The sequence below is a fragment of the Prevotella sp. tf2-5 genome, from assembly GCF_900115435.1.
Classification (GTDB): Bacteria; Bacteroidota; Bacteroidia; order Bacteroidales; family Bacteroidaceae; genus Prevotella.
In genome coordinates this window covers 288,357-346,027 of sequence record NZ_FOWK01000003.1, presented here as the reverse complement: position 1 = coordinate 346,027, position 57,671 = coordinate 288,357, and the positions used below count along the sequence as shown (strand labels likewise).

The 57,671-nt window shown below is 48.3% G+C and carries 53 protein-coding genes and 1 tRNA gene (2 of these 54 cut by a window edge); 43 read left to right on the top strand and 11 right to left on the bottom strand.

All coding sequences use genetic code 11. The features are described from left to right. From BM257_RS05220 to BM257_RS05080, 29 genes are all read left to right on the top strand, one after another. A protein-coding gene (locus BM257_RS05220; protein ID WP_092069226.1) for a hypothetical protein crosses the window boundary here: on the top strand, positions 1–1,411 show its 3' portion. The gene continues 62 nt to the left of window position 1, outside the view; the window shows 1,411 of its 1,473 coding nt (coding positions 63–1,473); its start codon lies off the left edge, out of view; its stop codon occupies positions 1,409–1,411. Then, positions 1,408–2,283, top strand: coding sequence for a hypothetical protein (locus BM257_RS05215; protein WP_092069223.1), 876 nt, complete (start codon positions 1,408–1,410; stop codon positions 2,281–2,283). Before BM257_RS05220 ends, BM257_RS05215 begins: the two co-directional genes overlap by 4 nt. Continuing rightward, positions 2,280–3,260, top strand: coding sequence for a hypothetical protein (locus BM257_RS05210; protein WP_092069221.1), 981 nt, complete (start codon positions 2,280–2,282; stop codon positions 3,258–3,260). The genes BM257_RS05215 and BM257_RS05210 overlap by 4 nt, the downstream gene beginning before the upstream one ends. A 1-nt stretch (position 3,261) precedes the next feature. Then, positions 3,262–3,846, top strand: coding sequence for a hypothetical protein (locus BM257_RS05205; RefSeq protein WP_255405549.1), 585 nt, complete (start codon positions 3,262–3,264; stop codon positions 3,844–3,846). A gap of 14 nt (positions 3,847–3,860) precedes the next feature. Next, a complete protein-coding gene (locus tag BM257_RS05200; RefSeq protein WP_369821301.1) occupies positions 3,861–4,316 on the top strand; it encodes a bacteriophage holin in 456 nt (151 codons plus the stop codon). A gap of 1 nt (position 4,317) precedes the next feature. Then, entirely contained in the window at positions 4,318–4,854 is a 537-nt protein-coding gene (locus tag BM257_RS05195; protein WP_092069205.1) for a glycoside hydrolase family 108 protein, read from the top strand. Continuing rightward, positions 4,851–5,327, top strand: a complete 477-nt coding sequence (locus BM257_RS05190) for a hypothetical protein (RefSeq protein ID WP_143096761.1) — start codon at positions 4,851–4,853, stop codon at positions 5,325–5,327. Before BM257_RS05195 ends, BM257_RS05190 begins: the two co-directional genes overlap by 4 nt. A gap of 208 nt (positions 5,328–5,535) precedes the next feature. Continuing rightward, on the top strand, positions 5,536–5,733 hold the full coding sequence (locus BM257_RS05185; RefSeq protein WP_092069199.1) for a type II toxin-antitoxin system HicA family toxin: 198 nt from the start codon (positions 5,536–5,538) through the stop codon (positions 5,731–5,733). 49 nt (positions 5,734–5,782) lie between these two features. Further along, positions 5,783–6,196 carry a type II toxin-antitoxin system HicB family antitoxin gene (locus tag BM257_RS05180; protein ID WP_092069196.1) on the top strand — a complete coding sequence of 138 codons (414 nt, stop codon included), beginning with the start codon at positions 5,783–5,785 and terminating at the stop codon, positions 6,194–6,196. A gap of 251 nt (positions 6,197–6,447) precedes the next feature. Beyond that, positions 6,448–6,624, top strand: coding sequence for a hypothetical protein (locus tag BM257_RS14740; RefSeq protein WP_177216018.1), 177 nt, complete (start codon positions 6,448–6,450; stop codon positions 6,622–6,624). Positions 6,625–6,628: 4 nt separating this feature from the next. Next, entirely contained in the window at positions 6,629–7,216 is a 588-nt protein-coding gene (locus tag BM257_RS05170; protein WP_143096760.1) for a hypothetical protein, read from the top strand. A gap of 936 nt (positions 7,217–8,152) precedes the next feature. Next, positions 8,153–8,377 carry a hypothetical protein gene (locus BM257_RS05165; RefSeq protein ID WP_092069188.1) on the top strand — a complete coding sequence of 75 codons (225 nt, stop codon included), beginning with the start codon at positions 8,153–8,155 and terminating at the stop codon, positions 8,375–8,377. Next, positions 8,374–8,724: a hypothetical protein gene (locus tag BM257_RS05160; RefSeq protein WP_092069186.1), complete on the top strand. Its 351-nt coding sequence runs from the start codon at positions 8,374–8,376 to the stop codon at positions 8,722–8,724. The genes BM257_RS05165 and BM257_RS05160 overlap by 4 nt, the downstream gene beginning before the upstream one ends. After that, positions 8,721–8,918, top strand: a complete 198-nt coding sequence (locus BM257_RS05155; RefSeq protein WP_092069184.1) for a hypothetical protein — start codon at positions 8,721–8,723, stop codon at positions 8,916–8,918. Before BM257_RS05160 ends, BM257_RS05155 begins: the two co-directional genes overlap by 4 nt. A 91-nt stretch (positions 8,919–9,009) precedes the next feature. Continuing rightward, positions 9,010–9,402 (top strand): hypothetical protein, encoded by a 393-nt coding sequence (locus BM257_RS05150; RefSeq protein ID WP_092069183.1) that lies wholly within the window; start codon positions 9,010–9,012, stop codon positions 9,400–9,402. 113 nt (positions 9,403–9,515) lie between these two features. Further along, the gene (locus BM257_RS05145; protein ID WP_143096759.1) at positions 9,516–10,799 is read left to right on the top strand and encodes a hypothetical protein; all 1,284 of its coding nucleotides are present in this window, start codon (positions 9,516–9,518) and stop codon (positions 10,797–10,799) included. A 588-nt stretch (positions 10,800–11,387) separates the two neighbouring features. Next, positions 11,388–15,200: a hypothetical protein gene (locus tag BM257_RS05135; RefSeq protein ID WP_092069180.1), complete on the top strand. Its 3,813-nt coding sequence runs from the start codon at positions 11,388–11,390 to the stop codon at positions 15,198–15,200. 481 nt (positions 15,201–15,681) lie between these two features. After that, on the top strand, positions 15,682–15,804 hold the full coding sequence (locus BM257_RS15100) for a hypothetical protein (protein WP_255405548.1): 123 nt from the start codon (positions 15,682–15,684) through the stop codon (positions 15,802–15,804). 100 nt (positions 15,805–15,904) lie between these two features. Further along, the gene (locus BM257_RS05130) at positions 15,905–17,371 is read left to right on the top strand and encodes a hypothetical protein (RefSeq protein WP_143096758.1); all 1,467 of its coding nucleotides are present in this window, start codon (positions 15,905–15,907) and stop codon (positions 17,369–17,371) included. 61 nt (positions 17,372–17,432) lie between these two features. Continuing rightward, positions 17,433–20,378, top strand: coding sequence for a hypothetical protein (locus tag BM257_RS05125; RefSeq protein WP_143096757.1), 2,946 nt, complete (start codon positions 17,433–17,435; stop codon positions 20,376–20,378). Continuing rightward, a complete protein-coding gene (locus BM257_RS05120; RefSeq protein WP_092069174.1) occupies positions 20,375–21,571 on the top strand; it encodes a hypothetical protein in 1,197 nt (398 codons plus the stop codon). The genes BM257_RS05125 and BM257_RS05120 overlap by 4 nt, the downstream gene beginning before the upstream one ends. Positions 21,572–21,581: 10 nt before the next feature. Beyond that, entirely contained in the window at positions 21,582–21,860 is a 279-nt protein-coding gene (locus BM257_RS05115) for a hypothetical protein (RefSeq protein WP_143096756.1), read from the top strand. Further along, complete coding sequence (locus BM257_RS05110; protein ID WP_143096755.1) at positions 21,857–23,077, top strand: hypothetical protein; 1,221 nt, start codon at positions 21,857–21,859, stop codon at positions 23,075–23,077. The genes BM257_RS05115 and BM257_RS05110 overlap by 4 nt, the downstream gene beginning before the upstream one ends. Then, complete coding sequence (locus tag BM257_RS05105; protein ID WP_092069164.1) at positions 23,077–24,822, top strand: hypothetical protein; 1,746 nt, start codon at positions 23,077–23,079, stop codon at positions 24,820–24,822. Before BM257_RS05110 ends, BM257_RS05105 begins: the two co-directional genes overlap by 1 nt. A gap of 24 nt (positions 24,823–24,846) precedes the next feature. Continuing rightward, positions 24,847–25,716, top strand: a complete 870-nt coding sequence (locus tag BM257_RS05100; protein WP_092069161.1) for a hypothetical protein — start codon at positions 24,847–24,849, stop codon at positions 25,714–25,716. A gap of 65 nt (positions 25,717–25,781) precedes the next feature. Further along, complete coding sequence (locus BM257_RS05095) at positions 25,782–26,219, top strand: hypothetical protein (RefSeq protein WP_092069158.1); 438 nt, start codon at positions 25,782–25,784, stop codon at positions 26,217–26,219. Between the two features lie 280 nt (positions 26,220–26,499). Next, the gene (locus BM257_RS05090) at positions 26,500–27,645 is read left to right on the top strand and encodes an RNA-directed DNA polymerase (RefSeq protein WP_092069155.1); all 1,146 of its coding nucleotides are present in this window, start codon (positions 26,500–26,502) and stop codon (positions 27,643–27,645) included. A 7-nt stretch (positions 27,646–27,652) separates the two neighbouring features. Then, on the top strand, positions 27,653–27,889 hold the full coding sequence (locus BM257_RS05085; RefSeq protein ID WP_092069152.1) for a hypothetical protein: 237 nt from the start codon (positions 27,653–27,655) through the stop codon (positions 27,887–27,889). After that, on the top strand, positions 27,889–28,173 hold the full coding sequence (locus BM257_RS05080; protein WP_092069149.1) for a hypothetical protein: 285 nt from the start codon (positions 27,889–27,891) through the stop codon (positions 28,171–28,173). Before BM257_RS05085 ends, BM257_RS05080 begins: the two co-directional genes overlap by 1 nt. Positions 28,174–28,392: 219 nt before the next feature. On the opposite strand, the gene BM257_RS05075 is transcribed toward BM257_RS05080, so the two are convergent. Continuing rightward, positions 28,393–29,583 carry a tyrosine-type recombinase/integrase gene (locus tag BM257_RS05075; protein WP_092069146.1) on the bottom strand — a complete coding sequence of 397 codons (1,191 nt, stop codon included), beginning with the start codon at positions 29,581–29,583 and terminating at the stop codon, positions 28,393–28,395. 139 nt (positions 29,584–29,722) lie between these two features. Next, positions 29,723–29,795: transfer RNA gene (locus BM257_RS05070), tRNA-Pro, on the bottom strand. A gap of 153 nt (positions 29,796–29,948) precedes the next feature. Between BM257_RS05070 and BM257_RS05065 the strand changes: the two genes are divergently transcribed. After that, positions 29,949–31,208, top strand: coding sequence for a 3-phosphoshikimate 1-carboxyvinyltransferase (locus BM257_RS05065; protein ID WP_092069143.1), 1,260 nt, complete (start codon positions 29,949–29,951; stop codon positions 31,206–31,208). Positions 31,209–31,217: 9 nt separating this feature from the next. Next, positions 31,218–34,355 (top strand): type IX secretion system periplasmic lipoprotein PorW/SprE, encoded by a 3,138-nt coding sequence (locus BM257_RS05060; protein WP_092069140.1) that lies wholly within the window; start codon positions 31,218–31,220, stop codon positions 34,353–34,355. A 484-nt stretch (positions 34,356–34,839) separates the two neighbouring features. Here the strand turns inward: BM257_RS05060 and BM257_RS05055 are convergent, their stop codons facing one another. Together BM257_RS05055 and BM257_RS05050 are read right to left on the bottom strand one after the other, a co-directional pair. Further along, complete coding sequence (locus BM257_RS05055) at positions 34,840–35,079, bottom strand: hypothetical protein (protein WP_092069137.1); 240 nt, start codon at positions 35,077–35,079, stop codon at positions 34,840–34,842. 466 nt (positions 35,080–35,545) lie between these two features. Then, entirely contained in the window at positions 35,546–36,088 is a 543-nt protein-coding gene (locus BM257_RS05050) for a hypothetical protein (RefSeq protein WP_143096754.1), read from the bottom strand. Positions 36,089–36,434: 346 nt separating this feature from the next. Here BM257_RS05050 and BM257_RS05045 point away from each other — a divergent pair, with 346 nt between their 5' ends. Genes BM257_RS05045 through tsaE form a run of 3 tightly spaced genes read left to right on the top strand, consistent with a single transcriptional unit; the run spans position 36,435 to position 39,948 of the window. After that, complete coding sequence (locus BM257_RS05045) at positions 36,435–37,943, top strand: tetratricopeptide repeat protein (RefSeq protein WP_143096753.1); 1,509 nt, start codon at positions 36,435–36,437, stop codon at positions 37,941–37,943. A 16-nt stretch (positions 37,944–37,959) separates the two neighbouring features. After that, entirely contained in the window at positions 37,960–39,501 is a 1,542-nt protein-coding gene (locus tag BM257_RS05040) for a T9SS response regulator signal transducer PorX (RefSeq protein ID WP_092069129.1), read from the top strand. 3 nt (positions 39,502–39,504) lie between these two features. Further along, complete coding sequence (tsaE, locus tag BM257_RS05035; RefSeq protein WP_092069126.1) at positions 39,505–39,948, top strand: tRNA (adenosine(37)-N6)-threonylcarbamoyltransferase complex ATPase subunit type 1 TsaE; 444 nt, start codon at positions 39,505–39,507, stop codon at positions 39,946–39,948. A gap of 35 nt (positions 39,949–39,983) precedes the next feature. Here the strand turns inward: tsaE and trxA are convergent, their stop codons facing one another. Continuing rightward, positions 39,984–40,298, bottom strand: a complete 315-nt coding sequence (gene trxA, locus BM257_RS05030) for a thioredoxin (RefSeq protein WP_092069123.1) — start codon at positions 40,296–40,298, stop codon at positions 39,984–39,986. Positions 40,299–40,366: 68 nt separating this feature from the next. Beyond that, positions 40,367–44,089 carry a DNA polymerase III subunit alpha gene (gene dnaE, locus BM257_RS05025; protein WP_092069120.1) on the bottom strand — a complete coding sequence of 1,241 codons (3,723 nt, stop codon included), beginning with the start codon at positions 44,087–44,089 and terminating at the stop codon, positions 40,367–40,369. A 140-nt stretch (positions 44,090–44,229) separates the two neighbouring features. On the opposite strand from dnaE, the gene BM257_RS05020 reads away from it, so the two are divergent. The 3 genes from BM257_RS05020 to BM257_RS05010 are packed head-to-tail and all read left to right on the top strand — an operon-like array spanning position 44,230 to position 46,037. Next, positions 44,230–44,946, top strand: coding sequence for a phosphatidylserine decarboxylase family protein (locus BM257_RS05020; protein ID WP_092069117.1), 717 nt, complete (start codon positions 44,230–44,232; stop codon positions 44,944–44,946). A gap of 16 nt (positions 44,947–44,962) precedes the next feature. Beyond that, complete coding sequence (gene pssA, locus BM257_RS05015; protein WP_092069114.1) at positions 44,963–45,640, top strand: CDP-diacylglycerol--serine O-phosphatidyltransferase; 678 nt, start codon at positions 44,963–44,965, stop codon at positions 45,638–45,640. 19 nt (positions 45,641–45,659) lie between these two features. After that, positions 45,660–46,037: a DUF4834 family protein gene (locus BM257_RS05010; RefSeq protein ID WP_092069111.1), complete on the top strand. Its 378-nt coding sequence runs from the start codon at positions 45,660–45,662 to the stop codon at positions 46,035–46,037. Positions 46,038–46,179: 142 nt separating this feature from the next. On the opposite strand, the gene pyrH is transcribed toward BM257_RS05010, so the two are convergent. After that, positions 46,180–46,890 carry a UMP kinase gene (gene pyrH / locus BM257_RS05005; protein ID WP_092069108.1) on the bottom strand — a complete coding sequence of 237 codons (711 nt, stop codon included), beginning with the start codon at positions 46,888–46,890 and terminating at the stop codon, positions 46,180–46,182. A gap of 51 nt (positions 46,891–46,941) precedes the next feature. Then, complete coding sequence (locus BM257_RS05000; RefSeq protein WP_092069105.1) at positions 46,942–47,679, bottom strand: biotin--[acetyl-CoA-carboxylase] ligase; 738 nt, start codon at positions 47,677–47,679, stop codon at positions 46,942–46,944. Positions 47,680–47,715: 36 nt separating this feature from the next. Between BM257_RS05000 and BM257_RS04995 the strand changes: the two genes are divergently transcribed. Further along, positions 47,716–48,174: a nucleoside deaminase gene (locus BM257_RS04995; protein ID WP_092069102.1), complete on the top strand. Its 459-nt coding sequence runs from the start codon at positions 47,716–47,718 to the stop codon at positions 48,172–48,174. Here the strand turns inward: BM257_RS04995 and BM257_RS04990 are convergent. From BM257_RS04990 to BM257_RS04980, 3 genes are read right to left on the bottom strand one after another with little or no spacing between them, the layout of a single operon-like run. Continuing rightward, positions 48,167–48,517, bottom strand: a complete 351-nt coding sequence (locus tag BM257_RS04990) for a response regulator (protein ID WP_092069100.1) — start codon at positions 48,515–48,517, stop codon at positions 48,167–48,169. The genes BM257_RS04995 and BM257_RS04990 overlap by 8 nt on opposite strands. 21 nt (positions 48,518–48,538) lie before the next feature. Further along, positions 48,539–50,047 carry a D-xylose transporter XylE gene (gene xylE, locus BM257_RS04985; RefSeq protein WP_092069097.1) on the bottom strand — a complete coding sequence of 503 codons (1,509 nt, stop codon included), beginning with the start codon at positions 50,045–50,047 and terminating at the stop codon, positions 48,539–48,541. Between the two features lie 3 nt (positions 50,048–50,050). Continuing rightward, positions 50,051–51,880, bottom strand: coding sequence for a sensor histidine kinase (locus BM257_RS04980; protein WP_092069094.1), 1,830 nt, complete (start codon positions 51,878–51,880; stop codon positions 50,051–50,053). Positions 51,881–52,037: 157 nt separating this feature from the next. On the opposite strand from BM257_RS04980, the gene BM257_RS04975 reads away from it, so the two are divergent. The 5 genes from BM257_RS04975 to BM257_RS04955 all read left to right on the top strand — a co-directional run. Next, the gene (locus BM257_RS04975) at positions 52,038–54,026 is read left to right on the top strand and encodes an alpha-L-arabinofuranosidase C-terminal domain-containing protein (RefSeq protein ID WP_092069091.1); all 1,989 of its coding nucleotides are present in this window, start codon (positions 52,038–52,040) and stop codon (positions 54,024–54,026) included. 83 nt (positions 54,027–54,109) lie between these two features. Then, the gene (gene metF / locus BM257_RS04970; RefSeq protein ID WP_092069089.1) at positions 54,110–55,069 is read left to right on the top strand and encodes a methylenetetrahydrofolate reductase [NAD(P)H]; all 960 of its coding nucleotides are present in this window, start codon (positions 54,110–54,112) and stop codon (positions 55,067–55,069) included. Between the two features lie 33 nt (positions 55,070–55,102). Further along, complete coding sequence (locus BM257_RS04965; RefSeq protein ID WP_092069086.1) at positions 55,103–56,224, top strand: DNA polymerase III subunit; 1,122 nt, start codon at positions 55,103–55,105, stop codon at positions 56,222–56,224. A gap of 41 nt (positions 56,225–56,265) precedes the next feature. Beyond that, a complete protein-coding gene (locus BM257_RS04960) occupies positions 56,266–57,456 on the top strand; it encodes a PSP1 domain-containing protein (protein WP_092069083.1) in 1,191 nt (396 codons plus the stop codon). Further along, positions 57,443–57,671: the 5' end (the start) of a gliding motility lipoprotein GldH gene (locus BM257_RS04955; protein ID WP_092069080.1), read on the top strand. It continues 239 nt past the right edge of the window; only the first 229 of its 468 coding nucleotides appear in the window; the start codon lies at positions 57,443–57,445; its stop codon lies off the right edge, out of view. The genes BM257_RS04960 and BM257_RS04955 overlap by 14 nt, the downstream gene beginning before the upstream one ends.

Sequence of the window (57,671 nt, the reverse complement as noted above, 5' to 3'; positions counted from 1 at the left end):
CTCGTTCCAGATCGGGGAGGGAGCGCAACTCTTCGACCGTGCCCCGTCGCCCATGCTTCCCAGTGACCGCCTCACGGCGTACCACGAACACCAGTGGCTGGGAATCAACGGGTACCAGGTGTGCATGCGCGGCATGAACAACAATCTCATTGACGAGGTGACGGCGGAGATCAAGCACAACCGCCTCCTGCCACGGCTGTACTCCAAGGAGATCAAGATGCTCTACGGACACGGGCATGCCTTCTACCGTCAGGTTCTCGACGGAGGCAAGATCCGGCGTGAGTATGTGGAGCTCCCGCAGGTCAGGGAATGGCTCGACTCGTGGGAGGATCTTGGGCTGGTATCCGCGGAGGAGTTCTCCAAGACCAACATCAAGAACTTCTATTATTTCGGGGACTTCTTCTGCAAGTGGCGGTTCTCACGCGGCAAGCGTGTCGGCATGGGGCTTCCCGTCGCCGGTCTTGAGAACCTGGAGAACAAGCACTGTCTCCTCGCCACCACACGGCAGGATGTCGCCTATGAGCTGATCTCCTATCAGGACTTCCACCATGTCGCCGTCGGCAGGTGGTTCTTCGGTACCGGAGGCTATAAGATATACCCGAAGTTCAATATGAGCGAGGTGGACGGTTATATGTACGCAGCCGTCAGCCATCACCGTGAGAAGTCGGTGGACGAGTTCTACGGTGTCAACGAGACCCACCAGGGCGCACGCCCGTATATCCAGGGGTCCAACAAGACCGCCCATTACATCAACTCCTTCCTGAAGAACTCCCTGGCGGCGAAGGTGCATATCATCGTCCCGAACGCATGGATCTCCAGCAAGCGTGAGCAGATCACGAGGCTGTGTCAGGAGAACCAGAAGCGCAAGGCAGCCAATAAGGATCTTATCAAGTACAACGGACTGGAGATCGGTACCGAGTACTCCGAGAGTGTCCTGATACAATACCTCCGCATGGAGCTCCGCAAGGTCGGTGAGTACCTCAGCGGTGAGGGTAACCAGGGAAAGGCTTACTCCACCATCTCCTTCATGGACGCGCAAGGTCATGAGCAGCAGTGGAAGATAGAGCCGGTCGACCTTAAATACAAAGAGTATATCGACGCGCTCATCTCCTACGACAAGCGCACCGAGCAGGCTCTGCTCTCCAGTGTGGGTCTCGACGCGGCAATCAGCGCCGTCGACAAGGAGGGCGTCATCTCCAAGTCAGGGTCTGACTCCTATTATAACTATCTTATCTATATCATGTCGCTCACTCCTGAGGAAGAAATCTGCACCCAGCCCCTCAACATGGCGATGCGTGTCAACTTCCCGGACCTCTACAGGAAGGGGTACCGTATCGGTTTCTACCGTGAGGTGCCGCAGCGGCAGGAGGACGTGTCACCAAAGGAACGCCTTAACAACCAGCAGTCATGAGCTATATATCCGAACTTTTCAAGAACCTGAACGAGCTGACCAGGTACGCACCGGGTGTCGACGGTGTCAGCTCCCTGTCCGACCTGGAGGCTTCAGCGCGCTCCGCCAGGAAACGTGTGGCTGCCGTCATCACCGCCGCCGTCTACGACGCTGTCGTGGCTTCGGCTGACGAGGATCTGCTAGACGCCCTTCGCATGGCGATGGCTAACATGACGCTGCAGGTGCAGATGACCTTCGACAGCATCAACCGCCGCAAGAACGGGACGGACGTGTACAAGTACGAGCTGGACGGCATGCGCCGCTCCTATATGGAGAACTACTACAACGCCATGGACACCCTGATATCCACCATGCTGGACTCCGATGCCGCCGCTGTCAAGGAAGCGTGGGAAGGCTCCAGGTATGCCACGCTGCTTGGCGGCTGTCCCATCAAGAGCGCCGGCGAGTTCGACTCGATCTACAATATCGACAATTCCTGTCTCTTTTTCTTCCGGACGCTTCCCATTCAGAAAGAGGTGATGGACTCCAGGCTCGGAGCCTATTTCTCCAAGGTGGCTGGTCTGGACGAGAAGGAGCGTCTGGACTCCATGCTGCGCCTGGCTCTGGCTAAGAAGGTGGTGGCGATAGCCCTGCGACGCTTTGATATCCTGGAGTGTCCTGCCACGATACGTAATCTCTTCGACGAGTCGAGGGTAAGCGGTCAGCGGAAGGATGAGCGTGAGGGTGCCGTGAGTCTTGCCAACCTGCTCGACGGGGAGGTGGAGTCGCTCATCAGTGACATCGACGTGCTGATCAGCGCGGACTCCAATATCGACATAAGCAGCATGAGCGCGTACAACCGTCCCGAGGACAATATCATAATGATGCCATGAGGGAGGAGATTCAGATAGTATCAAAGGACAAGGAGTATGCGATCCCAAACAGTTGGAACGCACTGACTCCGGACATCTGGCTGTCACTTGTCAGGGAACTGCTCAAGCTGCAACGGGGAGAGACCTCCGTTGGTGAGCTCCGGATCCAGCTGCTATGCGACCTGATGGGCTGGAACAAGTATAAGTTCCGTGACGAGGACCAGATAGCCAACCTGATCGTACTGTCGGAGCAGCTGACCTTCCTCTTCAAGATTGTATATCCCGACAACAACGCCGCGCTTGACGGGCTTACGGACGACGAGTACCGGCAGGCTGTGCGGGTGGAGCCGGATCACCTGGACATTCCTCAGGCTTCCTATTTGCGGACACTCGACTACAGGTACCAGATTGACCTGTGTTTCTTCAGACAGATGCTGCCGGTGGTGAGGATACCCGTCGTCCTTGATGTTGAGAAGACTTACGAGGGGTACCATGCCGATCTTCAGATGGGGTCGCTGACCACCAGCCTCACGGCTCTCCAGTACATCGAGGCACGTGAGCTGCTGGGAAAGGAGGATTCCCTTCCGCTGCTGGCGTCCATCCTCTACCAGCCGCTTCCATACGACTCCGGCAGTGCCCATTCGGCGGCAAAGGAGTTTGAGAGGCTCCCGAAAGAGACGCTTCACGCCATCGCGATGAATTTCGAGGCGGTCAACAACTTCCTGTTCCTGAAGACCAGCTTCTCGCTGCTCACCAAGTTCGAGCCGGGAAAGGCTCACTCCATCACCACCGACATGACAGACGCACTGTACGATCTCTCAAAGGACGGACTCGGCAATGTGTCGGAAGTGGAGCAGCTGAACGTGCTGACATACCTGCGGATTCTCCGCAAGAAGACCATCGACAGCGTCCGCCAGATGCACGGCATGAAGATGGAGATTGACAAGATAGCCTCCGAGGTGGGGCTTCCCATTGAGATAGTCACAAAGATAATATAGTATGATCATACAAGACCTTTTTCTGTATTTCGCCAAATTCCCGTCCAAGGATGGAGTGAAGTCGATGGCTACCATGGGCGGTTCCGAGATGCCGGAGTACCAGCAGCTGATGGACGCGCTCGACGCCCTCCCTGAAGATTCTCTGGTTCCGGAGATCGAGCACTATGTCTACGGGCAGTCTATTGACGATCTGAAGGGAAGGCTTGACAAGCTTGTCGGCAGCTGGATCTATGCTGATTACGGGGAGATCACCACACAGAATACCAAAGGATCCATGGAGGTGGTACAGCGGCTTGCCGTCACCGTCGCCATGCGCATCCGCTCCAACGCCGACATGATAGAGCGCATGATCGCCAGTGACCGCACTATCGGAATGCTTACCAAGGTTCAGGCGCACATCATCGCTGACTGTGACTCAGGACAGTTGGAGTGGCTGGCAAGGGGGGAGTTCCGTAAGACGGAGATTGTCCCGTTCGTCGCCTCCGAGCTCAACAGTTACGGCTGGACGCTGCTGCTCGACGCATCGGCTCCGGACGCCCTTGGCACGGCAGCTCTCTCCAGGTCCTTTATGTCTCCATGGAAATAAACTATTTTTGCCATATGAAAAAGAAAATGTACAGATTACCCGTGATGTCGCTCGTCATCGCATTCCCGCTGTCAATCATAGCGGACATTCTGAAGTATGTGTACCAGGACTGGGAGTTCGCCAAGTGGATTGCCGTCGCTGTTGTCATCGATACCATCCTCGGAATCGTCAAGCACCTGGTGCATAAGGACGCCTCCAGTGAGGGGTTCTTCGTCAAGTTCTCAAAGAAGATCCTGGTGTATATCCTGCTGATGATCCTCGCCAACGTACTGACCAACTACACTGTCGGAGGCAGCGTGGTGGGTACCACGCAGTGGATGGGAACCTACCTGTGTACCTACATGATGGTGCGGGAGGCTATCTCCGTCATGGAGAACGCCAACGCCATCGTACCCATCTTCCCCAAGTCAATCATCAGGAGGTTCAAGGACTTCAACGACAAGGGTGAGTATATAAGAAAGGAGGAGTGATATGGCAAAGGCAGAGATTTTGACTCCGTTCATCCTGAGTTGGGAGGGAGGATTCGCCAATATCCCGGACGACAGGGGAGGTGCCACTAACAAGGGCGTAACCCTTGCGACCTTCCGCAGTGTCTTTGGCAGCGGTCGGACTGTTGCCGACCTCAAGAGAATGACGGATGATCAATGGGAGTTTATCTTCAGAAAGTATTTCTGGAACCGATGGAAAGCAGACCAGATCCAGAGCCAGCCGATTGCCAACCTGCTGGTCGACTGGATGTGGACTTCAGGATCCTATGGTGTGAAACTTCCGCAGAAGGTGCTGCAGGTGAAGATTGACGGCATCGTGGGTCCGAAGACCCTTGCGGCAGTCAATGATCATCCAGACCAGAGGCAGTTGTTCCATGACCTGTGGGTTGAGCGTGAGGCTTTCTTCAGGAGAATCGGAGTGAAGGAGCAGAGGAAGTTCCTGAACGGATGGCTCAACCGGCTGAGCGGCATCCGGTATGAATGCTTAGTGTGTAACGGAGGTAAGACCATTATGTTATGAGAAGAATTTTATTCGTTATCCCCCTTTTCGCCCTCATGGCGTTATGCGGCTGCAAGACCACCCGCTCCATGGAGGAGCAGTCCGTCAGCATCCGTGACTCCATCCGTATCAAAGACAGCGTCCGTGTTACTGACTCCCTCCGTATCAAGACATCGGTCCGGGACAGTGTGAGCATCCGGGATTCCTTGGTGATCAGACTCGACTCCAATGGTAACGAGAAATCGCGAGAGTCCTGGCATCAGCGTGACACCTACCACTGGCAGTCCGACAGTGTGATGGAACTCAAGTTAATGCTCAAAGAAGCGATTCAGGAACGTGACGCCGCACTGGCGGTATTGAAGAAGCATGAAAAGGTTGTCTTCAAAGGTCCCACCCTCAGAGACAAACTGCAGTACTTCCTGAGCGGAGTCTTCTTCATGGTGATTCTGATCATCATCGCAGTAGTAGCGACATGGAAAGCAAAGAAAGTTTAGTTGTGTTTTTCATAGTATTTGGTTAGTAGTAATTTTGTAAACAGAGTTTTAGGTTTTTTAGTTATTATTCGGATCAGCCGGCGCAGTGATGCATCGGCTGGTTTTTTCGTTAAATGATATTAATATTAATACTTTTCTTTGCGAAATGTTTGGTAAATAGTATTATTTTTGTTACCTTTGCATCGTCAAACAATAAAACACAACAACGATGAGAAGATACAAGGTAATTGAGGTCATCAAGATGCTGGAAGCCGACGGATGGGTGATGATGAAGACCAAAGCAACAGACCACAAGCAGTTCAAGCATCCAACCAAACCGGGGAAGGTGACCGTCAGGGGAAAGAACAGCGAGGTCTTGAACCAGTTCCTTCTTAACAGCATCTGGAAACAGGCAGGGTGGAAATGACCGCCCAGCCTTTACGAGAAGAAAGTATTGATCTTAAAACATTATAATAATGGAGAAAATTATCGTTAACGTCGCATGGGTCGACAAGAATTTCGGGGCTTCCCTGAGTGACAACGTGCCTGGTGCAGTGGTACTTACAGCAGACACCTATGAGAAGCTGCTGCAGGAGGTACCGGAGACACTGCGCTTCCATGTCGAGGGAATGGTGGAGGACGGCGACGACGTTCCCCAGTGGCTCATCGACGGAGAATATGAGTTTGAGTACCACCTTCAGGACGTGGCGACAGTACTCCGTGCCTATGAGCCTTTTGTCTCGCTGGCAGCCATCAGCCGTGCCTCCGGCATCAACCAGCACCAGTTGAGCCACTATGCCACACGCATGAAAACACCACGCCCTGAGCAGCGCCGCCGCATCGTGGAGGGCATCCATAAAATCGGGAAGCAACTATTGGCTGTTATGTGAGTTTATTGTTTGACAACACCGGCTTTCAGCAGCCAGTCCCGGTACGTGAGTGTCGGGGCTTTTTGTATCAGTCAAAGTCTGGAAGAAATGTAAATACTAAATAAAATTAGTTGCAAAACGAAAATATTCTTTACGAGGCGCAAATATATTAAAAATAATTTATATCTTTGCATCCGGAAATAATAACAAGCCAATTCTCACAATCAATGTGTAAGGTAGATATTAAAACGATAACTCGCGTGAATAGCAATATGATTAATCACGTGAAGGCGGGTTCCATTCATGTTCAAAATTCAAAGGATGGAAAGATTGTTGTTCCTGTACATTTGCTTGGTTCTCACCAATATAGAATGTCGATTGACAGGGTGAACGAGATTTACGACCAGGCACGTCGCAGCGTGGTCGGTTCCATGGTTCCTAAGAAATAGAGATATGTCAAAGAAATATTGCAGTATATACAGCAAGTTGGTACAAAGCGAGGGCGATATGGTAGGACATATCGCCTATTCGTTGTATAAGGCGGAGAAGGTTCGTTATATTAAAGAACAGAAGGAGGCTATGAAAGTTGAAGTGCTTCCTGATGAGATTGTTCAGGAGTTTGCTTCCGGACGTGACAACCAAACAAGCCTTGACCATTATCGGGGTATGGCTGAGACTATTCTGCAGAGGTTTATTGGAGGCTCTTTTGATGACATGTCTGGGCAGGTGATTGACGAGGTTACAGACAGGCTAACCCAGCATATGGACCATTCTGTATTGCCATTACTTCCTAAAAAAGAGTCTGGTTGGAAAAAATTCTGGAATGGAGTCTTCCAGAGTGTTGCTGGCGCTATAGCACTGTCTTTGATTGTATGGTTATTTGCCAATGTCGTTGGAAAATTCTCGCTTGGCAATATTAGTGTCACTTATAATGATAAAGACAACCTGACCAACTCAGAGCAGGTGACAACACCACCGATGCACCCTGACTCTATTGCCATCGAAGACGTTAAACCGCAGAATAACGTAAATCGCAAATAATATAAAGCGGTTCCGACACCAGATGTCAGGACCGCTTTCAAGTAAGCAGGAAAGCCTGCTACGCTCAATTCAAATCACTATACTACCCGATATCGGCGTAGTATCTGGTGAGAGTCATAGGACTAACTCTAACACCGTCCAGATAAAGTGGGCTATCTCTATGGTCCTAACGATAACCCTAAATAACTTTTTCCTTGTCATATTTTTTTATTTTAATCTTATTATTTATCTCTGAAGATTTTACTCAGACTTAAGGATTTCGTCTGCTCAGAAGCGCGTTTTTCACAAATAAATATCACGAAGTTTTCAAAAACAAAGAAAAATTTGCTGGTTAGCGTAAAATTTTTCCGAAATTTCTTGCTCGTTTCCGATTTTCTTCCTATCTTTGCCATCGCTAAACGTAATACGACGATGAGTCGACAAGGGCGATGATGACGCCCGAAATAACATCGGGCATTATTTATGCCATTTTGATTATCCAGAGCCGGAGACAGTCGGCTCGTCATCTGCCAATATTCGGCAGCCACCCAGATAGAATAACGTCCTTGCGGCGAAGTCTATTACGTTTAGCGACAGGGGATCGGCTGCCGATTCTCTGTCCCATGGGGGAGATGCTCCCGTCCGTGAGGAGGGAGAGCCAGCGGTCGACCGACCGCCAAGGTCCCTGGACTCTCCCCCTTTCCCTCAGACATGAATCGGGGGGGGCAAAAAGAGACTATAGCGAATGCGAGCGAGCACGACGATGAGTACTGGATGCGTCTCTTGTCCACCACTGCCCCTTCCCGTTTCCAGATACCGGGACGAAGTGTCCCACACCCTGGGACGAAGTGTCCCACCCATTGGGACAAAGTGTCCCACCCCCTGGGACAAAGCGTCCCACCCGTTGAAAAAAATACCGCGCAGGGCGGTTCCCTGTAAGCTAAACGTAATAGCATTATGAACAACGTAATTCAGATCGGGCAGGTGGTTCAGCCCTCAGTTCTTTCCAATGTTGAGAGAACTGTAAAGAACTTGAAAGATTGGCTCAGTGCCAGCAGTGCATCCTTCTCCGCCATCGCAGGCGAGGAGGTCTCTCGTCTCGACGTGGTGAAGGCTCACCTTTACCTCGCCTTCGTGTTCGTCATCGGTGTCGTTGTCAGTCAGATGGGAGGTGCCGTATGATTTTCTGTTGTGATTTCTTCGATAGAAACAGTCGCCCCAAGTTCTATGAAAAGACCGTCTCCATGATGAGGGCTGCCGACGGGCACGCTTTCCTTGAAGAGTCGGACTTGACGGAGTTTGTCGACCATCTCCGGAACCGTATAGAGAAAGACAAGCCGGAAGGGCACAGTGCGAGACTGAGCTACCGCCCGATCAATGACGGCGGCAAAGGGTATATCTTCCTGCAGAGCGGCAGGGACGAGACGGACATCGCCCGCCTCTACCTGCACACCGTCAAGTCGGTATACACCTATGGGGAGAAACGCTTTGAGGTACTTCGTTTAATAAGGAGAGGAGGTGAGGAATGAGCGCTGATATCTGTGAGGGAATGCTTCAAAGCGTGAAGGATGCCCCGGAGGACTATATTGAGGCTCTCGACGAGCTGACCTCGTTCCTGATCAACCAGTCGGTGGTCGGTGACGCGGGCGACGCCGAGCTGATGGCGCTCATCCGTACCGTTAACGATATGCGCCGTCTGGTGAAGGATATCTGCAGGCAGTAGCCGTAAATACAAGGGTGGCTGGGAGAAGGGCGCCGCGTCATGACGACGGGGTGTCCTTTTTTCTTCAGACCGATATCGCTACCTTCGCACCATGGTAACAGAGTCGCTCATCAGGAAGAAGTTCGTCCACGAGACGATGACGGAGGGAATCAACAAGATCTTCTCCGAGCAGCAGAGGATATTCAGCTCCAGGTTCAACAGCCGCACCGGAAGGCTGGAGACGTTCCTCTCCAGCCACAGCTTCGACCGGCAGATCAGCGACGGTCGCTACTCCGTGTTCATCCACCTCTATGCCCACCTCCGCTTCCTCGACATGCAGTACCGCCGTCAGGATCTGAGTCCGCGTCCGAAGAAGGCTAATATATATAATAAGGTGGTGTGGGGCATCCTTTTCCGCGAGGTGTTCCCGGAACTCCGCTACGGCTTCACCGACGAGGTGCGCCAGCAGCTTCGCGACCAGCTGCAGTCGGCTCTGAATCCGTGAATTTTCGTTACGTCACGAAAATATTTGTTACGTTATGCAGTTATATTAAATATTTTTTCTTATCTTTGCAGGTGGAAAGAAATACGCATTATACTAAAAACAACAAACCTACTATGACAGCTATCGTTGGTGTTCTTAACAAACATGCAGTGGCTATCGCTGCAGATAGTGCTGTGACTATGGGTGACACTCATAAAGTTGTTAATAGCGGCAATAAGATATTTACACTATCAAAGTATCATCCTGTTGCTATTATGACCTATAATGCTGCTGAGTTTATGGGGACTCCGTGGGAAATTATCATCAAGCAATACCGTAAACAACTCGGAGACGAACCTAAGTCCACTTTAGAAGAATACTTGCACGACTTTGTGGATTATCTGACTAAACAAAATTACCTTACGTCAGAAGATGTGCAAAAAGAAAGTTTGTATTTGCAGGCTTATTTCTTTTACAAACTATGTGTAGACAGGGCTGTCGGAAAGGCTTTTGCTCAAAAGCGTCCATTCAAATTAACGGATCCGAATGTGTTTTCATATATAAAAACAGAACTTGAGGAAATAATTAAGAGCGCTTCATCGAAAAAAATGTGTGAAACTTTACAAGATTACTCTTTAAAAGATTTTCTCACATATTCAAAAGATGTCTTTGACAGACTTTACAATGAGACTCTTCCCATTCCTATGGTTATTCCAGAAGCGGAAAAATCCTACTTCGAGGAGGTTTTTTACAATTACATGGTTTCAGAGCTTGCGTTTACTGCTTACACAGGGTTGGTCTTTACAGGGTATGGAGAGCAAGAGATGTTTCCTAGCATTATGTCTTTAAAAGTTTCTCTTTTTGTAGATGGTAGGTTAAAATATTTTATAGAGAACGATCGAACGTTTCATGTGACGACCTTCAGTGGATCGTGTATTGCGCCGTACGCACAAGACGATGTAATTAAAACCATTATGGGTGGTATGTATCCTGGTTTTGTTGACATAATCAATCAGGTAGTCAGGTCGTCTGTTTTGACATACACGGGAAATGTCAAGAAACTGGCTGCATCGAACCCTTATTATAGTGGGCTGATAAAAGAACTTAACAAATTTGACAACGAGGCGTTCATTAGAAGCATAGACAAAAGTATTAGTGATCAGATGTTTGAGAAATATACAAAAAATCTCATAAGTACAGTTTCCGGATTGGGTAAGGAGGATATGGCGAATATGGCAGAGAGTTTTATTTCGCTGACTTCCCTTGTCAGGAGGATGTCCCCTCACGAAGAAACTGTCGGAGGTCCTGTCGATGTTGCAGTTATCTCCAAGGGAGACGGCTTCGTTTGGATTAATAGAAAACATTATTTCAATCCCGAATACAATCACCACTTCTTTCAAAATTATTTCAAACAGTGAATTATGGAAAGTTACGTTTACAACAACCTGTCTAATTACGAGGAAGACAATGGGCTATTGTCGAAAAGTGATATCGAAGAGATTGCAAGTGAACTTTCTCGAGAAGTCACAGAGGAGATTAACAAACAATTTAGCGTTATGTTCAAATAATCAAGACCGCCCCAACCACTAGGGCGGTCTTTTTTTTGTCATCCCCACTTATCAATTTTATTCAGTTTTATCCCCAAAACGCTAAAAACGTAAAGAATAGGGAGTTATGCACCAAAAATAGGGATTTTCCCTTTGCGGTTTCAAACCAATTTCCTATATTTGCAGTAGAAAAAGGAGCTAAAACGAAAGAGTATGGTATTCTTAGGGTTAATGAACATATTCCTCGCGATTCTTTTACAGCCTTTGGTTATAAAAGAAGGAGACAGGTGCACCGCAACATACGTTTTCTATTACTGTCTTTGTCTGAGTTTTACTTTTGTGGGTGGTATTCTTTGCTATTTACTATTTAGGAAGATTGCATTAGGAAGGTAAGTATTGTCCTTTTACAATATATTTATAATAGGTATCTTTGTGCTGTAATCAAAGGTACCTATTTTTATGGCAGGCAAAAAATTTTCCGAAGACGAAGTAAAGCTCATTATCGACGCAGAAAGTGCCAAGGCACAACAGGCTATTCACGAACTTGAGAAAGAGTCTAAAAACTTACGTGAAGAGAACAAGGCACGACTAGATCAGATGCTCAAGTTGGAGGCTGCAGGTCAGAAAGAATCTGCCTATTATAAAAGCCTTCAAACAGAATACACAAAAACCAGAAAGAAAATCAACGACAATTCGAAGGCAATTGCAGAACATACAAGCCGTATCAATGTCAATTGCAAATCCATGAACCAGTTGAAGAAAGAAGCGTCTCAGTTGAGAAGGCAGCTCAATGAGACAGTTCAGTCTTTGCACCCAGAAGAATATGCCAAGCTGGAGAAACAGCTTCAAAAAGTCGAAGGGCGTATTTCTGATTTAAAACAAAACGCAAAAAGCCTGAAGGAAATCTTTACGTCTGACAACACAATAGGTTTTCTTACTGGTACATTTCTTGTTAAAACAGCAGAGTCTGCAGTAAACACTGTAAAGAATTTGATTGGTAGTGTTAAGGAAATGGTAGACGAAAGCGTTGAGATGGCTCGGTCTGCAGACGGTGTAACTCACGCCTTCGAGAAACTTGATCGTCAGGATCTTCTTGACAATCTGCGCAAAGCAACCAAGGGGACTATCAATGATGTGGAACTGATGAAATCATTGCTTCAGGCAAAAGATTTCCGTATTCCTCTGGAAGACATGGGCAAGTACCTCCAATTCGCCCAGCTGAAAGCACAACAGACAGGACAGTCCGTTGAATATATGACTAATAGTATAGTCACTGGTCTCGGTCGTAAATCCGTAATGATCCTGGATAATCTCGGAATATCTGCATCAGAGGTCAACGAGCGCACGAAACAGATGGGTTCGTTCATGAAGGCTGTTGCTTCCATCGTCGACGAGGAATTGGCATCAGCAGGAGAGACGTATGTCAGTGCCGCAGACCGTATGGCACAACGAACCGTCAGGCTACAGAACGCCCAGAAAGAACTGGGAGACGAGCTGCTTCCTCTCAAAGAAAAATTTGACGATGTATATGGTGAGATGCAAATCGGGACTATCGATTTGATAAAATGGATGATTCAACATCGTGACGTAGTCGCTGCGCTGACTGTTGCCGTCATTGGTCTGACTCTGGCAACAGCAGCGAACAGTACGGCAGTCAAGGAGAATATCGTCGTAACCAAAGGTGCAGCTGCTGTCAGCGCTCTGTATAAGAACGTCATCACAACGCTAAAAGGATTATTACTACTCCTTACCGCCGGATACCTTAAGTCGAAAGCCGCTATCTTAAGCCATACCGCCGCCACAAATTTGGCGACAGCTGCTAATACCAGAGCTGCCGCTGCCATGCGTCTATTCAATGCCGCTTGCAAGGCAAACGTGATCGGACTGGTAATTACAGGGCTGATAGCTGCCATAACATATTTCGGTCTGTTTTCTGATTCCGCAGAAGACGCAAAGGAAAAAACATCCGAATTGGCTGAAGAGGAAAAGAGGTTGAAATCCGTTAGGACAGAGGCTGACGGGCAGTTAAAGAAGGATATTGCCACTCTGAAAAACTTTACCGGCACAAAAAAGCAAGAAATAGAACTTGTCAAACAGATGAATTCCAGGTACGGAGAGTCTATCGGTTATTATAAGACTGTCAGTGAATGGTACAATGCGCTCATCAAGAACTCGAAGCTCTATTGCGACCAGATGGTCATAGAGGCTCAGACACGCCAGATTGCCAATCAGATCGCCGAGCTGGAGCAACAAAAATATGACATAAGGTTCGATAAAAACGGTAACAAAAAGAAGTACTCAAACAGGAGGGCAACCCATCATTACATGACCGGAAAGACTGAGGTGGAGCAGTCGGACGCAGATAAAGCGCAGGCACAATATAACGATCTGAACTCTCAGTCTCGAGCACAACAAAAACGCCTTGAAGATTTAGAAAAGAAGCGTCTTGCCAATGCCAAGACACTACATACTGGAGCAAGTGTTGATCCGTTTGGGGGTACTTCCAATAAAAACAGTGGCAACACTAATAAAGAAGACAACACTTCCCTCAAAGAATTCAAACGGGCACGTCAGGCTGAGCTCGACGCAGAGAAAGCCGTCTATGAGGAGCAGCTCGTTGTCCATAAGAAGATGTTGGCAGAGAAGAAAATGACCCGTGAGGAGTACGACTCATGGGTACTGGCTTCCGAGGCGGCATATAAGGAAAGCGTGCTGAAGATAGAGGAGAAATACCGGACAGAGTCACAGAACCTCTCCCTGAAAGACACCGAGAAGAAAAAGGAGATTCTGTCTGATCAGCAGCGCAATGTCGAAAAAGCCGCCTCTGACTCGAATCAGGCACAATTGAGGCTGTACGAGCAATACCAGCAACAGATGAACCATCTGCGGTCCGCTTCCATGTCTGAAGCAGACCGTGAGAAAGCAGACCGTGACGCACAGCTCGCGGTTCTTGACGCATACTACAAAGCCTCCCTTCAGTACGCTGAGGAGAACAAGGAGAATACGTTAGCCGTAGACAACGCCTATTTCGCCGCAAGGGAGAAACTGGAGGAGGACTGGAGAAAGAAGGACGAGGAGCGTAAATTCCGTGCCCGCTCCTCCGCAGGACTGACCACCGTCCAGGAGGAGCTTCAGTACGGCATGGCAGGGATTGATGCCAATACCGATCTCTCTCCCGAGGAGAAGAACAGGGCGAAGGAGAACCTGGAGCGGGAGCATCAGGAACGCCTTCTGCAGATCCGCCAGGAGTACGGACTCGTCAAGCAGCAGGAGCTCTATGACATGGAGCTGGAGCAGCTTAGGCTGGCACATGAGCAGGGAATGCTCTCCGAGGAGGAGTACGAAGAGGCGAAGAAGAATATGAAGATGCAGAAGTGGAAGGAGTCGTTTGACTATTACCACGGACTCTTCAGTAATGCGGTCAGTGCCCTTCAGGACGCGGAGCTCGCCAACGTCGACGCGAAATACGACGCGGAGATAGAGGCTGCACGCAAGGCAGGCAAGGACACCACCAAGCTGGAGGAGAAGAAAGCCAGGGAGCAGCTGGAGATCCAGAAGAAATATGCTGATATCAACTTCGCCATCAAGGCTTCTCAGATCATCGCCGACACCGCCACGTCCATCATGAAGGCTTACGCAGACCTTGGACCGATAGCGGGAAGCATTGCGGCGGCGCTGATGGGTGTGACCGGCATCGCACAGCTGATGGCAGCCAACGCCGAGCGTCAGAAGGTGAAGCGCATGACCCTGAACGGAGGGAGTTCCTCTTCCTCCGCATCAGCAGAGCGTGTCGCCACAGGTAAGGAGGAGGGCGGGTTCCTGGATGTGGAGCGTGAGCAGGACGGCAAGCGCTTCCACGCAAAGTACGACCCTCGCCGGCGCGGCTACGTTGATCGTCCTACCGTCATTGTCGGAGAAGGTCCTGTCGGACAGTCCAAGGAATGGATTGCCAGCAACGCCGCCGTGGAGAATCCGACAGTACGCCCGGTGCTGGATGTCCTTGATCGTTCCCAACGTGCCGGCACTATCCGTACCCTTGACCTCAATAAGTTCCTGATCCAACACAGGGGCTTTGCGGAAGGAGGCAGCGTATCCTCCGCCTCACTGAGAGTCCCACCGACAGGATTTGGGATGGATCCTGAGCTGATGGAGCGGTTCATTGCCCTGATGGAGCGCATGGAGCGTAACGGCATCCCCGCCCATGTGGGACTCGACGAGATAGACAACCAGAACAAACTGCTGGAGCAGTCACGTAATATCGGAAGCAAATGAAGATCACAGACATAGAGACAGGAGAGAACCTGCAGGTCATACCAGGCACGAAGCTTTCAGTAGAGCGTACCAACCCGTTCTTCAACGACTACGGGGAGCAGACTGTCCCCATAGACATTCCGGCGTCCCCACATAACTGCCGCATCCTCGGTCATCCGGAGGCGTTCGGAGTCAGGCGCAAGGCTATCATGAGGAGCGCCGTCATCCAGGACGGGGAGTATTACGCCCAGTGCCGTCAGGCGGTGCTGTCCGCCACCCGCCGCGGCAGTATCAGCACCTCTTTCTACATGAGTGACGGAAGCCTGTACTCACGCATCGGCAACATCAAGCTCCGGGACATCTACGGTGACGAGCGCATAGCAGCCGCAGGATCCACGGTGGCAAGCTGTATCGCCTGGTGCAAGACGCTGGTTGACAACACCAACCCGGACTACACCATCTTCCCGGTCCTTGTGACCGACGACTCCAATATGGACACGGGATGGAACTTCAAGATCCTGAACAACTACGGATGCGGGTTCCCCGTATGGGACTCGCCCATAGGAAGCACCGAGGCTATCTCCGTCAAGAAAGTGGCACCGCTATGGAATGCGTACGGCAGTGAGACACCGCGGTTTGACACCGAGGAGGATACGGTGGAGTATGTGGACGGGATAGCCGTCAACCTGAAGCCCGGATACTATATATCCCCATTCGTCCGGGCGGTGAGGGTCCTGCGTGATGTGTTTGCCCATTTCGGATACTCGCTCGAGGAGAATTTCTTCACCCGTACCGAGCCGTTCTCCAAAATGGCTGTCGTCAACAAGTGCATCGACACAATCGTGAACGGTTACATCCTGAAGGCGGATCTGGTACCAGACGTGACTTGCAAGGATTTCCTTGCCGTGTTCCGCAGGAAGTTCTGCTGCGAGTTTATTGCGGACGAACGCGACATGACCGTCAGCGTGGCGTTCCTTGGTGATATGCTGTCACAGCCTCCGTCAACCGACCTTACGGGTAACATGACCGCCGAGCCGACGTTCTCCTTCAAGTCCCAGAAGGATTTCCGCCGTGTCAAGCTCAGCTCTGAGCACAAGGTAGACCAGGAGGCTTCCGACAGCTATGACTCTGTCAAGGAACTGCAGTCCCGCCACGAGACGGCAGTGTTCTGCTACGTCGACGGCGCTTTCTATAAGAGAGGGTGGAAGGGACTCCAGCAGGTTGAGACGAAAATAGCCGAGAGCTCCATGGATTACGATATCGGAGACGAGGAGCAGGTTGAGGAGGTCAGTGTCCCTGACCTTCAGCCTGAGTACCGGATATTACGGCATGTGCATGAGTATAACGGGGAAACACAGACAAGGACCCTGGGCTATTATCTGTATGTCGGAGATTACGTCACCCGCCACAGCAAGCTGAAGACCTCCAATGTCGAGTCGGATGACGAAGACTATGATGAAGACACCAAGGCTTCCGGGAATCCGTGCATCCTCGCGTTCTCCTTTACGGACAATAGTCACATCGCCGGCACGGCGGGTAGCGTATCCGCGTACAACCTGTACAGCCAGGGGCTTGGCGTACCAGCCTACGGCTCGAACCTGAACACCAGGGGACTGTCTAAGATATGGGATTACAGCCTGTTCTATTGGGGACCGGACGGTGTCTTCGAGAAGTTCTACCGCCAGATGGATCTTTTGCGTCGAAACGCACTTAACGAGGTTAAGGTCAAACTGCTCCTGTCTGCCCATGAGAAGATGAATATTCCTGTTTCGCGCAAGGTCTGCCTCAGAAGCGAGGAGTTCTTCTTGGACAAACTGAAATTCACGCTCGGAGGAAAGGACGATCCGCTGGAGACCACCATGCTGACGGTGTCGCCCGGGACACCTCTTTCCGAGGCGGCTTCCATTGAGGTCAAGTTGCCTATGATGACGGCAGAGTATCATTGGGAGACACGTTCCGAAACGACAGATGTCACATGGGTCAGCTGGCTTGTTGAGGACGAGTCCCCTTACCATGGTGACGGAGAGTTCCACACAACAGTCTACCCTCCCCTTCCCTGTGCGGAACTGGTCGGATCCTACTATGCTGAGCAGTCGGCTTATATTTACCAGGGATACGATGTCGTTCCTTTCTCCGGTTACAGATACAAATACAAGCGCAGGAGGGTCTGGCTTGTGTGCGTCCATAACTGATATCACGGATGTCCTTTCCCGTGTCGGGCTGATTATGTAATTTTGTACCAAACAAACGTCTATGAATGTAAGATCTTTCCCGGACAGCCTGAGCCTAGTCGGCAATATGCGTCACCTCGTGGTCGAGACCACGGAGGACGTTTCCTTTTCCATCAGGATTCAGGGGGCAAGTACTGATATCGTCAAGAGAGTCTTTTCCCCGAACAGTGATCACATAATGGAGGTCGACCTCTTTGACATCGTGTCACCGGAGCTCTCTTTCTCCCTGCAGAACGAGTCATCACCATATCGTCAGACGGATATCGTCAAAACCTTCGTGATAACACTGAAGGGAGTCTCCAGCAATCAGACACAGACAGTCACCTTCACGGCACTCCGTGGCGGTGTCGACCGTCTTGCCGACACGGCAGAGCTCTTCCTGCAGCAGAACTTCCTGACCTGGCAGCCGAACCTCAAACCCGTGACCTATTATACGCCTGAGTTCCTGACTTACTATGCGACAGTTGCGTCCATGGTCAAGTGCAAGGCTCGTATCGGAGGGAGCGACACGACAGTAACCCTGGCAAGCATACCCGCAGGGCAGGCTTGGACCATTCCCGTACAATACGCCGTCATTGCAGGCAAGGTCGCCGGACTCCCGTCGTACTATGACGTGTGGGTGGAAAACGGTAACGGAGATCGCCTGACATACGTTCAACGCTATTATGCCCAGGACATGAGGTCCGAGGACGAGCAGTGGATCCTGTTCGAGAACTCGCTGGGCGGCGTCGACACCTTCAGGGCTTACGGCAGTACGGAGATGACCGCTGACCATTCCCATAACATTGCGGAGATCGAGGATGTCGCAGAGGAGTTCCGCGTGGACACCACAAGGAAATACAAGAAGAACACGGGTCGCCTTGACCGGAAGGAGCGTCTGTGGCTGCTGGATTTCTTCCCAAGCCTGGTAAAATACGTGTACGCAGGAGACTATCTGCGACGGATCGTCGTTACGGACAGCGATGTCAATTACAAGGCATCGGAGCTTCCGTCCCAGTATAATTTCACGTATAAGTACGCAGATGCCAAGCCCTACCTGAACATTCCCAGGGCAGACGCACCGCTTGAGGTTCTTGATATCGATATACCTGAGGTTGGTTCTTTTACGGTCGCCCCGCGCTTGGCTGAGTTCCCTAGGATTCAGCTAAGTAGCGGGGCGCTGTTCCCCGTCCAGGATCCTTACGGAAGTTCCTGGGCAGCAACCACCCTTGGCGCGATAGCTCAGTTCTTTATCCGGTATATAATAGGATCGTACCCTGGCGGTGGAGGAATCGGACATACCCATTCCAACTTCGATTTCTTGGAGGACCTCTCCTGGGACAAACTTCTCCGGAAAGACAGGGATGATACCGCTGCGGGGGTCATCACATTCCTGAAGGGGCTCTCTGCGTCTGAACTGTCGTATTTCTTAGGGGGGCTCTCTGCGTCTGAGTTATCATCATTTCTGAAAGGAATACTCATAGGCAATGACGGCATCTACGGCATTGACGAGAACGGTGACGCTAAGCTTCGTGAGATAATCGCCAAGTCGCTCCAGTCGTCGAATTACATGTCAGGACTGCGTGGGTGGAATATTGACGCTAACGGCAATGCCGAGGTCGGTACGCTCCATGTCCGTGACACGCTGGAGGTGGACGAGTTGCGCATCAACCGTCAGCAGGCGCAGGAGGGTGACACCATTTTCTCCGACAACGACCAGATACTGGACGTTGAGGAGCATGTTGACGAGACGGACGGCAGCACCTCATACGTGCTAACCCTGAAAGAGAAGTGGGAAGGGTACTTTACCGCTCAGATGTACGGCAATATCCTGCGTGGCAAGATTAACACCCTCGCCGCCAAGGAGGCTGGTGTCAGCGACTACTCGGAGGACACCGAGGGGCAGGAGCGGGACAGCGGTCGGAATCTCTACTACACGTCATTCATGACCGTCACAGCGACACACAACACGACACCATCATTACTTGGAGTGAACCAGATACGTGTGGTGCTCTGGGGTGATGATGACGTGCCCATGTCAAGGAACTTTCCACCGTGCGCTATGATGACTATAGCGAGATGGGGATGTGTGGACTATTCCGACGAGTATGTGGACGATCCCTCCTATGAAGCCGTCAAGTCGGATATTAAGCGCAGGCAGCAGTTGTTTGTGCTATCGTCCAATGACGGACGCATCACAAAACTGGTCGGTGTCAGCAAGCCCATACTGGAGGACGGCAATATAGGGGCGACATTCGGCACGCTTCCTGAGTTCGTGAGGAACAACAACCCCGAGGTGGCGAAGAGAGTCATCGAGGGTCGTGACTACCTATATGCGCAGGGGGTCGTTGTCGGGGACTTCATACAGACCGACATACAGGGAGTACCGATACCTACCGTCGTCAACGTGGGTGACTGGGTGGACGGTGCGCAGATACAGGAGCCGTCCGTCGGTAATGGCATCTACCTGTCAGGCGAGTTCAATGAGCAGAACCAGCGTTACGAGACGCATGCCGTACGGCATCGCAACGGCACATGGAAGTGCCTGATGCACCAGCCCGTCAAGTCTGGTGGCAGCACCACTTACTATGAGCCGAAATGGAACTCCCCCTATTGGCAGTTGATAGACGGTGACGGACGCAAAACCATAGAGTTCTCGTCATCCAACGGCTACTCTTTCCGCAGAGGCGTGGTCAATACAGTGATAACCCCACACCTGTTCTACGGCAACGTTGAGATCTCGGACGATATAGCAACGGAGTTCTGGTGCTGGAATCGCAGCACACTCAACACGGATACTGGCGAGTACGAACAGGACGAGCAGGACTTGGTATGGAATACGCAGCACGTTCAGATGAAGACCTTGAGTCTCTCAAATAATGACATGCCTATCGGATGGTCACTCAAGCGGAAAGCGATATTCACATGTTGCGCAACGATACTTGACGGCTTAGATACAATCACAATAGAAAATTATATAACAGTATGAAAAGAGTAAAGATAACGAATCCGGCGGTCATTAACACAACTCTGTCACCACTGACCGAATCGTTCCGCATCGAGGGTAACGCCACATATCAGCAGTGGTACTATAACATCGACGGGACTTTCAAACCAGACAGACAGATAACGCCGTTACTGCTGTTCCCCCGTATATCCGTGTATGACCCCGAGAGCAGACAGGCCTATACCCCCCTAATAGTACAGCCTACAGAATGGGCTTACAGACAGGGGAGCAATGACACATGGCACACCATCGAGGTCACGGAGAGTTCCGAAAACGCAAGCACTGCCGACTATGTTATGAGAAGCGACTTCTCATTGCTTGTCCGTAAGAACGCCCCCTCGCAGTCACCTGTCGATATCAGATGCACTCTGTGGTACGAAGACCCTCGCCTGCCGGGACAACTGTATAGCGTTACTCCGGATGATGTTACACTTGCCACCAACACGGACACGAGCGTACTATATCCAGACATACTGTTGGACTGTCCTCCTATGAGGAGGTTCAACGTCATCGATGACAGCGTATATGACGGAACGGCAAAAATGCTGAAGGGACTGATGACGTTCCAGTGTCGTGCCGTCAAGAACCTGACTGATGTCAGTAGCGGCACATATTTCGTGTGGTATATCCGCGAGAACGGAACTGAGGTTCTTGCCGAGAGCCACCCTTGCTACGTCAGCGGACAGAACACACAGACACTGACGGTAGACGTGATGTACTCGGAGTATATCACGGTCGTATGCCGTGGCAAACAATCCTCAACATCGACGGTGTTCTTCCCGTCACAGGCAGTAAGTGGGGTGTCCTGGGAGATACCCAACGTCGATGCCATCACAAGACCGTTGAACGGCACTACCGTTGACAGCGTTAATAGACAGATATTCTTTGACACCATCCTCAATATGAAGCGTGGCAATAAGATATCCATTCTTGATGATGACACGAAAAGGGCGCACTTCCTGTTCAACTGGAAGCGGCGCAAGGCTAACTCCTCGGTGAAGACGGACTGCGGCTGGGGCAGCGAGATCAGGATTCCGTCATCGGACATGCTTGATTACAACAAAATCGGCTCTCAGGTCTTTGCCGATGTGTACCTAAAGGGCGCATACGAGGCATTGACGCAGAACGGTGCTGTTGTAACGCAGAACGGTGAGACAGTTTATGAACGTAAATAGATATAAAAAAATGGCAATGGATTTGAGATTCTACGTTGTCACGGAGGAAGTGGCACGCAGGGCTGGTCTTGAAGACCAGCGTTACAGGACGAAGGATGGCAGGTACATCCTTGACAACAATGACTTGGGACGTATCGCCTTGACATCCGACGAGTACATCAGCGGACTACATGGTGTAGAGGTAATCAGCAAAGAGGATGCGAAGAACATGATAGCAGAGGGAGGCTATACCATTGTCTCCGCACAGGGTAATAACGAGACAACTAATGACAAGGAGGACGGACAATGAGCGGCATAGGAGGAAGAATAGCCATCAGTCTTATAGATGACGGCTCGCAGATACACTCACTGTTAAGGAGTACAATGACTTTGAATCAGTCGTGGACAGGCAATGCGGCGAGTCCTGACTGGTCTGGCAACAACAATCCGATAATATACGCGGACATAAGGAACGGAGTGACACCTTTAGATGCTGTAAGCAATGTCAAGTGGTCGTACAACGGAACAGAGATTACATTCAATTCCAATAACATCAGCACGAACGCTGGTATTTCGGGGGTGTTCCAGAAGATAACCCACAATAGCATGCCTGCTCTGAAGATTATAGGCAACCTTGCCAAGAGTGACAGTGTGAACGAGAGCGTCGTTGCTCTCAGCGGCAGTGTTGTTGTAGACACAGCCGTGCTCCCGGTCTACGCCACAATCAACATCAGGTTGTCGTCATTCGCTCAGAATGGTGGTTATGACGCATACATCGACTCTGTTGACGGACGCTTCGCAATAGAGAATGACGGTGATACGCTCTATCTCTACAATGTTCTCAAGCAGGCTGGAGTGAGTGATGTCGCAACGGTTCAGGCAAGTGACTATATAGCCGAGTTTTACATCAACGGTGTGCAAGCGGCTTCGTCTAAGGTGACAACCCAAACGATAGGCGGATCAACATACTATCAACTCACCGTCGGGGACAGTGACATCCTCGATTACGCCATCATCGAGTGCAAATGCTATAAGAAGACAGCCGGAGCGAAGGGCGCATACATCATGTCCTCCTTCATAGAGGTCAACGATATATCCGACCCTGAGATGATGTATATCAGTTCTACAGTCGGAGGCACAGGCATACCGTCATCACAGACCACGGAGACTGGTGAGGGCAACGACAACAGTATTCACGCAGGTCAGTACGTCGACTACGATATATGGGTGGCAACATCGACTGACGTGACAGATGTGAACACCATGTTCGCACATTATTACATACAACTGCTGACTGCACAGAAGGAGGTGTATATGGGAGAGGTTGCCAATGCAAATCTTGGAACCCCTATAGCAAGCGGAAGTTTCAAAGGCTACCGCAAGATGCTGTCGCCCTCAACCATATTCCCGTCCATCACGTCGGGGCATGGTATGTGCCGCATCACGGCGGAGCATGTCAAGACGCTTGGTCGCAAGATGAGCGGCTCCGTAATAGCGTCAGATGTTGAACTTACGGAGAGTATGTAATGCCAGAGAAGAGAACCATATCAGGATGTGTCAACATCTCGCTTGTCGAGGACGGTGTGACCTATCAGATAGAGGCATCTGTCGGTAGTGTCACCATTGCGTCCAATGCGACAGGCGCGACTCTCACGACAACTGTCCGTTTCTACTCCAAGGAGGGCAGCGCAGACCGTGCCGCCCTCTCCTGCTACTCTTGTGTCTTCAAGAAGAGCGGCAGCACCTATACCCGTGTGACATCTGAGTATAACAGGGCATACAACAGCAAGCAGTCCAGTGGTACTATCAGCAATCTCTCCGTCGGCACTTCTGTCAACGCAGTTGCTGTGTGTATCTACGCATATCCCTCACAGGCTCATGAGGGCTACCTTTACGAGTTTGAGATACCTGTGTACAAGTCTGGCGACAAGGGAGACAAAGGAGACACTAACAAGCGTATGCCATATTACGCAGGAAAACTGTCAGAAGTCAAAGGAACGGTGATTGTCGCAAACGACCACAGCACGCCATACGTTGACGTGGAGACAGGGACGGAAGACCATCCTGTATGTTATATCTACGTCGGTGCGAACACGTCAACTGGCAAGACTTACCCGTCAACTGCACAAGCATACTCCAGCAGTTCGGAGTGGGAGATAATGACATCAGACTTCAAGTGGCTTATGACGCAAGCCGTGTTCACACTTTTCGCAAATGTTGGAGGCTTTATTATCAACGGTGATTACTGGATTTCCAAGTACGGAAACCTGTACCACAAGACCAACGGCAGCGTAACCACTACGGTTATAGATGCGGACAATGTTGGCACCTTGTATGGTGGTGCTGTAGCCTATACTTATTTCGATGAGACTGACCCGATGGCGGACACTGACATTGACGAGGGAGCCTATAAGTTCCGACCAACCAAGGTCATCAATGCCGTCAGCGGCGAGGAGTATATGGCTGGAGGCAAGATACGTGTCAGTGCCAACGGAGATGTCGATATCTCTGAGGAGGTGAGGGTGAAGGCTTTGGAGTCAGTAGCCGCCAACGGAATAAAGACCCGAATCTCTGGCGGTATAATGCAGGTGTTCGGACTGGCTGGTGTCGCCAACTGGGTGTTCGGTGTCGATGATAACGGCAGTGCTATACTTGAGTATCACAACAATGCGGGTCAGAGGCTCTATGACCTCGGTGCGACTGGACTGGCGGAGATTACGAATATAGAAGAGACCGTCAACCTTAAAGAAGACTTGTATTTCCCGAGCGAACTCCGTTCTTTCAATACGCTTGACGGGTCTGTCATCTCAACGATTTACGCTAACCAGAACTTGTATAAGAACATTTTCAAAGAAAAACCGAATATTACTAATCTCTATTGGTATGGCGCGAGGAAAACCAAGACCGGCAGTTCCGTAACTTACTATGCAGGAGTGTATGCGTCAACAGTGGCAAAGGCAGGGGCGGCTGACAATAAGGCATTCTTTGCCATTGCCGACATAGAGAACGGTGTATTCGCAGGAGGTGTCTATTTCGATGTTGGCTACCAAATCCTGCTGTTTGACAATGATACATGGAACAGGCTTGCTCAGGATCAGCAGGCAGCCGTCAAGGCGACGTACTATACCCCATGGGCAAGTTTTTATCCCACATCGGGAGCATATCGTTTCGTCTGGGGTGTATTCCCTATATATGTGAGACAGTTACGGCTCATACGCTCAGGAACTGGTGCAACGTCATTTATATACATTTTAAGCAACTATAAATTCTAATTCAAATAAAAGAAAGGAAAAAATATGGAAACAAAAGCAGCAATGCAACAGGTCATCAATTCATTGACCGCAACAACGTCGCCAAACGACACGGACATCCTACAGTTACACAACAACGCAGGGCTTCCCTCTTCCAAAGTGACAGTCGGCGGCTTAAAAGGGAAGATGGCTGAGACAATCCACAGACGGACGAGACTTACGAACTTCGACCTTAACGTTTTGAAGCAAGCCGTTATAGACCAAAATCTTGAGAAATACGGACTCAAGGTAGGCGACCAAAAGACTATCAACGGACACACCTACGTTATCGCTGGGCTCAACTGCATGAAAGGTACACACAATTACCGTGCCACAGCCAATCACGTAGGTCTCATCGTTATTCCGCATACTACTCAAGCATGGAATGCGAGTGGCAAGACAAATGAGGGTGCTGACGGGCGTGGTGAAGGATACCTGAATAGTGACTTGCATTATTACCTCGAAAATACTCTCTTACCGCTTGTAGAGACAGACCTTGGTGCGTCCAACTTAATCGGACACGCAAAGATTCTGACGAATGCAGTCAATACGACAGGGACGAACAGACTTGGGTCAGCGACAGGGTGCTCTTCTGGCTGGACTTGGGAGCAGGACTGTAAGATTTGCGCATTGTCGGAAGTACAAGTGTATGGAAGTATTGTATGGTCGTCGAGCGGATATGATACAGGCGAGGCGTGCAGACAACTTGACGTGTTCCGTGTATATAATCACACGGAGATATTCGGCAATGAATACCCGTGGTTAAGGGACGTGGTTTCCGCTTCCGATGCCGCTCGTGCGTACGGCCACGGTGGCGCGATCTATACCGCTGCTTCGCTTGCCCTTCATGTCGCTGCGCTCATCCTCTTCAAATAAGAGGTTAATTAATCATTGCAGCCCCCTCGTGGGGCTGCGTATCAAGTGTATAATGTAACAATAATATGAGTGTTGTAAAATCAAAGAGAAACAAAAGTGGTATTGAGTTCGAGATGATTCTTTTTCAACTTGTAGATGGAATTGATAATCTCGTTGAGCACGATTTTTACGCTGAGGGAATGCTTGCCATCAAGAATAAGATGTTTCTTGACATGAGAAGCAGGGCGTTGGAAGATTTAACGGATAAACTGGTGTTCTATATCAAGATAGCCAACTCAATATATCCGCAGTGTATCGCTGAGTGGGAAGAGCGACGTGTAGCGCAAGGGAAGGCTATCGGAACTTGTTACGCCATTCTGACCAATATGCAGCGAATCATGATGCGTCTCAGGATTCCCGACAATAAATACACACTCGACATTCAGAACATTATGCGCATGATAAACAGCCTTAAAGCGTGGCGAAAAAGTGACAACAAACTGAAAACGAAATTAGTACAATAAAGATACAGGTATGACTCTGAAGGTGGTTTCCGCTTCCAATGCCGCTAATGCGAACAACAACGGTAACGCGAACAATAACACTGCTTCGAATGCCAATCATGTCGCTGCGATTATCCCTCTGCGCTCCCAATGGCTAACGACATACAAATGTCAAAACAAAAAGCCAGCTAAGAGGATAAGGAGAGTCAGACCTTCTGCCCTTTGGCAGTAAATAAGCAGGGTGACGCTGCCTGATACGTCAGATGTAGCTATCAGCACCCTGCCACTTTTAAAGTAAAATATGGCAACACTCGAACAACTGGTAGAACTGGATAAGCTGAATGAATGCACCGTTGAGTGCACGAAACAGAGCCGCTGGAAGGAATCCACCCAGCGTTATTTTGCTGATATGCTTACGAGAAACATACAGTTGCAAGACGATGTACTGCATCACCGATACAAAGTGTCTCCTACAATAGACTTCACTATTAACGAGCGTGGGCATATCCGTAATATCGAAGCTCCAGTCGTAAGAGACAGAGACTTACAGAAGTCGATGATGAAGAGTGTGCTCACTCCGTCATTACGACCTTATCTTATTTACGATAACTACGCATCACTGAAACAACGTGGTACAGCATTCGCCCGTAAGCGTTTCGAGATAATGCTACGTCGCTTCATCAGAAAGAACGGAACAGACGGATATATCCTGCTTGGCGACATCGCTAAATACTTCGAGAGCATCAGCCATGAAACTTTAAAACAAATAATTGCTCCGAGACTGGTCAACGAACCGCAGGAGGTAATAGATTTAGTGCACTATATGATTGACACCAGTTCGCACAGCGATTATGGACTGAACCTTGGCAGTGAAGCACCGCAAATCTTCGCAGTGTATTACATGAACCCGATAGATATATACATTAAAGTAGTCCGTGGTGTAAAGTTCTACGGACACTATATGGATGATTTCTTTAGTCTTGCTACAACAAAGGAAGAATTGGCGGAATTGTTAGATGATATTAAAGGGAAAGCAAAGGATATACATCTGAGTATAAACAGCAAAAAGACACATATAGTAAAACTCAGTCATGGATTCACTTTCCTACAGGTCAGATACACGATAACCAAGACGGGAAAGATTCTGAAACGCCCGTCACGTAGCAAGATAGTCCGTGAGCGTCGCAGACTAAAAGCATTCCGTCGTATGTATGACAAGGGGCAGATGACAAGAAACGACATCTTTAACTGCTATCAGTCGTGGAGAGGCTCATTAATACGAGAACATAACGCTTGTCGCGATATCGTTACAAGTATGGATGCTCTGTATCAAAGCCTTTTCCCTGTTCGTCAGAAAAGAGAGAAACCGAGTCGCAAGCGAATGGTAAAAGCGATTAACCATGAGGCAGAGACGGAAGATTTAGAATATTGTTTAACATTAAAATAGTAAGATTATGAACGAAGACAAGAACTTTGACAAGCGTAATGCTTTGAATGCAGAGTTAGCATCGCTAATGAGCGGATTGAGTGCTAACACGTCACCAATCGGAGATTGGAAAGTAATTAAGGTGTACGAGGCACGCATGTTAGGCAAGGAAGACCCCTACGACATGGAGGAACTTGCAGCCGAACGACAGGCAGTACGTGACCGTATCAACGAGATTCAGAAAGAATTGAAGAAACTGGACTAATGAAGAGGATTTTAGATTGGTTCGCAGGATTAGGCAAGGACAAGATATTGCACGATGACTTGGTGTTTACAATCTCCTTGCTTGCCGCCTGTGTATGCAGGCTGATAGTCAGCAAGGAGTGGTATAAGATAATCGCATGTGCTTTCTTCGCTGGCTTCATCGCAGGTGTGGCGAAGGAAATCTATGACGAATGGAAGTACAAGGGTGCTGACGAGCGTGACTGGGCGGCAGACATCTGCGGTCTTGTGCGTGGCACTATATTCTCATTATTGTTAACAATATAAACACAAACACAATTATGGAAAAGTACAAAGGATTCATTTATTTTGCTCTGATATGCCTGTATATCTTATGCACAATCGGAGGTATCGGGTATGCCTGATACAATCACACATATCTCATTGCAGTCGGTGTGGCAGCCGTCGCTTTGATGGCTTTGCCACAAGTTGTCAAATATATATATATATCAGTTTTGTAGGATTGTAGGACGGTAGGATGAGAATTTAGAGCACTCCATGGTAATTAACGAGAAGGTCATTGGCTTCCTGAATATCTTTTGGTGTATATATGTCCGTGATAAGGATGGAAGAGTGTCTCGCTTGATCCCTTACAGACAAGATATCTGTATTAGCCTTCAGCATGTTGGTTATTCCTGTATCTTTCAGAGAGTAGAACTTGTACTGAGGAGGAAGCCCAAGGTCCTTCCTGATCCGTGAGCTCCAGTAGTCTCTGAACGCCTTCTCGCTCCTGTATTTTTCTCCTGGGACAAAGTCGTCACTAAAAAGGTAGTAGTTCCCAGGATGTCTGAAGATCTCGTTTTCTATCATCAGTCTCATTACATGATCAGGAATCGTTACCGTCGCATCGCACCTGTTCTTTGTACTGTTTCCGTGAAGCTCGAGGGTTTTTCTCTTGACAGATATGTCCCCAATTCGTATGTAACTCATCTCGTGCGGACGAACGAACATGTAATGGAGTATGTAGCATGCGAGCAGGTAATGTTTGTTTTTCTTCAAAAGATAATCCCGCAAAGCCGCCAGAACTCCGTCAGGAATCACAGACCGATCCTTTCGACCTCCTCGGATCTTTATACCCGCAAAACTCTCCGACGGGTCTCTCGGGACATACCCCCTTTCCGTTAGATAGTGGCAAAAAGACTTGATCCATGTTAGATAGTTGTTTCGGGTACGTATTGTGTCGTTCCTCTCGACCAAGACGTAATCCAGGAAGTCGGATATCACGTATCTGTCGAACTGATAGGTGTAAAAGACGTTCACGTTCTTTTCCTCCCTCCATTCCAATAGCATCCTCAGGCGACTGGTATATGATGCGTAAGTCTCAGCGCGAAGGTTATCCTCCCTCAAGAGTTTCATAAGGTAATCCCTATACTTGTCACATACTTCGAGGAATGAGGAGTATTCTGTCGGTCTCATCTCCTCAACCCATGGGTTCCACCCTCGCATAAGTTTCTCTGTCAGCCTTCTGATAAGATCTTCTCCGTACTTACGTTGATCTCGCTTCCCCTTTACATGACCCAGCATGAATTTCTTGGTTCTGAATTCACCCCTGGACGGATCAAAGGCGACCAGAGACACGTAACACTCTGATTTCTGGTGAAACACTGGCTGCTTCCAGCCTACAATCTCATCAATTGCGCTCTCGCGCGATGTTTTGACATAATTTTTTTTAGCCATACATTAATTTTTCATGCATGACTGTGTTAAATGAATAAAGTTATTTGTCAATTTTCGGTTTTCACCGATTTTTCGCCGACTGTCAGTCCTCCGACAAACACAAAACCGCCCTGTTTAAAGGCGGTTAAGTTGTTCTTAGTCGGGATTACTGGACTCGAACCAGCGACCTCGCGCCCCCCAGACGTGTGCGCTACCAACTGCGCTAAATCCCGATCCTTTTGAAGTGATCTCTTTCGAAATCGTGTGCAAAGGTACTGCTTTATTTCTGTATTTGCAAATTTTTAACTGACTTTTTTTACTTATTCAGGCAATTTGAAGTACCTTTGTGTCGTTAAATATAATGATTATAAAATAGGTACGCAAGAATGACACAATATTCAATTACGGCACCCAGCCATCTCCAGCACACCGCTAAACTACCTGCATCAAAGAGTATCTCCAATAGAGCATTGATTATCCATGCTCTGTCGGGAGGCAGCATCCTGCCAGACAACCTTTCCAACTGTGACGACACCGAAGTGATTGTGACAGCTTTGAAAGACAATCCTTATGAAATCAACATCAAAGCCGCGGGCACAGCCATGCGTTTCATGACCGCCTGTCTCGCTGTAAGAGATGGAGAGGAACATATACTGACTGGTACAGAGCGGATGAAGCATCGTCCAATTGGTATCTTGGTAGATGCGTTGCGTTTCCTTGGTGCCGATATCGAGTATGTAGGTGAAAAAGGGTTCCCCCCACTCCGCATTCGTGGTAAGCGACTGGAAGGTGGTCTTCTGGAGGTCCCTGGTCATATCAGTTCACAATATATCTCCGCTTTACTGATGATTGGTCCCGTCCTTGACAAAGGACTAACACTACGTCTCATAGGCGACATCATCTCACGTCCCTACATCGACCTGACATTATGGACGATGCGGGAATACGGGGCTGATGCGGAATGGAGTGATTTTGAAACCATCGAGGTACATCCGAAGCCCTATCAGGAGCGTCCTTACTATATCGAGAACGACTGGAGCGGCGCTTCCTACTGGTACGAGATGATGGCTCTATCGAAAGACAAAGAATCCACAGTTCGTCTGGAAGGCCTGATGGACGGGTCTAAGCAAGGTGACTCTTCCCTGCGTTATATCTTCAGCCTGTTGGGAGTGAAGACACTATTCAAGACCAAGCAACAAGGGGTGCCTACCACTATCACCCTCCGGCAGTCAGGACACTGCGTACCCCGCTTGGAATATGATTTCGTCAATGCTCCTGACCTTACCCAGACATTTGTCGTAACCTGTGCATTGCTGAATGTGCCTTTCCATTTCCGTGGACTTTCAACTCTTAAAATCAAGGAGACCGATCGTATTGAGGCACTTAAGAAAGAGATGCGCAAACTAGGGTATGTCATCAAGGATGTCAATGACAGTGAGCTTATATGGGACGGAGAGCGTTGTGAGCCTGACCTGCAGAAAGGCATCGACACCTATGAGGACCACCGTATGGCTTTAGCTTTTGCCCCCTGTGCCTGTAGTATTGGGAACATTCTCATCAATCATCCACAAGTGGTCAGCAAGTCCTATCCCAACTACTGGGAAGACCTGTGCAATGCACAGTTTAAAGTAGAGAGTTCAGAGTAAAGCATTTTTATGACGTTTGCCCTCATCATCATAGGTTCCATTATAGCACTCGGTGTGATTGCCGCCCTTCTCTCATGGGGTGACAAAGATGAGCCTGTCGTTAAGAGTGAAGGCGACTGTAGTTCATGCAGCAGCAGGGCAGAGTGCAAGCTCGCCGACCTTGTGAAAAAAGGTGAGAGGAAAGAAGAGAAAGGAGAATGTAACGAAAGCCGCCACAGTGTCTTGGGTGTGATATTGGTGTTCTCTCTCCTCTTACCTCTCTCCTCCTTCCTCATGACCAGCTGCTCTACTAAGAAAAACACAGCAAGTACCCGATGGTGGCATTCATTCAATGCCCGCTATAACACCTACTTTAATGGTTCTCAAGCATTCATCGAGGGCAGTCTGGAGAAGGAGAACGGTAACAAAGACGATCATACACAGTTGATTCCACTATATACGGTTGCCAACAAAAACAGCAAGGCACTTGGCAGTGGACAGTTTGACCGTGCCATCGAGAAGTCAGAAAAAGCCATCCGCCGACATACCATCAAGGCACGTCCTGTATGGAAAAAGTCACGAAGGAAGACCCAGAAAGACATTGAGTGGCTGAACCGCCGGGAATACAACCCCTTCCTCTGGCGTGCCTGGCTGTTGCTGGGCAAGTCACAGTTCCAGAAAGGTGAGTTTGAGGAGGCATCTGCTACCTTCGGCTATATGGCACGACTGTATCAGACACAGCCTGTCATCCTGGCACGTGCCAGAGCGTGGCAGGCAAAATGCTATGCGGAGATGGACTGGCTCTATGAGGCAGAGGACCTGATTACCAAACAACGTCGTGACTCCATCCCCAGTCGGGCTGCGGCAGACTGGGACTATACCCTTGCCGACTACCATATCCGTAGTGAGCACTGGCCGGAAGCAGTCACTTTCCTCCGCAAAGCCATCAAACATGAACGACGCAGGAAACAGCGTGCCCGTATGTGGTTCCTGATGGGACAGATAGAGTCGTTGCAAGGACACCGTCAGGAGGCATATGATGCCTACCGTCATGTCATCCGTCTCAGTCCACCCTATGAACTGGAGTTCAATGCACGTATCGCCCAGAGTGAGGTGATGGCAGCCACAGATGCCAAGAACACCATTAAGAAACTACGCCGCATGGCTGCCTCAGACAACAACAAAGACTATCTCGACCAAGTATACTATGCCATTGGTAATGTCTATTTGGCACAACATGATACCCTCCAAGCCATTGCCGCCTATGAGAAAGGTAACAAAGAGGCGACACGAAGTGGTACGGAGAAAGGTGTGCTGCTGTGGCAATTAGGAAACCTTTACTGGCAACAAGAGAAATACAGTGACGCACGGAGGTGCTATGGGGAGGCTATCGGTCTTCTAGACCAAGACCGCCCGGGTTATAAAGAGCTGGCACAGCGATCGAAGGTGCTTGACGAACTGGTACCCTATACAGATGCCATTCATCTACAGGACTCCCTCCAGGTATTGGCGAACATGCCCGAGGCAGAACGTAACAAAGCCATTGACCGTGTCATAGAGGCTCTTATTAAGAAAGAAAAAGAGGAGAAGCGCAGGCAACAGGAAATGGAGGCGGAACAGCAACAGATACAGAACGGGGGAGATAACATGCCTCAGCCACAAACCACTAACCGCCCCGTCACTCCGACTACCCCACAGAGCAATCTCTGGTATTTCTATAACCCTCAGGTTGTTGGTCAGGGAAAGCAACGCTTCGAGCAGCAATGGGGAAAGCGCCCCAATGCCGATAACTGGCAGCGCTCCAACCTCACCGTTCTCAAGCTAGACGCAGGAGATACAGAGAATCCTGAGGTTCCGGATAGTCTGGAGAATGTGGAGAGTCCAGAGATCTCTGACTCTCTCGCCACCACCCCCGACAGTATCTCCTCTGACCCTCATACCCGTGAGTACTACCTGGCACAAATACCATTCACAGAGGAACAGAAAGCCGCCAGCGATGCCATCATCATGGAATCATTGCTAAAGGCAGGTATCATCCTCAAAGACAAACTCGACAACCTGACTCTCAGTCACAAGATGCTCTACCGACTCGTCAACCAATATCCTGATTACGAGCATAACGACGAGGCATGGTATCATCTCTACCTTATCTATGCCCGTCAAGGAAGATGGGCGGAGGCGGATATGGCACTCGAACAGATGAAGCAGCGACATGCGGAAAGCCAATGGACCATCCTACTCTCCGATCCTTATTATGCAGAGAACCAACGTTTCGGACAACATATCGAGGACTCGCTCTATGCTGCCACTTATAATGCCTTCCGTGAGGAACGATATAAAGAGGTGGAGACGAATGTGAGACTGTCGGCAGAACGATTCCCTAACGGAGAGAACCGCGCCAAGTTCCTGTTTATTGAGGGACTGAGCCTGCTCAACAACAACCATGCGGACAGCTGTGTGGCACGGATGCGCCAGATCGTAGAGCAATATCCACAAAGTGAGGTCAGCGAGATGGCAGGACAGATCGTGAAGGGTGTACAACAAGGAAGGAGGCTACAAGGCAACAGGATGACAGCCGCGGATATCTGGCGACAGCGTCAGAACCTGGAGAATCCCAATGACACCTCTGCGATCGACACGCTCAGTACTCAGCGCGATACCCGCTATACCTTTATCCTCGCCTACTCACCCGACAGTGTCAACCAGAATCAGCTGTTGTATGATATCGCGAAATACAACTTCACCAGTTACCTCGTCCGTAACTTCGATATCAATATCGATACCGACGGACCTATCAGCCGTATGATGGTAAGCGGTTTCCGCAGCTATGACGAGGCACTGCAGTATGCCCACCAGCTCTTCGCCAACTTACAGATGAAGCAACGGCTTGCCGGATGTAGGCAAATTATCATCAGCGACCAGAACCTGCCGTTGCTGGGTACGGTCTTCAGTTACGACGACTACGACATCTTCTTCCATGAAGAACTGGCTCCCGTGGAGGTCACCAAGCAACAATTGCTCCTACAACCTGACACCATTGTGGAGGAACCTGACGAAGAGGACGCACCGCCTCAGCAACAACAGAATGACGATGACGACCTCTTCAACTCAGACGCACCTCCACAGAACGTAGAGCCTGTCGACTTCCCTGACGATTTCTTCAGATAGTTTTTAGGGAAAAAGTACACCATAATAGGGGAAGATTTACCCGTCGTTCTCCCTACACGTAATTTTTCAAACCCTTGTCACCGTTGCCGCCTTGCAAAAGTATTTGATTGTCAAGCGATTGCAGGTGACAAGGACGAAAAATCGTTGCCGCTAGTTGCCGCTAAATACCGTTTTTGCCCCTAAAATGGAGTAAAAAAACGTGGTTGTACCCCCATACTGATGATTGTTTTTGGGAGAGAGAAGGCACTCCGATCGATTATTCCAAGCATTGGGATCAACCATCCCAGGCATAGGGATCTTTTATCCGAACTAAGGGGATAACTTGTTCCACCCTATGGAACAAGTTATTCCACCCCATGGAACAAAGTGTTCCACCCTATGGAACAAACAGGAAGGTGGCACCTCCGTGGGAGTAAGGTGAATACAGATGGATGGCTATTTTATTCATCTCTTTTTCTTTTAGTTTACTTGTTTATTTGATTTATTATTCAAATAAGAACCTCACAGTCTCTTCAAACTCATCAATTGCCATCCTCAACTTAGGGTTGTCCTTCCTTACAATATCACTAGCCTTGATACTTATCTCATAGTCTACTCCATAGTCTGTATGGAAATAGTACAAATGGGGAAATCCTTCTATTTGAACAACAGAATAGGGAGCTTTACGATTAACGTTTTCTATGTTTACAACTCCAAACAATAGGGCGAAAAGTTCAACATTCATCCTGCGAGATAGACACAGGGGATTAGCTTTTTATTCCGATGCCTCCTATCTCAGTAAATTCACTGAATTTGGTGAGTAAATTCACTAAAATTTACTTTCATAGGAGATAGTGGCGTCAAAAGGGAACGGCATTTAGCGGCAACTAGCGGCAACGATTTTTCGTCCTTGTCACCTGTAATCACCTGATTATTAAACAGTTTTGCAAGGCGGCAACGATTGCAAGGGTTTTAAAAATTTCATGTAGGGAGGGGTTAGTTGGAGGTTAGTGAGAGAATAGTTGGAGGTTGAGTCAACCTCCAACTATTCTCAATCCCTTTGTACAAGGGCATTTGAGCCACATCCAGTGGGAATGATAGATTCCCATGCTGGGAAAAAGTCGGAAGGTGCCGCCTTCTTCAGACAGGATATGGATGAAGAGTATACAGATGGTATGCTATCATGCTCAGAATATTTGCCCTTACAAGGGTTATATCTTAATTCCGAAAAAAACATAAACGAACCCGTGACTTGACATTGCTTCAACTCGTGAGTATTCATATCTATAGCCAATTCCGACAACACCTGCAAAATTTGACTTTCCAAGTCTTTGGTTAAGGGCAAGAGAGAGGTCATAGAATGTGTATTTCCAGTCCGGATTACCCAAAGTTCCTCCCATTTTTACTTTTAAAGGAATCGTGGTATTATCCCTATCTATGATGTTATAGACCAAGCCTCCGGATAAGCCTGTACTATTAAAGTAAGTTTTACTTTTATTTGCATGATAAGACAACATCTCGAAACTTCCCAATGCATAGATATTTCTATAAATACTGATGGCAGCGTCAAAGTTATAACCATGCATCGTCATCCCCTTATTACGAAAAGCCGTGAGTGCATTCACTTCTAAGTTCAACCTTACAGAACCTGGGCTTCCTTGTCCACATGCACCAGATGTACAAACTTCATCACCAGCGTGACAAGCCACAGAAGATAGTATGGTCATTAATGATATGATGGCTATTTTTTTCATCTCTTTTTCTTTTAGTTTACTTGTTTATTTGATTACTTAGATTTTGATTTCCGAGTGCAAAATTAAGAACGGAGGACAGAGATTCCAAACATTTAGCGTTGCAAAACGTCCTTGATGTTGCAAGCAAGAATCGATAATAACAGATTACGAATCAGCGTGTTGCATTAAATGCAACGCATTTGAAATACACTATTTTGCAACACTTTCAACGCTAAAAACTGCAAAAAATGCCATCTTTAAACAAAAAAGTCGTACTTTTGCACTAAATATGTAAGCAATGAGAATAACGATATATCTTTTAACTGCACTATTTTGCTTTATAACCACCTGCTGTCAACAAGACAGCATGATACAGCAATTAGTAGAAATAGACAGCATTGCTAACAAAGAAGGGGACACAAAAGCATTAGAACTTATTAATAAAATAGAGCCAGAAATGATTGACAACGAGGAATGCCTCGCCTATTATTGGTTTCTTAAAATAAGATCAGAGATTAGACTCCAAAAAAGGATTAAGTCAGCAGACCCTTTAGAAATACCTATTAATTATTACAAGCATTATCATAACTATAGTAAATTGGTATGTGCTTATGGCTATAAAGCCCAAATATTAACTAACATAGGTGATTTAAAGAATGCATCAACATCACTTAAAGAGGCAGAATTATTAATTAAGCATTTGCCAAACAATCCTGAATTAGCAAACTACATATATTATAACTTAGGTAACATAAATTATAAGGCAAAAGAATATGATTTAGCCCTCAAATATTGTAAACTATCACTTAAGGCTTCCTACCAAATGAATAGTAAACACAATATGGCATATGCATTGATGGGGATTTATAATATTTACGCTGATATAGATAATAAAGATTCTTCCAATTATTATCTACAAAGATGTATTTACCAACTCAATGACATACCAGAAAGTAATCGTTCCCCTTTTTACGCAAACATTGGCAATGCTTTCATCGACAAAGACATAAAACTAGCAGAAGATTATCTTAACAAGTCTGTGGAAATCAAACCTAATGAATTTGCTTACAGAGGTCTTGCCCGTATCTATTATAAAAAAGGAGAACGGGACAAGGCTGTTGAGATGTGGCACAAGGCTCTACAGACAGACAACCTATATCTGAAGACGGAAATACTTCAGGCATTTTACAATAGTCAACGGGAGGAAGGAGCTTATAAAGAAGCAAGTGAGACGGCAATGCAAATTGCCGAACTGAAAGACAGTATTGCCCAGAAAGAGAAAGACGAGGATATCCGGGGACTACAGGAACAGTTTGAGCAAGAGCAGAAACGGAAATCAGAGAAACATCTTTTCTATGTTGTCGTCTCTGCTATCTGCATACTCTTGTCGATAGCTACTGCTATTTCTGTTTACCTTCTCTATCGCAACACAAAAGGAAAGAAAAAGCTCGCAGAGACAATACGGCATCTTGAAGGATATCGTCACCAACTTAAAGTGTTGGAGCAAGAAGGAAAACCAGACAGCAAAGAGGTAGAGAGGCTGCATCAGAAAATAGCAGAGCTGCAAGCGAGACAGGGAGCTTTGTTACAGAATGGGAAAGAACGCTACGAGGAGATTGAGCAAGGGGGTACCACCCTACGATGGAGTCGCAGCGACTTCGATGACTGCATAGAATATTACAGGACTGTGGACGCTCCCTTTGTCACTCACATGGAACAAGACTACCGCCATTTATCTTCCAAGTACATATTCTTTGCACTAATGGAACACTTAGGGAAGACTGATGAAGAACTGCAGCACATAATGGCTATCAGCCAGAACACGATACGCTCTTACCGCTCACGAATTAATAAAGCACAGATTATCACCTCTTAATAAAAAATAATAAGTTATGACAAACGGACTATTACTTTGGGCTGACGACGAGATGGAGCTGCTCCGTCCACACCTTCTTTTCTTGGAGAAGAAAGGCTATGAGGTCGTCACTGTCACCAATGGAACAGATGCTATTGAGGAATGTCGCCAACACACTTTTGACTTGGTCTTGCTCGATGAGATGATGCCGGGCTTAACAGGATTGGAGACCCTTCAACGAATCAAGGAAATCCAACCTACCGTTCCCATCGTGATGGTAACCAAGAGTGAAGAGGAGGACATCATGAACCAAGCAGTAGGACAGAATATCGCTGACTACCTCATCAAACCTGTCAATCCCAATCAGATATTACTCACACTCAAGAAGTTTATCCATAGAAGGGAAATAGTGGCAGAGGTGACCCAGACAGCATACCAACAGCAGTTCCAACAGATGAGTATGCAGATGATGGACTGTAGGACATGGGACGATTGGACGGAAATGTATCGACAACTGGTACGTTGGGAACTGCAACTCTCTGCCACCGACTCTGCTATGGCGGATATGTTGCGGATGCAGAAAGAAGAAGCGAACATCGGCTTTGCCAAGTTTGTGAAGAAGAACTATATGAGTTGGCTGGGACAGCGGGAGATGATGATGAGTCCCGATGTCTTTAAACTGAAAGTATTCCCCACCCTCTCCACAGGAAAGAAAGTCTTCTTCATCGTCCTCGATAATTTCCGTTACGACCAATGGAAGACCATAGAAACAGAACTCTCAGACTTTGAAATTGACGAGCAACTCTATTGCAGTATCCTGCCTACGGCAACACAATATGCACGAAACGCTATCTTCTCCGGTCTGATGCCAGACCAGATAGCGCGCATGTTTCCTGACCTCTGGGTGGATGAGGATGAGGAAGAGGGTAAGAACCTCAATGAAGCACCCCTTATCCAGACACAGATAGACCGATACAGACGACACGACACGTTCTCCTATCATAAGATCAACACGACGGATGATGCGGAACGCTATATGAACCTGTTTCCCTCTTTGGAGAAGAACGACCTCAACGTGCTGGTCGTCAACTTTATCGACATGTTGTCACATGCCCGTACGGAGTCCAAGATGGTACGTGAACTAGCACACGATGAAGCCGCCTACCGATCACTGACCGTGTCGTGGTTCCGTCACTCCATCATGTCACAACTGTTGCGACAACTGGCGCAAACCGACTATCAGGTCATTATCACGACAGATCACGGTTCTATCCGTACTAATTCTCCCGTTAAGATTATCGGAGACCGCAATACCAATACCAATCTGCGCTACAAGCTCGGAAAGAATCTTTCCTATGACGACAAAGACCTTTTCGTCATCAAGGATCCACAAAAGGCTTTCCTGCCTTCTCCGAATATCTCTACAAGTTATGTCTTTGCCACGGGTGACAAGTTCTTCGCCTATCCCAACAATTACAATTATTACGTCACCTACTACCGGAACACCTTCCAGCACGGAGGTATATCGATGGAGGAGATGATCATACCATTCATCACACTAAAAGGAAAAAACAGATAATCTATGGAAATCAGAATAAACAGTTTAGACACCATCCGAGAGGCTGCTCGCGAGTTTATCAATCATATCGGAGAGGCACGTGTCTTCGCTTTCTATGGTAAAATGGGAGCTGGGAAGACGACCTTTGTGAAGGCTATCTGCGAAGAACTGGGGAGTGAGGACGTGATAACCAGTCCAACCTTTTCCATCGTCAATGAGTATGGGATTTCCAATCATAAAAAGTCCTCCCTCAACAGGGAGGATTTTGGAGGGCCTATTTACCACTTTGACTTCTATCGTATCAAAAAACTGGAGGAAGTTTATGATATGGGCTATGAGGAGTATTTCTATAGCGGAGCATTATGTCTGATAGAATGGCCAGAGCTGATAGAAGATATCCTACCCGATGATGCTGTTTGCGTCACTATAGAAGAACAAGCAGACGGGAGCCGGTTGGTATCTTGGTAAAATAAAAAGGCGAGGTGGGTTCCTCGCCTTTTCTCTTACAACAGAGACTCAAATTTCTCCTGGATCTTCGCTTTAGGTTGAGCACCGACTATCTTATCAACGACCTGACCACCCTTGATAAACACGATTGTCGGGATGTTACGGACTCCAAACTCCAAGGCAAGATCCTCATTCTCCTCTACGTCACATTTACCAACGGTAATACGGCCGTCGTACTCCTCCGCCAACTCGGAGATGACAGGACCTACCATACGGCAGGGACCACACCAAGTTGCCCAGAAATCAACTACTAATGGCTGATTGCCATTCTTCAGGTTCTCAAAATTCTCAGCTGTGATTGTTACTTCCATAGTCTGATTGCTTTAATATAATATTAATAATGTATAGAATATCTACTGCAAAAAGCATGCCATGAATACTAGTTTATCTTATAGTCCAGTGCCGGTGTCTGCTCGATGAAGTTCACAAGGACACTCTTGACATCCACGAACTTAGATGTGCTCCTCATCAGCACATGATTCTTACCTGTACTGTCCGCCATCTGGAAATACAGTTTGGTCCTCCCCGGGTTGGAGTTGATCAGTTCTCCCAAATCCATAACGATCTGATCGTCCAGCAAATCCGTGGTCATCATAATAGTGATACGGTCTATTGCTTTCTCTTTGACAGACTGCAACAGTTCCACATTTGACACCTTCAACTCTTTCTGATCACTAAACTGGAAGCGGGGAGCCATCTTACCCGTGACATAGACAGCTGCACCAAGAAGGAACTTACCGTTGAGGTTCAGCCAGTCATCTCCAAAGAGCATCAGTTCCCCTGAGCCCTCAAAATCCTCCAACGTGATAATACCCCATGGCTTGTTGTTCTTTCCGATACGTGTCTGTACATTAGTGACAATACCCCCCATTGTGACATCGTCACGATCAGTCATCGCCGCACAACGGTCTGCCAACTCGGCACAACGAGTGTTACACAGATTATTAAGCACAATCTTGTATTCATCCAACGGATGGGCAGAAAGATAGATTCCCACATAGTCACGTTCCTTGTTCAACCGTTCGATATCACTCCAGCGTGGAGCTTCCGGGATGGGAGGTGTCGCGATATCCACCTCATTTTCCCCACCGAACAAAGAGTTACGCATCTCCTGCTGCTCCATCTGGTATACCTGTCCATAACGCACCAAGGTATCGAGGAACACCTCACCCTTACTATTCTCCCCGAAGAAATTCTCACGGGGAATACCAAAGCTGTCGAAGCCACCACTCAAGGCAAGACTCTCAAACGCCTTGCGGTTGACACAAGAGAAATTGATACGCTGGGCAAAATCGAAGATACTCTTGTAAGGACCATTCTTCTCACGCTCATCAATGATGGCTTGTGCCACATTGTCACCCATTCCCTTGATCGCGGCAAGTCCGAAACGGATCTCCCCTTTCTTATTCACACCGAACTTCAGGTATGACTCATTGACATCAGGACCCAACGTGGCAATACCCATTGCCTTACACTCATCCATCAGCTTGGTGATCTCCGTAATCTGGTCACGACGACGACTCATAATTGCCGCCATGAACTCCGCAGGATAGTTCGCTTTCAGATAAGCCGTCTGATACGCTACCCATGAATAACAGGCGGCGTGCGACTTGTTAAAGGCATAAGAGGCGAAAGCCTCCCAGTCTGCCCATATCTTCTCAAGGATTTTAGGATCGTGGCCATTTTTCTTTCCACCCTCGATGAATTTAGGTTTCATAGCATCGACGATATCCTTCTTTTTCTTACCCATCGCCTTACGCAAGGCGTCACTCTCACCACGGGTGAAGTCAGCGAGCAGACGAGAGAGTAGCATCACCTGCTCTTGATAGACCGTGATACCATAAGTATCCTTCAGGTATTTCTCCATAACAGGGATATCATACGTTATCGGCTTCCGTCCATGTTTACGGTCAATGAAATCCGGTATATATCCCATTGGTCCTGGTCTATAAAGCGCATTCATCGCTATGAGATCCTCAAAGACAGTAGGCTTCAACTCACGTAAGTACTTCTGCATACCGTTCGACTCAAACTGGAAAGTACCCACCGTGCGTCCTTGCTGGTACAGTTCAAAGGTCTTAGGATCATCAATGGGAATATGGTCGAGATCGATGTCGATACCTCTGTGCAGTTTGATATTGGCACATGCCTCCTTCAACTCCGAGAGAGTCTTCAAACCCAGGAAGTCCATCTTGATCAATCCCGTTGACTCAATGACATGACCATCATATTGGGTACAGTTCGTCTTCTGGTCTTTGAAATCCGGGTCATCAGCAGTAGACACAGGTACCCAGTCGCTGATAGGATCACGACAGATGATAAAACCACAAGCATGGATACCCGTTCCCCGCACTGTGCCCTCCAGCATCTTGGCATACTTGATGGTATTGCTCAGAGCCTTATCAGGTGACGCCTCAGCTTCACGAAGTTTAGGTACAGCCTTGATGGCATTGACAAGATTCATTTTCGGAGTCTTACCGTCCACATCAGGCAAACGGTCTGGAATAGCTTTACACAAATCATTTGATACGGCAATAGGTACTTTCTCCACACGTGCCACATCCTTGATGGAGTTCTTAGTCGCCATCGTAGCATAGGTGATGATATGAGCACAGTTCTCATGACCATACTTATCCTCTACCCATTTCAACACCTTGCCACGTCCGTCATCATCGAAATCCGTATCAATATCAGGTAACGAGATACGGTCAGGATTCAGGAAACGCTCGAACAGCAAGTCGTATTTCAGCGGGTCTATCTTCGTGATACCCAAGCAATAAGCGACTACAGAGCCTGCGGCAGATCCACGACCAGGTCCCACCATCACGTCCAACTCATCACGTGCAGAATTGATAAAGTCCTGTACGATGAGGAAGTAGCCAGGGAAACCCATCGTCTTCATGATATGCAACTCAAAGCGGATACGGTCATCCACCTCTTTTGACAAAGGCTGAGGATAACGCTTGGCAGCCCCCTCATAAGCGAGTTTCGCCAGATAGTCAGCCTCGAACTTGATACGATATAGCTTGTCATACCCACCCAGCTTCTTGATTTTCTTCTCGCCCTCCTCTGGTGACAAGGGGTTCTCCCCATTCTCATCACTGGTGAACTCATCATAGAGCTGCTGCTCCGTGAATTTCTGACGCCACTGTTCCTCCGTTCCGAAAGACTCCGGAATGGGGAAGAAAGGCATGATCGGGTCATGATCCAGACTATAGATCTCTACCTTATCGAGAATCTCCAGTGTGTTAGAGAGTGCCTCAGGAACATCGGAGAAGACCGCATTCATCTCTTCCTTTGTCTTAAACCACTCCTGTTTAGAGTACAACATTCGCGTCGGGTCATCCAAGTCCTTGCCAGTCGACAAGCACAGCAGATGGTCATGTGCCTCCGCATTCTCCTGATCCACAAAGTGAGCATCATTCGTACAGACGAGTTTGATACCATACTCACGTGCCAGTTCTATCAACACCTTATTGGCTTTCTGCTGCAAAGGGAACGTCTCACGATTGGCACGGATGTTGGGGTCCGTCACCTCATGACGCTGGAGTTCCAGATAATAGTCATCACCAAAGAGACCATGATACCACTCTATCGCCTCACGGGCTCCAGCGATATCACCATTCAGAATCTTATGAGGCACCTCACCAGCGATACAGGCAGAGCAGACAATCAGTCCCTCATGGTATCTCTCCAAGTCGGCACGATCAGTACGAGGTCGCATATAATAGCCGTCCACCCAGGAGTTGCTGACCAGTTTGATCAAGTTCTTATAGCCTTTATAGTTCTTGGCAAGCACGATCAGGTGATAGCCACTCATATCCTCCTTGCCACGCCTCAACTCCTTGGCACCGTTACGAGACACATACATCTCACAGCCAAAGATGGGTTTGAAAGGCTCCAAGCCCTCCTTCTTACGCCCTTTGTTGATACCTCCTACATAATCATGGAACTCCTTGATACCGAACATGTCACCATGATCGGTAATCGCCATGCCTCGCATGCCGTTACCAATCGCCTTGTCCACCAGTTTCTTGATACTCGACTGACCATCCAGTATCGAGTAATAAGTATGTACGTGTAAATGTATGAAGTCTTCCATAAAGATATTCTTGCAAGTTTTGAGGTTCAAAGATACTGTGAAAAAATGAAATATCCAAAAAAAAATCCAATTATGAATTATGAATTAAGAATTATTTCGTATCTTTGCATGTTGAATGGAAACAAACCATATTACTACTCATGGGAGAAAGAATCCAGAAGATTAAGAGACTTAAGAAAATCAGAATACATCGCGAAGGCACTAGCGAACTGTTTTACAGTGCCATTGCCATCCTTATTATATGTACAGGATTATGGTATCTGCTATATGCCATCAGTCCAATGACCAGCCATATTGTCATGCCTTTTGTCTGTGCCGTTCTGGTGGCTGCATGGCTGATGACGCTGAACTTCTACCGTTGTCCTATACGATATTTCAATGGAGACACGGAGAATCTCGTCGTAGCCCCTGCCGATGGAAAGATCGTGGTGATAGAAGAAACAGAGGAGCATGAGTATTTCCACGACAAGCGTCTTATGATATCCATCTTCATGAGTCCGCTTAACGTGCATGCCAACTGGTTCCCTGTTGACGGCAAGGTGAAGTTTGTCAAGCACTTCAACGGCAACTACCACAAGGCCTGGCTTCCCAAGGCGAGTGAGGAGAACGAGCATGCCGACATCATGATCACCACACCCAATGGAGAAGACATCCTGGTGCGTCAGATCGCTGGTGCTATGGCTCGTCGCATCGTCACCTATGCCAAACCCGAGGAAGAGTGTTATATCGACGAGCATTTAGGGTTTATCAAGCTCGGCTCCCGCGTGGACGTGTTCCTTCCTGTTGACGCGAAGCCCTGTGTCATCATGAACCAGCCCACGACAGGTGACCAGACTGTTATCGCGAAACTGAAATAAACGATTGTTGATCATCATGAAAAAGCATATCCCCAATACGATTACCTGTTGCAACCTCATCTCTGGGTGCATCGCTACCTTTTGGGCATTCCAGTCTGACTACCAGATGGCATTGCTGTTCATCGTGATTGGTGCCGTCTTCGACTTCTTCGACGGTATGAGTGCTCGTTTGTTAGGAGTATCCTCTCCCATTGGCAAAGAGCTCGACTCCCTTGCCGATTGCATCACCTTCGGTTTTGCGCCCTCTGCCATCGTGTTCAGTTTTCTTTGCTCTTCTCATATCCATTTGCCGTATGTTCCCTTTTTGGCTTTTATCATGGCGGCATTCTCCGCACTACGTCTTGCCAAGTTCAATCTGGACGAGCGCCAGGCGTTAGGGTTCATCGGACTGCCCACCCCTGCCAATGCCCTCTTCTGGGGGTCACTCATCGCAGGAAGCGGTGAATGGATCGCAAACATACCATATGCCCCATACCTGATCTTGCTGGGAACATTCATCAGCTGTTATCTACTAATCAGCGAGATACCTATGTTCGCCCTGAAGTTCAAACATTGGGGATGGAAGGGTAATGATATCAAGTACATCTTCCTGCTCACTTGTATTCCACTCCTCATCTTTTTACAGATCAGTGGACTTGCCGCCATCATCGCATGGTATATCATCTTGTCGATCATGGCATCAAAACGACTCTAATAACTAAAATCTACATACTATGAAGGAGAATATGGGAGTCCTTGTCTTCGCGTTTTTTGTCATTGTCTTCATCCTCTTGCTGACAGGTGGGAAAATCATCCGTTATCTCAAGAAGGCAAAGCTGGATGCGAAGAAAGCCGCTGACGAGAAAGAGCAGAATTATCGTGATGAGACAGGACGCCAGCAACGCCAGTATCACTATAGTGGACAGACGGCTACTCCTAAGGGAGAAGCCAAGCCTCGTGCCGAACAGGAGAAAGAGACTGTGGAGGAGCCTATAGAGGTACACACCAGAACTGCTACTGGTGAGACCATTATCGACCGTCGTACGAGACGGGAGAATAAGAAGATCTACGAGGAAGCTGAAGGCGAGTATGTGGAATTCAGCGAGGAATAAGCTGCTGACTTAGAGTCAGCAACCCTGTCGACTGGAGTCAACAATGTTGTCGACTGGAGTCAGCAAGTCTGTTGACTGGAGTCGACAACCGTTTAGGATGCTTCAAACACTTACGAACAACGGCTCTTCACCGTGCTTAGGCTTAGGGATGCACCAGCGTTCCGATATCCTCGCCCGCCATCACCTTCTTCAAGTTACCCACGATATCCATGTTAAACACATAGATAGGCAGGTTATTGTCCTGACACATACAGATAGCAGTAAGGTCCATCACCTTCAAACCACGTGCCAGCACCTCCTTGTAAGTAATCTCATTGAACTTGGTAGCGGAGGGATCTTTCTCTGGGTCAGCCGTATAGACACCATCCACACGAGTACCTTTCAGCATCACGTCAGCCTCTATCTCGATACCACGCAGACTAGAGCCCGTATCTGTCGTGAAGTAAGGATTACCCGTACCAGCGGAGAAGATACAGATATAACCCTGTTCCATCGCCTCGATAGCCTTCCACTTGGTATAGAACTCACCAATCGGCTCCATACGGATAGCCGTCATCACCTTGTTTTTCACACCAATAGCCCCTAATGCCGAACTAAGGGCAAGGGAGTTAATCACTGTGGCGCACATTCCCATCTGGTCGCCTTTCACACGGTCGAAGCCCTTCTGTGAGCCGCTTAGTCCGCGGAAGATATTACCACCGCCGATGACTATACCAATCTGGACACCCATCTCACTCACTTCCTTGATCTGACGGGCATAGTCACTCAAACGCTCCGGGTCGATGCCATAGCCCTGTTTTCCCATCAAACTCTCACCAGAGAGCTTCAGGAGGATTCTCTTAAATCTTGCCATAATACTTTTTTTTTTAATATTTCGATATTTCGATATTTCGGGATGACGACATCAGATGACGAATTGAATCTCTTTAAACGCATAGCGGCATTGCTGACCGTTCTCTTTGCTGAGCACCAGATGCCCGTCGTCCTCCACATCCTTGAACTCCGCCATGAATGCTCCGTCTTTGTCGCAGTAGGGATGGAACCCCTTGCGACGATAAAGCATATTGACATATCGCGACTTGACATCCTTATTAATATATAAGGAGAACCTGTCGAGGATACTCCTCAACAGCGTTTCCCTGTCTGTCTCATGCCCATGGATCTGCCATAGGGAGATAGGGTTGGGCGCATCACTATGGAACTGGCGCTGGTTGACATTAATACCCACCCCGATGATGCTGTCCTTGATCGTCTGACCCATCAAACGGTTCTCAATCAATATCCCACCGATCTTTGCGTTACGCCAATAAATATCGTTGGGCCATTTGATACTCACGTCACCAATCTGCTCCCCCAAGGCGTCAGCTATTGCCAACGACACAGCCATAGAGATCTGGAACTGACGATTGGCTGGAATATCCTGGGGATGATAAAGAATGGAGAATAACAGGTTCTTTCCTCGCTCTGACTCCCAAGAGTTGGTACCCTGTCCCTTGCCTGCTGTCTGGTAATCAGCCCAAACGACCTCACACGGGGACAGTCCCTTTGTGAGGGGGGCGCTCACAAGGGGACTGTCCCCGTGTGAGGTGAGCAAGCGGTTGGTAGAGTCCGTCTCAGCAATATGTATGATTTTCCATTCCATGGTGCAAATATACAATTTTTTTCGTAACTTTGCAACATGACAGCAGAAGAACAACAAAAAAAAGACGAGCAGTATATGCGCAAAGCACTTGCGGAGGCGCGACAGGCATTGGAAGAAGGTGAGATTCCCATTGGTGCCGTTATCGTATGTCAGGACCGTGTCATTGCCAGAGCCCATAACCTCACAGAGACCCTGCACGATGTTACGGCACATGCTGAGATGCAGGCAATCACCGCTGCAGCCAACGAATTAGGAGGGAAATACCTCACGAGCTGCACCCTCTATGTCACCATAGAGCCTTGTACGATGTGTGCCGGTGCCCTCGGATGGTCACAGATCAGTCGTATCGTCTATGGGGCAGAAGACGAGAAACGGGGCTACCATCAGTATGCCCCGCATGCGCCTCATCCCAAGACGATTGTCACTTCCGGCATTCTGGAAGAGGAATGCCGCCAACTGATACAGGATTTTTTTCGTAATAAGCGAGTCAGATAAGACGATTGATGATTTCCAAGCACTTCTGACCGCTAACGGGTTTCGTCAGGAACTCGTTACATCCTATTGACTCTGCCTCTTCCCTGTCACTTTCGAAAGCACTTGCCGTCAAGATAATGATAGGAATATCCGGATGATTCTTCCTGATTCGGCGAGAAACCTCAATACCGTTAATAACGGGCATCTTCAAGTCCATGATGATGAGGTCGGGAGCATAGCTCTCCACCATATCCACCACTTCCTGACCGTTACGAGCCCTATCGAACTCGTAACGGTTTTTCAGGATATACGTCATCAGCAGGTAATTGCTGTCATTATCTTCTGCTATTAAGACACGTTTCATGACTCAGTCTTCAAAAAAGAATTAATAGGTAGCACCCTCATGAGGCTCCTCACCAGGTACATAACCCTTCCAACGCCATAGCTTTGTCATATCCTCCAGAGACTTACCCTTGGTCTCAGGAACAAGTCTCCATACGAAGATGGCAGCAATCACACAAATCACGCCATAAAGCCCATAGGTGAACCAGTGACCGAAGTCGTCACCCTCTGTCAGATGCATATTGAACATCGGCACGAAGGTAGAGCTGACGATGAAATTGAAGATCCATTGGAACGCGACAGCGATAGCCACAGCGGCACCACGGATGGTATTGGGGAATATCTCTGCGATGAGTACCCAGCAGATAGGTCCCCACGAGAACATGAACGAGGCGGAGTACACCATGATACTGATAGCAGTAACCATCTCCATACCTGCCTTGCCGAAAGTAACGGCAACACCGAAAGCGCCCAACGCCATTCCTAACGAACCCCAGATCAGCAAAGGCTTACGTCCCCAACGCTCTACCGTGAATATGGCGACGAGGGTGAATGCGATATTCACGATACCCATAAAGACGGTGATGACCATCGGGTTCTCCATTCCCATATCACCGAAGATACGAGGTGCATAGTAAAGAACAGCATTAATACCCACTGCCTGCTGGAATACAGAGAGCATAATACCTATGAAGATACACAACGCGCCATAGGTCATCAGCTTCTCCGTCTTCTGCACCAGTGTCTCCTTGATGGCATTCAGGATGAACTCACCACGGTCCGTACCGTTAATCTTAACCAAGACCTCCAAGGCTTGCTGATCTTTACCCACAGAAACCAAATAACGAGGTGTCTCAGGCACAAGACTGATGAGCAGGGCGAAGAGTCCTGCAGGTATAGCCTCGCTTCCGAACATATAACGCCAACCTGTCGTCACCGTCCATTGGGCAGCAGGAGCAAAGGCAGCAAAGCCCTTACCCATATCTTCCACCAGTGGCTGGATATGATCGCCCAGTATGAAGAAATTCACAAAATACACGACCAACTGTCCGAAGATAATTGCAAACTGGTTACAGCTCACCAGCATACCACGGATGTTCGACGGAGCCACCTCACTGATATACATCGGACAGATGGCAGAGGCGAGTCCAACACCAATACCGCCTATCACACGATAGAAATTAAACATGATGAGCAGTGAGTAAGTGGGCTCACCATACGTAAAGAACAAGAACTCCGGATCCATCGAGCCTAAGGCTGATATGAAGAACAGGATTCCTGCGATGACCAATGAACGCTTACGACCGAAATTGGTGGCAAGATATCCAGACAAAGCAGAACCGATAATACAGCCGATCAATGCTGAGGCTGAAGTGAAGCCATGCCAACCATCGGTGTAGGTAAAGTCCTTTGCCTCCGAGAAGAAAGCCTGAAGACCTTTCTCCGCTCCAGAGATTACTGCGGTATCATAACCAAAAAGCAGACCGCCCAGTACGGCGACCAGTACAATAGAAAACAGGTAGGACGAGCTACCTCTCTTTTGATATTCCATACTTTATTGTGTTTTTAGTTTAATGGGCAAAGTTAATGTAAAGGCGGTACCCTCCTCCGATGTCTTGTCAAGCGTAAGTGTACCACCCAGTTTCCCAACCGTCTCCTTGCAATATGCCAGTCCGAGTCCCAAACCCTGTTTGAACTCATCTACCTTCATGAAACGGTCGAAGATAGAGTCCACCTTATCGGCACGAATGCCGCAACCGGTGTCCTCAACAGTGAAGAGCATGTGTTCCTCCTTCTTTCTCAGTGTCAGTTTCACATATCCCTGCTCTGTGAATTTCGCAGCATTATCCAACAGGCAATCCAACATCTGCAACAGACTGTCGCCATTGGTACAAAGAATAGTACCCATACCACCTGTCTGGTCTTCAAGCATCACCTTCACCTTGTCAGGATCCACACTGGGCATTGCCTCTATAGCCTTCCGACAGATGTCAAGGGCATCCGTATCCTCCACCTCCTTCAGCAAGTCCTTGGAGCTCTCATTAGCCAGCGCCAACATCTTGTTCACGAGTGATGTGATCTGACGTGTATTGTCACCAATGGTCTCGACAACCTTTTGTCGCTCCTCAGGTTCCACGGCATTCACATCTCCCATCATCACCTGGGTGAAGCCATTGATAATATTAAGCGGTGTACGGATCTCATGACTGACATTACGGATAAACTCCGTCTTCATCTCATCCGCTGCCCGTGCCTGACGGTTAGCTATCTCCAACTGACGGTTCTTCTCCACTAGTTTCCGTTGATACCTCATACGCAGGATAAATGCCATCACAAGTGCTATTACCATCAGCAGAGCCAACACAAAAGCGATGGTTAGGATGATATTCGCACGTTTCGTGGCTGCCTGTTCCGCCTTGATAAGATTAATCTCCTCATCCATATTCTCGATATTCTCCGCAATGGTGATACCAGTCACGGAGTCACGGATATGCATCAAGCGCCTTTGAGTCGTAAACGCTTTTTCATAGTTACCCTGATAGCGCAGAATATCCGACTTAACGATATAACGGTCTTTGTGGTTTGGGATACGCTCTATGGCGACATAGACACTGTCGTACTGGTTCTCAAGAGCCATCTGATATATGGAGAGATAAAGCATAAAGGATCCTTTTTCCCCCGTATTGTTCAGGGCGTCATGCTCCAATGCGAGTTTCTGACATGCCCAGAACTGACTGATATCATGCAACTTGAAACACGTCATCGCCTTAAAAGCATAGGCATTGGCAAGGTTACGATGGTAACGGGGCAATTCCTTATGCCGCTCCACCTCTTCAATATCCTCGTTTATCCAATGCATCGACTCCCTGTATTTAGAGTTCATGTAGATATGCGCCATACCAAGGTAGAGGGTGCTCAGACCTGTCTTCTCATATCTCGTACCCTTGATAAGTTCGATTGCCTTGATAAATTCTCTGCTGGCACCACTGACATTGCCACAAGCATTATAAACCTGCCCTAACATATTGGGAAAGAGGAACTGCTCGTCTTTTCCCTTCTGACCATAAAGCAGGTCCTCTTTCATCAGCTGTACGTCATGATAGGCATCTCGGATGTTCATACGGTCGAGATTATAGACAATACGACAGACCCATGCGTTATAATATGCATCATTATCACCATCAGCCTTGGCATGTTGCTGGTAGGCTTTGCAAGCATTGTAAACGACTGCCGTGTCTTCCTGTCCACAAGATCCCCACATCTCTTTCTGTAACCGCTTGTGTTCCAATGTGTCCTTACACTGCGGAGTCTCTGCCGACACTTGTGATACCGACAGGAAAACTATTGCCACGAGCAATAGTCTGAGACGAGGGCTTAGATTCATCCGTTCAGGTTTTTAGAAAAACTTTGCAAATATAACGTTTTTCCATGAAACCTCCAAAAATTATCATTAATTATCCGACATTTTTAAATAATGTTTCCTCAAGTCAACTTTTTTACTTATCTTTGCACCATAAATTATAACAATAAAACTACTAATAATGAGAAGAACTATCACACTCTGTCTGTTTGCTATTTGCGTTTCCGCTATGGCACAAAACAACACCATCGAGGTTAATACTAAAAAGATTGGTGCGCCTATCCAGTCTACCATGTACGGTATTTTCTTTGAAGACATCAACTACGCTGCGGATGGCGGCTTGTATGGCGAACTTGTCAAGAACCGTTCGTTTGAGTTTCCACAACACCTGATGGGATGGCAAGCCTTTGGCTGTGTCGATGTGGAGGATGATAACGCTCCTTTCGAGCGTTGTCCGCATTATGTCATCCTCTCCGACCCTGGCCATAAGGACCGTCGCTCTGGACTGGTCAACGAGGGTTATTTTGGCATTGGCATAGAGAAAGGTGAGGCTTATCGCTTCTCTGTATGGGCAAAGGCTCCTAAGGGCACTGCCGTCATCCGCGTACAACTCATCAAGGAGAACTCCATGGATGAGAAACAGGAGTTCGTAGAGGAGGAAATCAATATCACCTCCTCGCAATGGAAGAAATATACTGTCACGCTGAACGCTCCCCAAACAGAGAAACAGGCAAAGCTGCGCATCTTCCTCAAAGGCACCAATAGTGTCGCCTTGGAGCACATCTCTCTCTTCCCTGTTAACACCTTCAAGAACCGTGAGAATGGCATGCGTCGTGATCTCGCACAGGCTCTTGCCGACCTGAAACCCGGTATCTTCCGTTTTCCTGGCGGTTGTATCGTAGAAGGTACTGACCTTGCTACTCGTTACCAGTGGAAGAACACATTAGGCCCTGTGGAGAACCGCCCTCTGAACGGTAACCGCTGGGAACACACCTTCGACTACCGCTATTACCCTGATTACTACCAGAGCTACGGACTGGGGTTCTTCGAGTTCTTCCAACTCTCTGAGGATATCGGCGCCGAGCCATTGCCCATCCTCAGCGTAGGACTTGCCTGCCAGTACCAGAACTGGAACGACGAGTCTGCCCATGTTCCTATGGACGAGTTACAACCGTATATTGACGATTGTCTCGACCTCATCGAATTTGCCAATGGTCCCGTGACCAGCAAGTGGGGAAAGGTCCGTGCAGACATGGGGCATCCTGCTCCTTTCAATATGAAATATATTGGAGTTGGAAATGAACAGTGGGGTGAGTTCTACTATGAACGCCTAAAGCCATTCGTGGCTGCCATTCGTGCTAAATATCCCGACATTAAGATTGTAGGTACCAGTGGTCCTGTACCTGAGGACGTACCAGACAACACCTACCGTTTCGAGGACGGATGGAAGGCAATGAAAGCCCAGAAGGCTGACCTGGTGGATGAGCACTATTACCGTGACGAGGAATGGTTCCTAACCCATGGTCTGCGTTACGACACCTACGACCGTAAGGGTCCGAAGGTGTTCGCTGGCGAGTATGCCTGTCACGGCAAGGGCAAGAAATGGAACCACTACGAGGCTGCCATCCTTGAGGCTGCCTTCATGACAGGTTTCGAGCGTAATGCGGATATCGTACACATGACGACTCCTGCCCCACTCTTCGCCCATGTCGACGGATGGCAATGGCGTCCTGACCAGATATGGTATGACAATACGGACATGTTCAAGACCGTCAGCTACTACGTACAGCAGATGTACAGCACCAATGCCGGTACCAACGTCCTCTCCTTGACAATGGACAAGAAGCCTGTTGCTAACCAGGCAGGACAGAACGGGCTCTTCGCCTCTGCCGCCTACGACAGCAAGACGGACGAGGTCATCATCAAAATCGCCAATACCTCGAAGACGAGTCAGCCCGTATCCTTCAACCTCACCGGCATGAAGGGAACACGTACGGCACAGACACTTACGCTCTTCCATAACGGCATGGACGACGAGAACACGATCTGCAAACCAGAGCTCATCACGCCACAAAAGGGTACGACACAAGTGGATGAAGGCAAAGGGGCATCCCTTCTCCTCGACGACCTGCCCCCCATGTCCTTCCGCATCTACCGTATCAGGAAGTAAGAGAATATTAAAAAAAGCGGCATTTTTTAGATAATGCCGCTTTTTTTTTGTACTTTTGCAAAATATTGTATATCTATGCGGTTATGACAGTAGCAGATTATATAAAAAAACAAGATACAGGTGAGAGACGTTTCTCGTTTGAAGTGCTGCCACCCTTGAAGGGTAACGGCACAGAGGCGTTGTTTGAGACGATAGACAAGCTCGTGGTGTTCAATCCGGCGTTTATCAATATCACGACACACCACTCCGAATATGTATATAAGGAGTTGGAGAACGGACAGTTTGAACGGCAGCGCATCCGTCGCCGTCCTGGCACTATTGCCATAGCTGCCGCCATCCAACAGCGTTATGACATCCCTGTGGAACCTCATGTGATCTGTAGTGGCACAACGGTTGAACAGATAGAATACGAACTGCTCGACCTGCAATTCTTGGGCATCCGCAACCTGATGTTACTCAGAGGCGACAAGGCGAAGGAAGACAGTCGTTTCACTCCTACCCCTGGAGGTCATGCCCATACCACTGACTTGATTAAGCAGGTGGTACGTTTCAACGAGGGTTTCTTTGCCGATGGCACACCTATCAAACACCCGGGACCGAAGTTCGACTTCGGTGTCGCCTGCTATCCAGAGAAGCATGAGGAGGCTCCTAATCTGGAAAGGGATATGGAATACCTCAAACAGAAACAGGACTTAGGGGCTCAATATGCTGTAACCCAGCTGTTCTACGACAACGAGAAATATTTCGAGTTTGTAAAGAAGGCACGGCAGATGGGCATCACCATCCCTATCATCCCAGGTATCAAGCCCATGGCGAAACTGAGTCAGTTGACCGTTGTACCTAAGACGTTCCATTGTGATATCCCAGAGGCACTTACCAAGGAGATTGTGAAATGTAAGACAGATGAGCAGGCCCGCCAACTGGGTATTGAATGGACCACCCAGCAATGTCAAGAGCTTTATGAGCATGGCGTGAAGAATATTCACTTCTACACGGTCTCCGCAGTTGACTCAGTAGTGGAAGTAGCTAAAAGGCTTCTATAAAAATATAATTAACAATACAATATTGTAAAAAGGATGTTCAACCAGGTCATAGGACAACAAGAAGTTAAGGAGCGATTGCTGCAATTGGTAGAGGAGCAGCGATTGCCACATGCCTTGATGCTATGTGGTCCCATGGGCAGTGGTAAGATGGCACTCGCCATGGCATTTGCCGCCTATCTGCTAAAAAGCAACGGTAAGCAGCCGACAGCTAATGCAGAGGCGATGCTTGCCAAATGGGAGCATCCGGACTTACATTTCACATACCCCACTATCAAGCTGCCATCAATGAGCACGGACCACAAGCCCGTCTCTGATGATTTCGCACAAGAGTGGCACGAATTGATTATGGCTGGTCCTTATTTCACCATGAATGAATGGTTGGAGATGATGGGCGGGGAAAACCAACAGGCGATTATCACTGCTGGGGAGAGCGATGCTTTGATACGCAAGCTGTCACTCAAGTCGAGTCAGGGTGGTTACAAGGTCAGTCTCATCTGGCTTCCTGAGCGAATGAATATCGAATGTGCCAACAAGATACTGAAACTCTTGGAGGAGCCTCCTCAGCAAACAATCTTCCTATTGGTATGCGAGGAACCAGAAAAACTCCTGGAAACCATCCGTAGTCGTGTACAAAGAATTGATATCAAACGTATTGCCGATGAGGATATCCAACAGGCTCTCATCAGCAAACGAGGACTTACTGAGGAGGATGCCCAACGAGTGGCACGCATGGCAAACGGCAGTTGGCTGAAAGCACTGGAGATGCTAAGCGCAGACTCGGAGAATGAATTCTTCCTGGATTTGTTCCAGACCTTGATGCGACTCAGCTATCAGCGTAAGGTGAAAGAACTGAAGACATGGAGTGAGCGCATGGCGACAGTGGGACGTGAGAAACAGAAACGGTTTCTGGAATACTTCCTGCGTCTCATCCGGGAGAATTTCATGTATAACTTCCAAAAACCGGATCTCTGCTATATGACACAACGAGAGGAGGAGTTCGCCAAGAACTTCGCACGGTTCATCAACGAGGCGAATGTCATCCCTATCAGCGAGCTTGCTGACCGTGCCATCAGGGATATTGGGCAGAACGCCAATGCGAAGATCGTATTCTTTGACTTCGCTCTACAGATGATTGTACTATTAATAACGAAATAACTATAGGGACTAATAGGAACTATAAAAAACAAAAAAGAATTATGGAAAAAACAAAAGACCTTGAGATAAAAATCGGATGTGACCGAGGACTCTGCCATCAGGCTGTGGGACGACAGGACAAGCAGTTGAACACCTACGACTGGCTTGCCGATGTTCCGGGCAATACTGACACCACTGATTTGGTGGAGGTGCAGTTCAAACATACCCGCAAGGGCTATTACCATAATGTCAACAACCTCGACCTGAAGAAAGGGGATATTGTTGCCGTAGAGGCAAACCCCGGACATGACATCGGTGTGGTGACTCTGACAGGACGCTTGGTCAAGTTGCAGATTAAGAAAGCGAACCTCAAAAGTGCAGACGACATCAAACGCATCTACCGTATTGCACGTCCCATGGACATGGAGAAATATCAAGAGGCAAAACGTCGCGAGCATTCAACAATGATAGAGAGCCGACAGATTGCTAAGGGATTGGGACTACAGATGAAAATCGGAGATGTGGAATACCAAGGGGATGGTAATAAGGCTATTTTCTATTATATCGCTGATGAGCGAGTGGACTTCCGCCAGTTGATCAAGGATCTTGCAGCCACTTTCCATGTTCGTATCGAGATGAAACAAATCGGTGCCCGTCAGGAAGCTGGGCGTATCGGTGGTACAGGACCTTGTGGACGGGAACTCTGTTGTGCCACATGGATGAAGAACTTCGTAAGCGTGGGTACCAGTGCTGCACGTTTCCAAGATATCTCTCTTAACCCACAGAAACTAGCGGGAATGTGTGCCAAATTGAAATGCTGTCTGAACTATGAGGTGGATGACTATGTGGAGGCTGGCAGGAAACTGCCTTCCAAGGATACCACCCTGTTGACACAAGATGCGGAATACCATTTCTTCAAGTCCGATATCCTAGCAGGACTCGTCTCCTACTCTACGGACAAGAATATTGCAGCCAATCTGGAGACAATTACGGCAGAGCGCGCCAAGCAGATTATCGAGATGAACAAGAAAGGAGAAAAGCCCCTCTCCCTGCAGGAAGACGGCAGGAAGCTGGAGCCAGAACGTCCGCTTGATCTTGCCACACAGGAGAATATCAACCGCTTTGACAAGGCGAAGAAGAAAAAGAAGAAACATAAGAAGCCTGTCAATGGTAACGGTGGTGGTAACACCAATGCCAAAAATGGTAGCCAGCCCCAGCGACGCAATCAGAAACCTAGGGATGCGAAAGAATAGTCACACCTTATTATATTATATAGGACTGGTCTTACTCTGTATCGCCTGCGACAGCGAGATCATCTATAGCAACTACCAGCATATCACTATCGCGGGCTGGGAGAAAAACGATGCCATCTCCTTTGCCGTCCCACCTATTCAGCAAGACGGTACCTATCAGGAATCCATCGGGGTACGCATCAGCAATGCCTACCCTTTCATGGGACTCTCCTTGA

What these genes read in the sequence shown, in the direction of transcription:
- BM257_RS05215 (WP_092069223.1), top strand. Translation starts at nt 1,408, where the DNA reads ATGAGCTATATATCCGAACTTTTCAAGAACCTGAACGAGCTGACCAGG.
- BM257_RS05210 (WP_092069221.1), top strand. Translation starts at nt 2,280, where the DNA reads ATGAGGGAGGAGATTCAGATAGTATCAAAGGACAAGGAGTATGCGATC.
- BM257_RS05205 (WP_255405549.1), top strand. Translation starts at nt 3,262, where the DNA reads ATGATCATACAAGACCTTTTTCTGTATTTCGCCAAATTCCCGTCCAAG.
- BM257_RS05200 (WP_369821301.1), top strand. Translation starts at nt 3,861, where the DNA reads ATGAAAAAGAAAATGTACAGATTACCCGTGATGTCGCTCGTCATCGCA.
- BM257_RS05195 (WP_092069205.1), top strand. Translation starts at nt 4,318, where the DNA reads ATGGCAAAGGCAGAGATTTTGACTCCGTTCATCCTGAGTTGGGAGGGA.
- BM257_RS05190 (WP_143096761.1), top strand. Translation starts at nt 4,851, where the DNA reads ATGAGAAGAATTTTATTCGTTATCCCCCTTTTCGCCCTCATGGCGTTA.
- BM257_RS05185 (WP_092069199.1), top strand. Translation starts at nt 5,536, where the DNA reads ATGAGAAGATACAAGGTAATTGAGGTCATCAAGATGCTGGAAGCCGAC.
- BM257_RS05180 (WP_092069196.1), top strand. Translation starts at nt 5,783, where the DNA reads ATGGAGAAAATTATCGTTAACGTCGCATGGGTCGACAAGAATTTCGGG.
- BM257_RS14740 (WP_177216018.1), top strand. Translation starts at nt 6,448, where the DNA reads ATGATTAATCACGTGAAGGCGGGTTCCATTCATGTTCAAAATTCAAAG.
- BM257_RS05170 (WP_143096760.1), top strand. Translation starts at nt 6,629, where the DNA reads ATGTCAAAGAAATATTGCAGTATATACAGCAAGTTGGTACAAAGCGAG.
- BM257_RS05165 (WP_092069188.1), top strand. Translation starts at nt 8,153, where the DNA reads ATGAACAACGTAATTCAGATCGGGCAGGTGGTTCAGCCCTCAGTTCTT.
- BM257_RS05160 (WP_092069186.1), top strand. Translation starts at nt 8,374, where the DNA reads ATGATTTTCTGTTGTGATTTCTTCGATAGAAACAGTCGCCCCAAGTTC.
- BM257_RS05155 (WP_092069184.1), top strand. Translation starts at nt 8,721, where the DNA reads ATGAGCGCTGATATCTGTGAGGGAATGCTTCAAAGCGTGAAGGATGCC.
- BM257_RS05150 (WP_092069183.1), top strand. Translation starts at nt 9,010, where the DNA reads ATGGTAACAGAGTCGCTCATCAGGAAGAAGTTCGTCCACGAGACGATG.
- BM257_RS05145 (WP_143096759.1), top strand. Translation starts at nt 9,516, where the DNA reads ATGACAGCTATCGTTGGTGTTCTTAACAAACATGCAGTGGCTATCGCT.
- BM257_RS05135 (WP_092069180.1), top strand. Translation starts at nt 11,388, where the DNA reads ATGGCAGGCAAAAAATTTTCCGAAGACGAAGTAAAGCTCATTATCGAC.
- BM257_RS15100 (WP_255405548.1), top strand. Translation starts at nt 15,682, where the DNA reads ATGGAACTTCAAGATCCTGAACAACTACGGATGCGGGTTCCCCGTATG.
- BM257_RS05125 (WP_143096757.1), top strand. Translation starts at nt 17,433, where the DNA reads ATGAATGTAAGATCTTTCCCGGACAGCCTGAGCCTAGTCGGCAATATG.
- BM257_RS05120 (WP_092069174.1), top strand. Translation starts at nt 20,375, where the DNA reads ATGAAAAGAGTAAAGATAACGAATCCGGCGGTCATTAACACAACTCTG.
- BM257_RS05115 (WP_143096756.1), top strand. Translation starts at nt 21,582, where the DNA reads ATGGCAATGGATTTGAGATTCTACGTTGTCACGGAGGAAGTGGCACGC.
- BM257_RS05110 (WP_143096755.1), top strand. Translation starts at nt 21,857, where the DNA reads ATGAGCGGCATAGGAGGAAGAATAGCCATCAGTCTTATAGATGACGGC.
- BM257_RS05105 (WP_092069164.1), top strand. Translation starts at nt 23,077, where the DNA reads ATGCCAGAGAAGAGAACCATATCAGGATGTGTCAACATCTCGCTTGTC.
- BM257_RS05100 (WP_092069161.1), top strand. Translation starts at nt 24,847, where the DNA reads ATGGAAACAAAAGCAGCAATGCAACAGGTCATCAATTCATTGACCGCA.
- BM257_RS05095 (WP_092069158.1), top strand. Translation starts at nt 25,782, where the DNA reads ATGAGTGTTGTAAAATCAAAGAGAAACAAAAGTGGTATTGAGTTCGAG.
- BM257_RS05090 (WP_092069155.1), top strand. Translation starts at nt 26,500, where the DNA reads ATGGCAACACTCGAACAACTGGTAGAACTGGATAAGCTGAATGAATGC.
- BM257_RS05085 (WP_092069152.1), top strand. Translation starts at nt 27,653, where the DNA reads ATGAACGAAGACAAGAACTTTGACAAGCGTAATGCTTTGAATGCAGAG.
- BM257_RS05080 (WP_092069149.1), top strand. Translation starts at nt 27,889, where the DNA reads ATGAAGAGGATTTTAGATTGGTTCGCAGGATTAGGCAAGGACAAGATA.
- BM257_RS05075 (WP_092069146.1), bottom strand. Translation starts at nt 29,583, where the DNA reads ATGGCTAAAAAAAATTATGTCAAAACATCGCGCGAGAGCGCAATTGAT.
- BM257_RS05065 (WP_092069143.1), top strand. Translation starts at nt 29,949, where the DNA reads ATGACACAATATTCAATTACGGCACCCAGCCATCTCCAGCACACCGCT.
- BM257_RS05060 (WP_092069140.1), top strand. Translation starts at nt 31,218, where the DNA reads ATGACGTTTGCCCTCATCATCATAGGTTCCATTATAGCACTCGGTGTG.
- BM257_RS05055 (WP_092069137.1), bottom strand. Translation starts at nt 35,079, where the DNA reads ATGAATGTTGAACTTTTCGCCCTATTGTTTGGAGTTGTAAACATAGAA.
- BM257_RS05050 (WP_143096754.1), bottom strand. Translation starts at nt 36,088, where the DNA reads ATGAAAAAAATAGCCATCATATCATTAATGACCATACTATCTTCTGTG.
- BM257_RS05045 (WP_143096753.1), top strand. Translation starts at nt 36,435, where the DNA reads ATGATACAGCAATTAGTAGAAATAGACAGCATTGCTAACAAAGAAGGG.
- BM257_RS05040 (WP_092069129.1), top strand. Translation starts at nt 37,960, where the DNA reads ATGACAAACGGACTATTACTTTGGGCTGACGACGAGATGGAGCTGCTC.
- tsaE (WP_092069126.1), top strand. Translation starts at nt 39,505, where the DNA reads ATGGAAATCAGAATAAACAGTTTAGACACCATCCGAGAGGCTGCTCGC.
- trxA (WP_092069123.1), bottom strand. Translation starts at nt 40,298, where the DNA reads ATGGAAGTAACAATCACAGCTGAGAATTTTGAGAACCTGAAGAATGGC.
- dnaE (WP_092069120.1), bottom strand. Translation starts at nt 44,089, where the DNA reads ATGGAAGACTTCATACATTTACACGTACATACTTATTACTCGATACTG.
- BM257_RS05020 (WP_092069117.1), top strand. Translation starts at nt 44,230, where the DNA reads ATGGGAGAAAGAATCCAGAAGATTAAGAGACTTAAGAAAATCAGAATA.
- pssA (WP_092069114.1), top strand. Translation starts at nt 44,963, where the DNA reads ATGAAAAAGCATATCCCCAATACGATTACCTGTTGCAACCTCATCTCT.
- BM257_RS05010 (WP_092069111.1), top strand. Translation starts at nt 45,660, where the DNA reads ATGAAGGAGAATATGGGAGTCCTTGTCTTCGCGTTTTTTGTCATTGTC.
- pyrH (WP_092069108.1), bottom strand. Translation starts at nt 46,890, where the DNA reads ATGGCAAGATTTAAGAGAATCCTCCTGAAGCTCTCTGGTGAGAGTTTG.
- BM257_RS05000 (WP_092069105.1), bottom strand. Translation starts at nt 47,679, where the DNA reads ATGGAATGGAAAATCATACATATTGCTGAGACGGACTCTACCAACCGC.
- BM257_RS04995 (WP_092069102.1), top strand. Translation starts at nt 47,716, where the DNA reads ATGACAGCAGAAGAACAACAAAAAAAAGACGAGCAGTATATGCGCAAA.
- BM257_RS04990 (WP_092069100.1), bottom strand. Translation starts at nt 48,517, where the DNA reads ATGAAACGTGTCTTAATAGCAGAAGATAATGACAGCAATTACCTGCTG.
- xylE (WP_092069097.1), bottom strand. Translation starts at nt 50,047, where the DNA reads ATGGAATATCAAAAGAGAGGTAGCTCGTCCTACCTGTTTTCTATTGTA.
- BM257_RS04980 (WP_092069094.1), bottom strand. Translation starts at nt 51,880, where the DNA reads ATGAATCTAAGCCCTCGTCTCAGACTATTGCTCGTGGCAATAGTTTTC.
- BM257_RS04975 (WP_092069091.1), top strand. Translation starts at nt 52,038, where the DNA reads ATGAGAAGAACTATCACACTCTGTCTGTTTGCTATTTGCGTTTCCGCT.
- metF (WP_092069089.1), top strand. Translation starts at nt 54,110, where the DNA reads ATGACAGTAGCAGATTATATAAAAAAACAAGATACAGGTGAGAGACGT.
- BM257_RS04965 (WP_092069086.1), top strand. Translation starts at nt 55,103, where the DNA reads ATGTTCAACCAGGTCATAGGACAACAAGAAGTTAAGGAGCGATTGCTG.
- BM257_RS04960 (WP_092069083.1), top strand. Translation starts at nt 56,266, where the DNA reads ATGGAAAAAACAAAAGACCTTGAGATAAAAATCGGATGTGACCGAGGA.